We start from the raw sequence: 57671 nt of genomic DNA on the forward strand, positions 1-57671 counted from the left end.
ACAGCAATAATTAGTGAGGATTTTAGTTCCCGTATACACCTAAAACCATTTACTTTCTTGTTATTTTTGTAACAGGTTCAAAATGCGTTTATTTAAAATATAGTTATGAAAAAATTAGTTGTTGTTATAGTGCTGTTGTTTACCGTAAATTCATTTGCGCAAATTTTAGAACCTGTTAAATGGACAACCGATGTAAAAAAGATATCGGATTCTGAATATGAGTTAATCGCTATTGCTAACATTGATACCAAATGGCATTTATATTCGCAAACCGTTCCAGAAGGCGGACCTATGCCAACAATTTTTAGCTTTGTAAGTAATGGTCATTATTTAAAAAAAGGTAATACTAAAGAAGATGTAGGCGTAACTGTTGATGATCCAACTTTTAATATGAAGGTTAAATATTTTGAAACTAAAACCGAATTTAAGCAACGTATTAAGCTAAAAAAGAAACCACCTTTTAACATTGAAACCGAAATAGAGTATATGGTTTGCGATGATAAACAGTGTATTATGCCCGATCCGGAAAACCTTACTTTTAACATTCAATAGATTTTATATCATCAATTTTATATCTAACCATGAAAAAACTTGCCTGTATATTATTAGTCGCTATAGCGTTTGTATCGTGTAACAAAGAAGTAAAGAAAGATTATGTAACGCTTTCTGGTAAAATTACAAACCCAACGTCCGATTCTTTAGTGGTAGCTCAAAACGCTATTATAAAATCGATAAAAGTAAATCCAGACGGTACGTTTTCTGATACTTTAAAAGTAGCATCTGGAAATTATGTATTGTTTGATGGACAGGAGCAAGCTAATGTATATCTAGAAAATGGTTATGATTTAAGGCTCACGATGGATACCAATAAATTTGATGAAACTATTAAATTTGAGGGCATAGGTGAAGATGTAAATAATTATTTAGCCGAAAAAGTATTGTTACAAGAACGCCTTTTAGATTATGATGAATTAATGGCTAGTAGTAAAACGGAATTTGAAAATAAGCTAAATTCAAGTATTGAAGAATTTAAAAGCCTCTTAACTGCAGTGCCAAATGTTGATGCTACATTTGTTAAAAATGAAAATATAAGTTTTGGTATGTTAAAGGAACAGCTAAAACTAGAGTATAGTAAAAATAGCAAACCATCATTATTTAATGGAAAGGCGGCACCAAAATTTAACGATTACGAAAATTATGCTGGCGGTAGCACATCTTTAGACGATTTAAAAGGAAAGTATGTTTATATCGATTTATGGGCGACTTGGTGCGGACCATGTAAGGCCGAAATACCAGCGCTAAAACGTGTAGAAAAAGCATATCATGGCAAAAATATAGCCTTTGTTAGTATTTCTTTAGATAGCCCTAATGCTTACGATAAGTGGAAAGCTATGGTTAAAGAAAAAGAATTAACAGGTGTACAGTTATACGCTAAAGGCGACCAAAAATTTGCTAGAGATTTTAAAGTAAGTACGATTCCTAGGTTTATTTTAATCGACCCAAATGGTATCGTTGTTAACGATAATGCGCCTAGACCTTCTAGTAAACAATTAACTAAGATTTTTGATAGGTTGGAGATTTAAACCAAATACCTAAAAAGAGTATTTGTATTATATACGTGTTGCTAAACAAATGAGAAAATCAGTGCTAACAATATTCTTAATACTATGGTTTAATGGCTTTTGCCAATCTAAATCAGATTGTGATAAAGTTTTAACGAAAGAAATCACTCTGATTTCAAATGACACAGATAATCTAAAAGAAATTATAGAAGACTTTTCTCAACTTAAAAATTGTGGTCTTGATGATGGAGATATTGAAATATTTTCAAAAGGTCCAATTTTAGGAATTTTTTTAGTTGAATTAGCATCAAATAAAGAGACTGGTTCTAGATTGACGTTTCAAAAACTTTATGATAAAGTATTAGAATTTAAAGAAACAGAAGAATATGAATTAACTAAAACCTCGATTTTAGTTTCAAACGAGTTGTCTAAAAGAACTGCAAATTTAGAAAATTGGGAAGAGGACAAAGTCCTTTTTCAAAAACTTCAAGTTCCTTCTAATATTATAGATGAATTTCATAATTATTTAAATGAACATTCAAATACGGAAAAAACATACATACAGGTTTTTGATGATTTTCAGGAAACTAAAAAGCCAAAAAAGACAGAAATAAAACGAAAATAAAAAGAGTATAACGGCATTTTTAAAAATGCTGGCAATGTAGATTATGATAACCTTCTAAATAAATCCATAAAATTAAAAAAGCCATTACTTCTCTATTTTACTGGATATGCTTGCGTAAATGCTAGAAAAATTGAACACAACGTTTTATCCGAGAATAGAATTAAAGAAAAACTAAAAAATGAATTCTACTTTGTTAGTCTTTATGTTGATGATAGAACAGCTTTATTTGAAAATGAAAGAATTAAATCTGAAACGAATGGAAAATTATTGAAATATGTAGGACAAAAACATTCTGAATTACAGACTAGAAAATTTAAGAGTAATTCTCAACCTTACTTTGTAATTATAGATAAAAATGGAAACAAAGTAAAGGACATGGGCTACACCACAGAAATAGAATTATTTAATAATTTTTTAAATACAAACGAATAATTAAGTGTTTGGAGCTATATAGCTAATAAAAATCCAAGTAAATATTCTTAAAGTAAGTCCATTAACTCTCTATTTCTCCAAAATCTCAACCTCAAATAATTTATCCCAACGTTTTCCTGTAACAAAAATGGTTTTTGTTTTTGGGTTATAAGCAATACCGTTTAAAACATCTAAACCGGCATGTTGGGTAACTAACTTTTTTAATGGTTTAAAATCTACTACGCCAATTACAGCACCATTTTTCGGATTAATAATGGCTACACCATCTTTTTGGTAACGGTTGGCATATATTTTACCATCTATCCATTCCATTTCGTTAATACCAACAATTTTACCTTTGTTAGTATACACTTGTATGTATTCTTGCTCTGCTAAAGTTTCAGAGTTTAATAACCATATTTTTTCGGTACCATCACTTTTATAAATAGTGTTGTTATAATTACATAAACCCCAACCTTCTTTACTATTACCATACTTAAAGCTACTTAGTTTTTCAAATGTATTTACATCGTAAACAAAGCCAGTGCCTTTTTGCCATGTTAATTGGTATACTTTATTGTTTAAAATGGTTAAGCCTTCACCAAAATACTCATCGGCTAAATCAATGTTTTTAATAATGTTTCCTGTTTTATAGTCTAGCTTTCTAAGTTTCGATTCTTTGTGCTGCCCTGTGCTTTCATAAAGGGTGTCGTTATAAAACTCTAAACCTTGGGTGTAAGAAGTAATATCGTGCGGATATTCATTAATTATTTTATATGTATACACTTTTGGTAATTCGCTATTTAAAATGGTAACTGCCGATGTGGTTGTTTGTTTTTCGCCTTCAACATAAACCGTAGCTTCAATGCTGTGTTTTCCTAGTTTAAAATCTTTTAAATCTGAATTTTCATTAATTCGTTTACCATCTAAATGATAGGCAACCGAGTCGATAGTTAACCCTTTTTTGTTCTCAAGAGACAATTTTAAGGTGCTATTATTGGCTATATTCCCTTTTTCAGCATTAGTTTTTATAGAAAAATCACTTTTTTTCTGACCAGAATTAGATCCGCAACCAATTAAAATTCCTCCTAAAAATATGATAGTGAGATATTTGAATGTTTTCATTTTCGATATATAATTTATAGCAAGATATTTATTTAAAATCGGTTTAAAAAATCATTGTGAAAATTTTAAAAGTTTGTATCTTTGCAACCGGCAAGTCCTACACAACCAGCTCCTGTTGAATCCTCCAGGTCGGGAACGAAGCAAAGGTAAATGGTCGTAGCGGTGTGATGTAGGTAGCTTGCCTTTTTTTATGCAATAAACTCAAATCTTGAAAGCTTAGGCGAATCAGGATTTTTTAGTTTTATAAACATTCTTGCAAGGGTTGAACCTTATAAGTATTATTGTATTTTTAAAGCATTAAATAACGTTTTTTATGTCTAAAGTCGTATTAATAACAGGTGGTTCTTCTGGTATTGGAAAATCTATAGGTGAATTTTTAATTGGTAAAGATTTTATAGTGTATGGCACCAGTAGAAGCCCAGAGAAGTATAAGGACAGTAAATTTCCTATTCTTGCACTTGATGTTAAAGAGAATCTTACCATTTCTGAAACGGTACGTACTATTATTGAAAAGGAAGGCAAATTAGACATTGTTATTAATAATGCTGGTGCCGGAATTACGGGACCTATTGAGGAAACGCCCGATGAAGAAATAAAGAATAATTTTGACACTAATTTTTTCGGACCAATACGCGTTATAAAAGCGGTGTTACCGCAAATGCGTAAGCAAAACTCGGGGTTAATTATTAATGTTACCTCAATTGCGGGTTATATGGGTTTACCATATCGTGGTGTTTATAGCGCTAGTAAAGGTGCTTTAGAGCTTTTAACCGAGGCTTTTAGAATGGAAATAAAGGATTTTAATATAAAAATGACCAATGTAGCACCAGGTGATTTTGCTACCAATATAGCCGCTGGAAGATACCATGCGCCATTACTTGAAACGTCGCCATACAAAAAACCTTATGGAGATACTTTAAACTTAATGAATACACATGTTGATAATGGCAGCGATCCTGATATTATGGCAAAAGCGATTTATAAGATTATTAATAATCCCAACCCGAAAGTCCATTATAAAGTAGGGGAGTTTTTGCAGAAATTTTCTATTGTCTTAAAACGTATTTTACCAGACACCGTTTACGAGAAAATGTTAATGAACCATTATAAACTGTAACTTTAAGCAAAACCTTAAGTTGGCAGATGATTTAGCCCTGATAGTAGCGGCATCCTTTTTTGTGTTTCTATATTTTTGTTAAATAGACTTAATTATTTTAGTAAACTTAACTGTATTAAATGTAGAAAATATTTAATACAAAAAAGATATAGCGGATAGTAGGAATAGCTTCAAATTATTATTACTAAAATTGAGGTGAAATAGGGGTAATGTATTACCTATTAATTAACCCAAGTAATTGTTCTTCAAAATTAACCGAGAACATATTGGTATTGCTGTTTACAATTTTATTGTTTTTATCTACCAATATGGTTTTTGTCATGGGGTAAATAGCTAAAACATTCGATGCTACTTCTGGGTTTTTAAACAGGTATTCGTTAGGGCTATAAAACCCATTACTTTTAAGAAGGTTTTTAGACTTCTCTATGTTTTTCCCGTCCATACTAATGGAAATAAAATTAATCTCGGGATATTTAACCTTTAACTCTTTTATTTTATAATGGCTTTCCTTAAAATGGTCAAAATATTTGGAAGACCAAAAGCATAATACCGTTGGCGCATATACTTTTGCGTTAAGTCTATATTCGCTCTCGTCGTAACCAAAAATTTTAATATTAGGTAATTTATCGCCGTTTTTAAGGTTGTTAACAGAGCTTGTAAAACGCAACATGCGCTCTTTTCCTTTTTCACTTTTACTTATGCTTAGGTAGTTTTTTAATAACTCCTTATTATGTTCTATATTTTTACTTTTAGCTAAGTAACCAATTGTAAAATGGTAAAGTAAATCGTCCTTAACCTCTGGGTTTAAAATTAAACTATCAATTAATTTGAGTCTGTCTAAATTAAAACACAATGATTTTTTATCGAAACAGGCATTCTTTTCGTGGGTATCGTGCGTTTTTAGCGATAAATTACTTAAGTTATAACGTAAAAATTTATTGTAACCATGGTGGTTACTTAAAAAAGAATCGTTGTAATTAATTTCTTTTCTGTAGTTATAAAAATTCTTAGGTAAAGATTTTAAAAGCGCTGCTTTGTTTTCGCCAACATGTACAAAAGGATACACCTCTTTACTCAGGTAATATTTATAATCGATATTAGCATGCGCAATTTTTAAAAATAAATCCGACGGATCGTTTTTCTCAACAAAATGGTCTAAACGTTCTGCCTTGGAGTCTCTTAAAGAGTCTGCCTTTTTTTGAAAATCTTCGCCGTTAAGCTGGCAAATTTTAATGATATATTTTTCTTCCTTTTCGTTTTCTATATATTCATTAATAAAGTAATTGTTTTTATTGTCGCCTTTACCACTGTAAACAAGCGATTCATCAAAATCTAAAGTATTAAGCCTAAACAATAAACTATCTTCGGGTTCTAACAATATTAATTGATATTCGCCACCATGCCTAAACGTGTAAAGCCCTTTGTTTAAATTATCAATTTTATAAAGAAATCTGTTTCTACCATCTAACTTAACCGTATCAATAATAGTCTCGTCTTTAGATAAAACAATATAGTTTGTATTGGGGTTAATAATCTCGCCACCCAAGTACGCAATATTCAATGCAGATTCCTCGTTGTTTTTTTTACAACTTAATAAAGAGATTGAAATAAATAAAATAGTAAAGTAAAACTTCATATAACCCTCAAGCGTATTTGTAATAGCAAAAATATAGCTTGTTATGATAAACTCCTGTTAATGCGTTGTTAAATATTTAAGAATCAAAAAGTCCCATAACTACTTAAAATTTGGGCCACTATGTTTCGTCTTACCAATGTAATTTTCTACTTTTGCAAAAAATTAAATAGTCCTTTATGTTATCAGTATCAAATCTTTCTGTTCAGTTCGGTAAACGTGTCCTTTTTGATGAAGTAAATACCACTTTTAATAATGGTAATTGCTACGGAATTATTGGCGCCAATGGATCTGGAAAATCTACATTTTTAAAGATTATCTCTGGGAAGCAAGACCCAACTTCGGGCCATGTTTCTTTAGAAGCAGGAAAGCGTATGTCGGTTTTAGAGCAAAACCATAATTTATATGATGAGAGCACGGTTTTAGAAACTATTTTAATGGGTAACAAACCCTTATTTAAAATTAAAACTGAAATTGATGCCTTATATGCAGATTATACTGATGAGAATGCCGAAAAAATAGGTGAGCTTCAAGTTAAGTTTGAAGAAATGGATGGCTGGAATGCCGATAGTAACGCAGCTGCCATGTTATCTAACTTAGGTATAAAAGAAGAGTTTCACCATACTTTAATGGCCGATTTGGATGGTAAACAAAAAGTACGTGTGTTATTAGCACAGGCTTTGTTTGGTAATCCAGATGTGTTAATTATGGATGAGCCTACCAACGATTTGGATTACGAAACCATTTCTTGGTTAGAAAACTTTTTAGCTAATTATGATAACTGTGTAATTGTCGTTTCGCACGATAGACACTTTTTAGATGCCGTTTGTACACATATTTCAGATATCGATTTCGGAAAAATAAACCACTATTCTGGTAACTATACATTCTGGTACGAGTCTTCGCAATTAGCAGCAAGACAACATGCACAACAGAATAAAAAAGCTGAAGAAAAGAAGAAAGAATTAGAAGAATTTATTCGTCGTTTCTCTGCTAACGTTGCAAAAAGTAAGCAAGCAACAAGTAGAAAGAAAATGATCGAAAAACTTAATATAGGCGATATTAGAAGAACCAGTCGTCGTTACCCTGCTATTATTTTCGAGCGCGAAAGAGAAGCTGGAGATCAAATATTAAATATTGAAGGACTTGGTGCTTCTATTGAAGGCGAAGTGTTATTTAAGGATATAGATTTAAACTTGGCTAAAGGCGATAAAGTGGTTGTGTTTTCTAGAGATTCTAGAGCAACAACAGCATTCTATCAAATTTTAAATAATAAAGAACAAGCAGATTCTGGTAAATTTATGTGGGGTGTAACTACAACACAATCGTATTTACCATTAGATAATGATGAGTTTTTTAATAACGAGCTAACTTTAATCGATTGGTTACGCCAATATGCAACCACCGAAGAGGAACGCGAAGAAGTAAACATTCGTGGTTTCCTTGGTAAAATGATTTTTAGTGGCGAGGAAGCCTTTAAAAAATCGTCTGTATTATCTGGAGGAGAAAAAGTAAGATGTATGCTATCTAGAATGATGATGATGAGAGCTAACGTTTTACAATTAGACGAGCCAACAAACCACTTAGATTTAGAGAGTATTACAGCATTTAATAACTCACTTAAAAATTTTAAAGGGACCATATTATTTACAACTCACGATCACGAGTTTGCACAAACCGTTGCCAATAGAGTAGTGGAGTTAACGCCAAATGGCGTTATAGACCGTTATACCACGTTCGATGAGTATATGCAGGACAAAAAAATCAAGGAGTTACGTAACAAAATGTATGGCGTAACAGTTTAATCTAAAACAAAAATAATTAGGGCGTTACCCATAAAGGGTCGCGCTTTCCGCTACAAGTCCTCGCACTTCCTATCGTCAGGCTGTGGGCTTTCCACTTCAATCCCTAACGCGGGTTAATCTGCGTACTGGTTTTTAAATGGCGGGCAATGGGTCTGTTTGTATAAGGGTTTTGCTGTAAAAAAAAGTACAAATAATCAATTATAGAAGAAGCTGAAGGCATAAATCTTAATTTAAAGATTTATGTCTATGCATTTTAATTGTTGCAAAAATTTAAACGGATTAGCTTTAATTAGTACTCCAACTCTAATTCCAATAAGAAGTTTTCAAAAACAGGTTTTGCCCTTTCAAGTTCATCCTCATGCACATGAATATGCAATATGCCATGAAAAGGAGAGCCTAAACCACCCAATCTAGCGTATTCAGATTCATCTTTAACTATAGCCGAAATATTTAAGTTTTGTAGTTCTTTAAAAATACGTTGAATATCAATAAAATAGCCTGAAAATACTTTAATGTAGTTTAACATGGTATAATCTGTAAGAGGGTTTTTTACATGTACGTAATATTAGTATGGTTTAGATGTTCTAAACCCAAAAGATTACAAATACAAAATAAGTCCTTCCTTCGCCGTATCCAATAATTAAAAAGTTTGTGCTTAGCTGTTTATATTATGGTAATTCTAAATTCAAATTTTTAAGAATAAGCGTAGCTTTTTCATGTTCATCTTTATGCACATAAATTTGCTTTAGTAAACTATTGGACATTCCAAAAATAGGTAACAAGCCAGAATCGGTTTGTTCCTTAACCACAGGGATTATATCCTGTTTTTCCAGTTCCAGAATAATTTTTTGAACCTCCATTAATTCACCGGTAAAAATCTTAATATAATTTGAATCTGTCATAGCTTATGGTGTTTCAAAGTGTTTAAATTTTTGGGTATAACAATACATCATTGCGCATAGTCAACGTTAAAAATATAGCCAATAGATTATGGCTTTGTACTGTAGTTTAAAAATGTAATGAAATGACTAATCTAGCTCTAATTCCGAAATTGAATTTGAACTTTCAATAATAGGTTTTGCTCTTTCAAGTTCGTCTTTATGCACGTGGATTTCTTGCAAACCTTGAATGGACGATCCAAAACCTGCTAATCTTCCAGATTCAGATTCATCTTTAATAATGGCGCAAATATTTACTTCTTCAAGTAATTTAAACATGCGTTGTACTTCAATAAAATTCCCAGAAAATACTTTTATGTAGTTCGACATATCTTAAAGGTTAAAAGGTTACCTCTTAAAGATACAATATTTTTAACGCAAAAACCTGTTAATTAAATAATAATTAACAGGTTTTTTTAATAATAATTAGTTGTTATATTTAGTTATGTAGCCACAAACAAGCGGCTAAATTATCTTAATTCTGCACCTAACTGATTTTCAAAATTACTTTGTAATTTTTTCATAATCTTATCAATTTGCTTGTCGTTAAGCGTTTTGTTTTCATCTTGTAGCGTGAAACTAACGGCGTAACTCTTTTTGCCTTTAGGTAAGTTTTTACCTTGGTAAACATCAAATAAGTTAACAGCTGTAAGCAATTGCTTTTCGGTTTGCTTAGCTATTTTATAAATAGACTCAAAAGTAACACTGTCGTCTAGCAGTAATGCGAAATCACGACGTACTCCAGGATATTTAGAAATGGCCTTAAACTTAATCTTGTTATGCTTAACTAAATCTAAAATGCTATCCCATTTAAAATCGGCATAAATAACTTCTTGCCCTATATCAAAATGCTTTAAAATAGGTTTTTTAATTAAACCAAATTCTACCAATACATTTTTACCAAGACCAAACGTTAAACCTTCGGTAAATAAATCACTTTTAATAGGCGATTCGTTAAACCTAGAAATGCCTAAACGTTCTAAAATAGCAATTATATAACCTTTCATTAAAAAGAAATCGCTCTTTTTACTTGTATCTGTCCAGTTTTCTGAGTTTTTATCTCCTGTTATAAAGGCTGATAAATGTTTGTATTCCTCACGCTTATCATTATAACCATGGTAGGTTTTCCCGAATTCGAACAATTTTAAATCGCCACGTCTTCTATTAATGTTAAACGAAACCGCTTCCAACCCAGAAAACAATAAAGATTGTCTCATTACAGACAAGTCGTTACTTAAAGGATTTAGTATGGTAATATTGTGTTCTTCCTTTAATTGCTCGCTTAAAGCCGCGTAATTTGGTGTGGTAAGCGAGTTGGAAAGAATTTCAAAAAAGCCTTGCGATGCTAATTGGTTTCCAACAATATTCTGAATTTTATAATCTTCAAAACGCGACGTTGTAGAAATAGAGGCGTTAAGTTTTTCGGTAGTTTTAATATTATTATACCCGTAAACTCTTAAAATTTCTTCAATAACATCGGCTTCTCTTTCAACATCGTTTCTATACGCCGGAACCGTTAATCCTAAACCAGCTTCGGTAACATTATTTACCTTAATGTCTAACGAGCTTAATATTTGTTTTATGGTTTCTTTTGGTATTTCTTCTCCAATTAATTTTTCGGTATTTTCAAAGCTTAAACGCACTTCAAAATCCTTAATTTTTTTAGGGTAGAAATCTAAAATATCGCTAGTAATTTCACCTCCAGCTATTTCTTGAATAAGTAATGCGGCACGTTTTAAAGCGTATTCGCACGTATTTGGGTCTATACCACGCTCAAATCTAAAAGAAGCATCGGTATTTAAGCCATGACGTTTAGCAGATTTTCTAATACTTACAGGATTAAAATAAGCACTTTCTAAGAAAATATTTGTGGTATGCTCGGTAACTCCAGAATCTAAACCTCCAAAAACACCAGCAATACACATAGGTTTATCGCCATTACAGATCATTAAATCATCTTCGTGTAATTCGCGTTCAACACCATCTAAAGTCACAAATTTAGTGCCTGCAGGCAAGGTTTTAACCTCTATTTTGTTTCCAGAAATTTTTGCAGCATCAAAAGCATGTAACGGTTGCCCTAAATCATGTAACACATAATTAGTAGCATCTACAATATTATTTAAAGGTGTTAAACCAATAGCTTTTAAGCGGTGTTGTAACCAAGCAGGAGATTCGGCTACTTTAATGCCAGAAATAGAAACCCCACAATAACGTGGTGCTAATTCTTTATCCACCACTTCGATATCCATTTTTAGGGTGCGGTTCTCTACATGAAACGCACTAATGGAAGGTGTAATTAATTCTAGGTTAATATCTTTTTGCACCAATCCCGCTTTTAAATCGCGAGCCGTTCCTAAATGGCTCATGGCATCGGCGCGGTTAGGCGTTAATCCAATTTCGAAAACTTGGTCGTTTTCAATATCAAAAAGATCGGCAACTAAGGTTCCCACTTTAATATCGTTATCTAAAACTAGAATACCGTCATGCGATTTTCCTAGGCCTAATTCATCTTCAGCGCAAATCATACCGTGGCTTTCTTCGCCACGAATTTTACCTTTTTTAATGGTCCACGATTCGCCTTCTTCGGTATATAAAACCGTACCTATTGTAGCAACAGGTACTTTTTGTCCTGCATCTACATTAGGTGCACCACATACAATTTGTAAAGGCGCATCTGCACCAACATCAACTGTGGTAATTTTTAGTTTGTCGGCATTTGGGTGTTTTACACAAGTTAAAACCTCGCCAACAACAACACCTTCTAATCCTCCTTTTACGGATTGATAGGTTTCAATACCTTCAACTTCAAGTCCTAAATCTGTAAGTAGTTCGCTAGTTTGTTCTGGTGTCCAATCTGTTTTTAAAAATTGTTTTAACCAGTTGTATGAAATCTTCATAAATCAATGTCCTATTTAAGCGTGCAAAGATAAAATATTGAAGTCAGCATTCAAACAAAGGATGGCATTTTGTTAATATGTTAATTTGGGGTTGGTTTTGTTGCGGTTTGGGGATGGTAAACAACTGAAATTGTTCCATTAAGAATGATAACCAATAGATGCAAGTGGATAAAGTTGTAATTGATTGTTTATTGATTTTTTTAGGTGCTATTTGGAGTGTTGAAATAGAGAAGTTTTGATTATAGTTGTTTTGTGAGGAAAATTTGAAGCTAGCAAATAAATTAACTCACATTGGTTAAGCACGAAATAGTAATTTTTTATATACGGTGTCGTATGTCGTTTTATTTTAAAATATCAAATAGGTAATATGAAGGTGTTATTGCTGCTAATTTGCCGCCTGTGTTATCGCTATATGTTCCGTGCATTACTCCAAGAAAGATTGTTTTTTTTCCTCCATGAAACATGCTTCTTTTAACAGAGTAGTAAACTCCAGAACCACTACAGCCTTGTATACTAGGAATGTTTAAATAAAAAAAAGTCGATTTTTTTTTATTATCACCTCTACGTTGAGTCAATAAACCACTACAGATTTTTGAGTTAAAAGAAAGTGAGGAAAAATGAGTTAAATCTAAATCTATCACGGGGTAACCGAAAAATGTAATGTCAGAATCTCTTGAAGGTAAGTTTTTGCCATTATTAATTTGACTAGAAGGGAAGGAATTGTTTTCAATTCTATTTTTTAAGAACTTTTCATTTGGTATTTTTAATTCAAGTATTGCCATATCTGCTTCTTTATGAAAGACCCAATTTATACCTGAAGTTGCTGATATTCTTTTTAAATCAACTTTATAAGGTTTGTCATTTTCAATTCTAAAAATAATTTGACTTAAAGAGTCCATAGGTTTCGCAACGTGAGCTGCTGTTACTAAATAGAATTTAGCATTATGTTCAATAATTGAACAAGTTCCTGTGCTTGCAGTTGAAGCCGTTTTTTGTTTATAAAGCAAAGCACTCATATCAGATATTTCTATCTCATCCCATTGAGTCTTTTTTTCTTGTCCTTCAATAATATTTATTTGGAAAATTAGAATAATTAAAATAATATTTTTTTTCATGGTTATTTATTCTGACTAATGACAATTTTTAAATCCTCTAAAATTTAAGTTTATTTAGTGTCTTGATTAAATATTATGAGGGAATGACACATAATATTTTTACGGATATCAAACCGTTTTTATATTTTCCATTCAACAATAAACAAATTTAGTTGAAAATGATTATAAGCTAGAGATTTTTATTATATGTTTTGAAAGACTTTTCAACAATCTATAACTCCTCCAACATCAGGTTAAAATCGTACTGTAAATCTTCGTGTAGTTTAGCTATACTTTTTTTAGCTAGAAGTATTTGGCGGTTGTACATGTTTTGTAGTTGTGTGCTTCGTTTTATGCTGGGTTTAAAGTCTTTAAGTTTTTGGCAGAAATAGAGTAGGAGTTCTACTTCGGTTTCCTTTTTTTGGGAGTAGCGAATAAACTTTTTAACGTTACGGAGTATTTTACGAGCACTTTTTCTAATATAGAAATAGCTGTTGGTATTAATAAGGTCGAATTCCTCGTCTATATAGTCTTTAACGGTTTGTATGTAGCCACTTTCGTTGTGCGACTCGAAGAGTAAATAGGTAAGGAGCTCTTTGTTTTCTTTTTTAAATCGGGCTAAACGCAAGCATAGTTCTTGGGTTTCTTTGTGTGAAAGTGTATTGAGTTCTTTCTTTATTTCTGGTAATGGTACAGCTTTCATTTATAAAAGTCGATTTATTATGGCTTAAGTGGTTTGTATGTTAAATACCAATAATGTGATATGTTTAAGAGACCTACGAGGTTTTTAAAACCTTGTAGGTCTTTTTCCCTGATGTTATAAATATAAAAAAAGGATTGTAAGTACAATGGTTTGCGGGTGTTAAATAAATAATTGTTGTGTACTTAAGTTAGCGGATAACTGCGCTAGGGATAGCATTGGAAAGCCCACAGCCCGACGTAGGAGGTGCGAGGACTTGTAAAGTATAGCCCGACCCCTGTGGTAGCGCCCCAATTATTTTTAATAACGTGTTACCTAAGTTTAGGGAAATCGCTTGGGTTTAGCTCGTGCATAACGCTGTAAATAGCTTCGTAGATATCTTCTGCTGATGGTTTTGAGAAGTAATCGCCATCGTTACCATAAGCTGGCCTGTGTGACTTGGCTGTAATGGTTTTTGGCGAACTGTCCAGATATTGAAATGCGTTTTGCTCGTTTAGAATTTTATCTAAAATATAGGCCGATGCGCCTCCAGGAACATCTTCGTCTATAATAACCACGCGATTTGTTTTTGCGATACTTTTTACGATGTCGTGGTTTAAATCGAAAGGCATTAGGGATTGCACATCGATAACTTCGGCATCGATACCTATAGCCAATAAATCTTTTGCTGTTTGCTCTACAATACGTAATGTGGAACCGTAGGATACTAGGGTGATATCTGTACCTTCTTTTACGGTTTCGACAACGCCAATAGGGGTTTTAAGTGTGCCTAAGTTGTTTGGCATTTTTTCTTTAAGTCTGTAGCCATTTAAACATTCTACCACAATAGCAGGATCGTCGCCTAGCAATAGGGTGTTGTAAAAACCGGCTGCTTTAGTCATGTTTCTAGGCACCAATAAATTGACTCCTTTTACTAAACTAAGTATACCGCCCATTTGCGAACCAGAATGCCAGATACCTTCTAGACGGTGCCCGCGGGTTCTTATTATTAACGGCGCTTTTTGCTTGCCTTTTGTACGGTAATGTACGGTGGCTAAATCGTCGCTAATTATTTGTAGGGCGTATAAAATGTAATCGAGGTATTGAATTTCGGCTATTGGACGTAAGCCACGTAGCGCCATACCTATACCTTGACCTATAATGGTGGCTTCCCGAATTCCAGAATCGGCTACTCGAAGTTCGCCGTATTTTTCTTGTAAGCCTTCTAATCCTTGGTTTACATCGCCAATGTTACCGGTATCTTCTCCAAAAACTAAAGCTTCGGGATGGCTACCAAAAATGGCGTCGAAATTATCGCGAAGAATAATTCTGCCATCTACTTGTTCGGCATCGTCGTTATATGTGGCTTTAATTTCTTTTATGCGCGTGTTTCTACCTTGCGTTTCGGAATATAAATGCGAACTGAATTTAGGTTGTACTTGCTCGAAAATAGAATCTATCCAATTACGAAGCGTTTTCTTTTCTGGAAACGTTTCTTCTACGGTAAAGCGTAATGCTTTACGAGCATGCGATAAGATGTCTTTTCGTGTTGGCTCGTTAATATTTGCTAGACTTTCTTTTAGTTTAGTTATAAATACGCCGTTAACACTATTTGCTGCAACTTGTTTTAATATTGAAAGTAATTCTTGTTGTTCCTTTTTTATGGGTCTTAAAAAGGTGTTCCACGCGTTCTTTTTGGCTTCTCGAACATCTCGTTTTGCTGCTCTTTCAATTTCTACAAGCACCTCGTTTGTAGCGATACCGCTTTCTAGAATCCATTCGCGGAATTTAACATTACAATCGTTTTTTGCTTCCCACTCTAAGCGTTCGGCATTTTTGTAACGCTCATGAGAACCCGAAGTGGAATGCCCTTGCGGTTGTGTTAATTCCTGTACGTGTATTAAAACAGGTACATGCTCTTCTCTAGCTATGGCAGATGCTTCTTGATAGGTTTCTATTAAGTTGGCATAATCCCAACCTTTTACACGAAGTATTTCGTAGCCATTGCTATCTTTATCTCTTTGGAATCCTTTTAGAATTTCCGAAATGTTTTCTTTGGTGGTTTGGTATTTGGCATGTACAGATATACCGTAATCATCGTCCCAAACACTAATTACCATAGGCACTTGTAAAACGCCTGCAGCATTTATGGTTTCGAAAAATAAACCTTCACTTGTACTTGCGTTACCAATGGTTCCCCAAGCGACTTCGTTTCCGTTTTCAGAAAATTTTGAGGCGTCTATGCCTTTAACATGTCTGAATATTTTTGAAGCTTGTGCTAATCCTAATAAACGCGGCATTTGCCCTGCAGTAGGAGAGATGTCGGCACTAGAATTATATTGTTTTGTTAAGTCTTTCCAGCTACCGTTATTATTAAGACTGTGGGTAACAAAGTGTCCACCCATTTGGCGGCCAGCAGACATAGGTTCTAGCTCGATATTAGTATTGGCGTATAAACCTGCAAAAAATTGCTCTGGTGTTAACTCGCCAATAGCCATCATAAAGGTTTGATCTCTATAATAACCAGAACGCCAATCGCCTTTTTGAAACGCCTTAGCCATGGCAAGTTGCGGTATTTCTTTACCATCGCCAAAAATACCAAATTTAGCTTTTCCTGTTAAAACCTCCCTTCGGCCAACTAAACTGCATTCGCGACTAATCATAGCAGTGCGATAGTCGTTTATTACTTCTGCTTTAAAATCATCGAAAGATAAATTGTTTTCCAAGTTGGTTGCGGGTTGCATAGGTTCATGCTTTTTAGTTTTGCGAAAGTAGTCAAAATAGACCTTTTTTGCAATTAATTGCCTTGTTAAAATAATGATAAATTTTTAAAGATGTAATGCTTAATTACTTTTGTATTGCTAATTATTGATTAATAAAAGCATTTTATTGATTATTCAATAATTAAAACGATTTAAAACCATCGTCTTCTAAACAGGCCAAGTAAGGCTTGTGGATCTGCTGTAAACTTAATACGTATTTTTTGATCGTAGCGTGGTTGACCCATTTCCCAACCTAAATTTGAATAAACTGGTAGGTAAACCTCAAAGTAATCGGTAACTAAATTAATACGAATACCAGAGTCGTAAACAAACTTAGCGGAGTTGAATTTGTTTTTAACCAAGCCTATATCGCCATAAGCAAGAATATAGTTCCAGAGTGTCGTACTAGCATTTAACGTTGTTATCCATTGATTAGCGAATGGAGTTTCTAGTTTAGATTTAAATCCACCTTCGGCTTCGATGTATTGCTGACTAAAAATACCAGTATCTTCAGAACGTCCTAAATAGTTGTAATCAAAAAGATAATCGGTTGGACGATCTAATGCAAAACTGAAATAATTAGAGCTTAAATTGCTATTGTTTGAAAGGAATGCGCCTGCAAATGCTCTAATATTTAATTGTCGGTTGCTTTCAAAAAGGCGTCTAAACTCATAATTGAAAGATACTTTACTGAATTTATCTGCAACTTGAAAATCGGTATTCCACTTACTAAAATTAATAAGGTTGTCATTTGAATGCACGTACCTAATATTAAAAACACTGTAGTTAGGCTCGTTGGAAGCATCAGGATTAGTTAAATCTTGATCTCTGTGAATGTTAACGTGCCTCAAGCTTAAAGCGCGACGTTTATTAGATCTAAAATCACTGTTTTCTCTAAAAAGAAACTGTACGGATGGGGTAATTTGCCTAACAAATAAATCTTCTCCAAATGAACTGTATCCTGTAGCGATACCGTAATGTATGGTATATAAATTTTTGTTTTGAATATAATGGGTTTTAAAAACAGAAGCTGCACCAGTTAACGATCTAGATTTAAAAGAATATCGAGGTGCAATTTTGTAATTAAATAGTTTTCTTAAAACGGTTTTGTTATAAATTTTAGCACCGGCGGTAAAACCATCATAAATATTGTTGTACTCTACAATAGGCATAAAAAATACTTGATTGTAATACGGGTCTTCAATATCTTGAAATAACCTAAACTGTAAAGGTTTATTGTTAAAAAAGAAGCCTTTTAAAGATTTCCAGTTGTCTCTTAAATTAAACTCCGGTATAGTATTGTCGTAGTTTAAAACCATTTTATTGGCTTCTTCTCTTGGTATGGTAATGGTTTTGCTACCTTTTATGTTTTCTACCCATCGTTTAGAAATTATGCTATCGTTATACAAGCTATATAATGAGATAGGCATACTGTTATTACCTTTGTTTTTAATGGTTAAGGTAATAGAATCTTCGGTCTTTTTTAATTTACTAATTTTGAAATCTATTTTTTTTCTGCTATTTACATAGTCATCAAAAAACCAATTGATGTCTTTTTTGGTTTTCGATTTTATATAAGTTTCAAAATCCTTTACTGTGGTTTGTTTAAGTTTATTTTCTTTAACAAAAGTTTCAATACTATGCTCTACAATATCTTGATTTACAAAATCGTCTAGATATTTAAGTCCTACACCAGCTTTGTATTTATTGGCTATATTTTTGTTGAATTTTAATAAGGAATCTTTTGCCATGGTTAATGGTTGGTCTCGATTTGTTCTAGCCATTAGCATATACGATAACACGTATTTATCGTTAAAACTCATATCGGAAGCATGAAACGATCTTACGCCCCAAAAATTAGCAATACTACCCAGAAATTTCATGTTAGGGTAGTGTCTTTCCACATAATTCATTAGATAATAAATTTGAATACCATCAATTAACCATTGTTCCTTTCTTGGATTTAATAGTAAGGTGTTTTCTAAATAATTATGTAATGCGATTTTTAAATATTTTAACTCGTATTGAAAATGATTAGGATATGTTTTTATAAAACTAGGCAGAAAATTTAAGCCGTAAATGGGATCTTTGTCATAATCAATTTGAGAAAGTAAAAGTTTTTTATGAGGATATTGTCCGAAGATTTCAAACAGAAATGTTTTTACTTTTTCGTTGATTAAAACCTTTTCTACAATATCAACTTCCTCGTCGTGAATGTTGGAAATTATAGATAATTCGCCGTCCTGTAACGTTTTAAAATCTGAACCTTTAGTTAAAAACAATCTGTTGTTGTTTCTGTTAGATCCTTCTAGGTTAATGATTTGTTTTTTAGGTAGTTGCTGTGTGTTACTTATATCTAAATCTGAAGTTAATGCGTAGCCATTAGGATACTCAATTTCTAGATTAACATCTGAAATTGGTATGTACAAATCGTCTAAGTTTTTATTACTGTAGTATTGCCATTCTCCATTAAAAACAGCTGGAGTAATATACCAATATCTTAGATTGATATCGCCAGTATCGGTTATACCATAATCGGTAAATTTAGCATTTGGGATTTTTACTAAGTATTCTAAATTTAAGTTGTAGGTACCATTTGGTTTTAGAGGTTCTTTAAGAGCAACCTTAAGAATGTCAATTTGATTTTTAAGCTGTTTAAACTCTACATCTTCGCCATTTTGTTTCATTGAAGTAATAACAGAGAAGCCTCGATCTTCATTTTTAGCAAGATGAAAATTGTTGTTATACTCGTCTGCAATACGAATAGCTAACGGTGTTTTTTTTGTTGAATAACTATTGTTCCAATCGTTAAGGTAGATGGTGTCTAATTCGACATTGGTGGTGTTTTTATATTGAATGGACTGCGATATTTTTATTTGTTTGTTTTCTATATCGAAAATAGCCTTAACATCCGTTTTGTTTTGAGCAAAACCGCTAAGAGAGAAACACAGTAAAATAAAACAATTAAAAAATCTAATTTTCAAATTTATAAAACATTTTAGGTTAATAGATTTATATATGGCGCTGCAAGATAGCAAAAATAGGATGGCTTAAAACTTGACATGTTAGTTAATTTATACGTTGTATATAGCGTAACACCGTAGTAAGCCAATACCTAATTTTTTTAGAAATTTGGACTGTAGCCAGACTCTTTATAAAAACTATCTAGAATAGTAATAACCTCATCAGCAGAATCTACAACGTGAATAAGGTCTAAATCTTTTGCGCTTATGTTTCCAAAACCGTCAAGTAAGGTCTTTTTTACCCAATCCATAAGGCCTTCCCAGAAATCTGTTCCAACTAGAATGATAGGGAATTTTTCACTTTTATTAGTTTGAATAAGAGTTATGGCTTCAAAAAGTTCATCTAAAGTACCAAAACCACCAGGCATAACTACAAAACCTTGCGAGTATTTAACGAACATAACTTTTCTAACAAAAAAGTAATCGAAATCTAAACTTTTATCGCTGTCTATATACGGATTGTCATGCTGCTCGAAAGGTAGATCGATATTTAAGCCAACAGATGTTCCGCCACCTAAATGTGCACCTTTATTTCCAGCTTCCATAATACCAGGACCACCACCGGTAATAACGCCGTAACCAGCTTCAACTATTTTTGTAGCTACATTTTCAGCTAGTTTATAGTATTTGTTATCAGGCTTTGTTCTAGCAGAACCGAAAATAGAAACACAAGGTCCTATTTTACTCATTTTTTCGAATCCGTTAACAAATTCGCCCATTATTTTAAAAATGGCCCAAGAATCGTTAGTTTTTATTTCATTCCAACCTTTGTGATGTTTTTCTTTTCTCATAGTATGTTTTTTATTTCCGCGAAAGCGAAAATTTTATTGTTTTTATCATTTTTGCCCAAACTCAGGCTCGCTAATTTAATTCTTTTTTAAGGAACTTAGCCGTGTAACTTTTTTTGTGTTTTATAATGTCTTCTGGTGCGCCTTCAACTACTACTTGTCCGCCGCCTTTACCGCCTTCGTAACCAATATCTATAATATGATCTACGGTTTTAATAACATCTAGATTGTGCTCTATAATAAGTACGGTATTGCCTTTATCGGCCAGCTTATTAAGTACAATCATTAAAACTCTAATGTCTTCAAAATGTAAACCTGTTGTTGGTTCGTCTAGAATATAAAATGTGTTTCCGGTGTCGCGTTTTGAGAGTTCGGTTGCTAATTTAATACGCTGCGCTTCGCCACCAGAAAGGGTTGTACTTTGTTGCCCCAGCGTGATGTAGCCTAAACCAACATCTTTAATGGTTTTTAGCTTTTTGTGTATTTTAGGAATATGCTCGAAGAATTCTACAGCTTCGTTCATGGTCATGTTTAAGACATCGCTAATGTTTTTGCCTTTGTAGCGAATCTCTAATGTTTCGCGGTTAAAACGTTTACCTTGGCAAGTTTCGCATTCTACATAAACATCGGGAAGGAAATTCATTTCGATAACACGTAGACCACCACCTTGACAGGTTTCGCAACGACCTCCTTTAACATTAAAACTAAAACGACCTGCTTTGTAGCCTCTTATCATGGCTTCGGGAATTTTAGCAAATAAGGCTCTAATTTCTCCAAAAGTACCCGTGTATGTTGCAGGATTACTTCGTGGTGTTCTACCTATAGGTGATTGGTTAATATCGATAACCTTATCTATATGCTCTAAACCTTTTATGCTTTTGTAAGGCATAGGTTTTTTTACGCCATTAAAATAATAAGCGTTTAAAATAGGGTAAAGAGTTTCGTTAATTAATGTGGATTTTCCGCTACCAGAAACACCCGTAATACCAATCATTTTACCTAATGGCAGTTTTACCGATACATTTTTTAAGTTATTACCCGTACAGCCTTTAAGTTCTATAAAGTTACCATTGCCTTTACGGCGTTTTTTAGGAATTTCAATTTCTTTTTTACCGTTTAAATAATCGGCTGTTAAGGTGTTATGCGTTTTAAGTTCGTCTGGTGTGCCAATGCTAATAATTTCGCCACCGTACTTTCCTGCTTTTGGGCCAATATCAATAACGTAATCGGCACGCTCAATCATGTCTTTATCATGCTCTACAACAATAACCGAGTTTCCTATATCTCGAAGCGAAACAAGGGAGTTTATTAGTTTTTCGTTATCGCGCTGATGCAAACCAATACTAGGTTCGTCTAAAATGTAAAGCACACCAACAAGCTGCGATCCTATTTGTGTGGCCAAACGAATACGTTGTGCCTCGCCACCCGATAAGGATTTTGAGCTACGATTTAAGGATAAATAGTCTAAGCCAACATCGAGTAAAAACTGAATTCTAGATTTTATTTCTTTAATAACCTCTTCGCCAATTTTTAACTGTTTTTCTGAAAGGGTTTCGTTTAACGTACTAAACCAATCAGCAAGCTCCACCATATCGGTATTAGCAAGTTGGGCAATATTTTTGTTGTTTATTTTAAAGTAAAGCGATTCTTTTTTTAATCGGGAACCTTCGCAAACAGGACATTCTACCTTGTCCATGTAATCTTTAGCCCAACGTTTTAAGGTTCTAGATTCGGCTGTGTTGTATTGGTTTTCAATAAAATTAGCAACGCCTTCAAAGTCTATATTGTAATTACGAGTTACACCAAGTGTTTTACTTTCAACTGAAAACTTATCATTTCCGCCATAAAGAATAATATGTTTAGCTTCTTTAGGAATATCTTTATAAGCATCGGTTAATTTAAAATCGAAACGTTGTGCAATGGTTTCTAATTGCTTAAAAATCCAACTGTTTTTTTGCGGGCCATGAGGCGCTAAGGCTCCAGCTTTAATCGATAATGAATCGTCTGGAATAATTTTAGCCTCGTTAATTTGATACAAAGTACCAATACCGTTACAGTTTGAACAAGCGCCTTTAGGGGAATTGAACGAAAAATTATTTGGTTCTGGGTTAGGATAGGAGATTCCTGAAGTAGGACACATTAAACTTCTACTAAAATAGCGTGTTTCGTTGGTGTCTTGATCGATAACTAAAAGCACATCTTCACCATGATACATGGCTGTGTTAATGGTTTCGGTAAGGCGTTTATCGTTATCCACGCTATCGTTAATTACCAGTCTGTCTATTACAATTTCGATATCGTGATTCTTGTAACGGTCTAATTTCATCCCTTTTACAATATCCCGAATCTCGCCATCGGTTCTTACTTTTACAAAGCCTTGTTTGGCTATTTGCTCGAATAATTCGCGATAATGCCCTTTTCTAGAACGCACTACAGGCGATAGTACGTTTATACGTTTACCATTAAAGTCTTTTTTTATAAGCTCTTTAATTTGCTCGTCGCTATAGCTTACCATTTTTTTGCCTGTATTATAGCTGTAGGCATCACTAGCACGTGCAAAAAGTAGTCTCATAAAATCGTAAATCTCTGTGATGGTTCCTACTGTGGAACGAGGCGATTTACTAGTTGTTTTTTGTTCGATGGCAATTACAGGAGAAAGCCCATCAATTTTGTCGACATCCGGACGTTCTAAACCGCCTAGAAACTGTCTGGCGTATGCAGAGAATGTTTCGATGTAACGACGCTGTCCTTCGGCATAAATGGTATCGAAGGCCAGTGAAGATTTTCCACTTCCAGATAAGCCTGTAATAACTACAAGCTTTTCGCGTGGTATGGATACATCAATATTTTTAAGATTGTGTACGCGTGCTCCTTTAACTTCGATAAAATCTGTGAATTCACTCATAAAATGGCAAAGTTGCGAAGTTACACTTTTTGCGATTAAAAAAGAAGTAGGGTTAAGCTGTTGTTTTGTTAAATTCTATTTAAAATGTTTGGGTGTAATAAAGCATGAGAATTATTTGATAGCCATCTTTAAATTCAAAACTTTAAGAAAAGGAGTAATGTTTAAATATTCGATATTTCTATCGATATTTTCACATCTTCCCACAGTTTGTTTTCATGATATTCTCCACAAATAGCATTGAAAACATTATAGGCGTTTTCCCAGTTAAATACATTTAAATCGGGTATGGTTCCATCAAGTATAATTTTGTTAGTTTCTAGAGAAACATTTAGTACCACCTGTTGCGATATACCGTTCATGTTAAAAGTTACCCAAGCATTTTCGTTGTTGTAACTATCAACTGTACCAGAAATTTGAGCAGTGAAAGCATTGAAAAAGCTAGCTACATTTTGTGTGCGTTCAGGCTCATTTCCAACATTAACAGAGCTTGCATCAATAACCACATTGGCACCGTTTAAAAGATCTATAAGGTTTTCAGCAGTACTATTTAGATTGTAGCTTATTACCGTGTTAAAAGTTCCGCTAACACCAGCTCTATTGTCGAAATCGGGATATTTATAAGCTGTCCACGTTACCTTAATAGGATTGCCTTGTGGTGTTTCAGATTGTAAAATGTCTAAAAATGTTTTAAAACTATTTTTTTCATCTTCTGTTAATTGCTCTTGATCTGCAGGAGGCATTACGATATTGGTAGTCGCATTAATGCGCTCTAACATTTGCGAAATATTCGATTTAGATTTTTCATAAGAGTCATAACGGTTAGCACCTTCGGTATGATACAAATGACAAGAAATACATTTATTGTCTATAACAGATTTTAATGTAGTCTCATAATAAACCTTAGCTTCGGCATCATTAGACGGATATAATTCATCTGCATGATTACTGGTACAGCTTGTAAATAAGCACAATTGAACTATTGCAATTAAAAATACTATTCTATTATAACGCATTTTACTAAAGCTATTTCGTTAAACATATCATCATAACCACTAAAAACACCTTTAATTTTAACGCTCATGCCTTTTGTTAAGTTTTGTTGAGCATCATTATTTTTGATTTCGCATTTTATACCATCATTCAAAATTAAAATTGAAGTATTTGTACTTTCTTCAATAAGACTAATTTTTCCTGAAACTGTAATAATTTTATCAAAAAGAGGTGTGCTGGCATTGGCATCCTGATTAAATTTTTCAATAAGTTGAATTGCTGAAAAGGAATAATCTGAGTTAGATGATAAAACATCTTGCTGTGGTTTGTTGTATTGATATGTAGCATAGCAAATTACAGCTATTATAACAACACTTATGGTGATAATGGCGCGTTTCATCTTTCTAATTATTTGTAAGTAGCATCTATAATAACCTCAATTTCCGGGGCGATTTTATCTTTTACTAAAGCAGGAACTTCTATGTTATAAGCTTCTAAATTAATTGGGAATTTAGATTTTAAGGTTACCGTTTTGTCCTCATTAACTATAATTTCTGCAATAGTATTTAAAGGTTTTGTAACACCATGGAAAATCATTTGACCTTTAATTTCAACGTTTGCGTATGTTTTAGCTTTTGTTAAATCAATATCCTCATTAAAAGTACCTTTAAACTTGGCAGCAGGATATTTTTCAGAATCCACATATTTTTCATTAAAATGTTCTTCCATTAATGCTTTTTCAAATTTAAAAGATTTTAGAAGTACATTAAAAGCAACCGTTTTTTTAGGTAGCAATAATATGCTTGCAACTTGATTGTTTTCGGCATAAATATTTTCTACCGGAGTTTCAGAAAAAAATGAAGCCTTTGCAGTTCTGGTAATTAGTTTGTCTTGAGCAAAAATGACGTTAAAAGCTAGTAATAAAATTAGGGAGGGAAAATGTTTCATATTAATTTTTAATGTTTATTTTTTTTTGAAATTGAAAATTCACGTAATAGGCTAAATCCAAAATTAATTTCTCTATTAAAGAAATCGCCACTTTGGTTAATGGCAAATTTACCGGGATGTAAAGCAAAAGCGTTTGTAAAGTAAAGCTGAAAAACATGACCTCCGGTTTCTATATCGAAACCAACAGAAAGTGTGTTTTTATTTAACTCGTAGGCATCAAAAGTGTCTAGAGTATCAAAATATTCAATATTTATAGATGTAGAACCCGAAATTAAATAGCGACCACCAATACCAATGGATACTATTGAATTAGGATCGTTTACGGTTTCTGTTAAGTTTCTGTGAATCCAAGTTGGTGAAAGTTGTACCGAGAGTTTTTCGGAAATTTTTCTACTTATTAAAATTTGATTAACATAATCCAATCTGCCATTAAAGTTTTTATTGCGCGCTTCAGGAAAATATGTTCTAGATTTAATATCTAAACCGCCATAATAACTAAGTGAAAACGGAAACGCATTTTCGCCATAAATTTGTCGTAGTAAGCTTAGTTTAACAGAAGAGGAATAGGTTTTGTCGGGTTTGTTAGATCTTGCTAAACCCAATTGAATAAAGTCGCTAAGACCATATTCAAAGCTAATATTCATATTGTTGATATTGTCTAAGCCAAAAAAATTATCAATACCTTTTATTTTACCGAAAACGTGAGAAATTCTAAAATGTAACTGGTTTGCCTTTACACGCTCGGTAGATTGCCCTAGCATTAACCGTGTTGATTTAAAAGTAGCAATAACTTCTTTATTTTCTTTGATAGTAATGTCGTCTAAATCATCAAACAAGGAGTCCATGTCATCGTCCTGAGGTTTTGTTTGAGAAAATAAATAGAAAGGAATTAAAAAAAGAATAAATAAGGGTGCTTTTAATTGCATGCTGGGAAAAAATTAGTGGCAAATATAATAAATGTAAGTATACGTTGTCTGACTGTTTTTATTAATAAAAGCGTTGGGTTTTTGTTAGCTTCTTATAATTTAATTTGAAGTTTTTATATTGTCAATCTCCAAACCAAAAAACAAAAACTTATGAAATGTTGGTAGTTGTGCCCCGGTTTCGGTGGTAGTCCAATCGCTCCATGAAGCCTCTAAACCCTCTATTGGTAGTATGGAAACCCACATTTTAAAGGCTGTTGGTTTATAATTTTCATCTAGAATCCATAGGTAAGAATCTCCTGGTGTTGAGCCACCTGAGTTATAGGTTATAAGCAGTGCGTCGTTTTTTGAATCTGTTTTTACAAGTTGACGTTGTACTCCAGCATCGAAAACTTTATATGGTCCAACTAGCCAAAAAGAATCATTATTAAAGTAGCTTACAGCCTGTTCAATGAGGGCTTTGTTACTATCACTTTGGCTTAGTGTATTATCTATGTAAACTTCACTTTTTGAGGTGTCATTTAAATTTAAAACAACCTTGTTGTTTTTCCAATATACATTACAGATATTGTTTGCCTTATCCCATTCGTAATGGTGTCTTTTTTTAAAGGTCCATTCAATATTATTTGTGTTTTTATAGGCTTCATAATCCAAGGCATCTAGCATTTTATTAGCTAAAGCATCGGCTTGTTCTCCGTGAATACCTACCGGCAAATCTTCGTTATATTTTATGTACATGTACCCAAAAAGTAGAAGGGTAGGGAGCGTGAAAAATATAACGATTCCTGCTATTATTTTTAATACTTTCTTAGGTTTTATAGACATAAAAACTGACTTGTTATTGTGAGATTTTAGCGCCAAAATTATTAAAGAAGTACGGTTAATTAAAGGAAAACCTTTAAAAACCGACAGCGGTATCATCTCCTCGATAATCGGCACCACCTTCGTACGAGTTATCATCTAAAACAAGAATACCGTCTACAATACCTATTATAGGTGAATCTTCTTCATTAATTGAATATCCTAAGTTTTCCAGTTCACTAACAAGCTTACTATTAAATTTGTTTGGTTCCATTCGGATTTCATCTGGCAACCATTGGTGATGGAAACGAGGTGCATTTACAGCGTCTTGCATAGTCATTCCAAACTCATGAACATTTAATATAGTTTGTAAAACTGAAGTAATAATGGTTGATCCGCCCGGTGTACCAAGCGTCATGTATAACTTGCCGTTTTTTTCGACTATAGTTGGAGTCATGGAACTTAGCATACGTTTTTGAGGTTCAATTTTATTAGCTTCTGCACCAATTAGGCCGAACATATTTGGGGTTCCGGGTTTGCTACTAAAATCGTCCATTTCATTATTTAAAAAGAAGCCCAATTCTGAACAATATAATTTAGACCCATAGGCACCGTTTAGGGTTGTAGTTACAGCAATGGCATTTCCAAATTGATCGACGATAGAGTAGTGTGTGGTTTCATCGCTTTCAACAACTTGAATGTTACCATGAGAAACATGGCTTGATAATGTTGCTTTTTCAAAAGAAAAATCTGCCATTCTACCGTTTAGATAGTCTTCTTTAATTAAGGTTTCTACTGGTACATTTGCAAAATCGGGATCACCTAAATAATAACTTCTGTCGGCATAAGCGCGACGTTCTGCTTCTGTTATAACTTGAATGGTTTTTAACGAGTTTTGTCCGTGATTTTCTAAATTAAAAGGCTCAAGCATTTTCATTATTTGCGCTAAACAAACGCCGCCACTAGAAGGTGGAGCCATCGATATTACTTTTAAATCGTCGTAATTAAATGTTGTTGGTGTGCGCCATTTTGCTTCATAATTTGCCAAATCTTCTTCAGTTATAATGCCACCATTATCCTGAATAAACTTAGCTAGTATTTTTGCTGTTTCACCTTTATAAAATTCATCTTTACCATATTTTAAAATACGTTGTAAGGTATTGGCTAATTTTGGGTATTTAATCGTGTCTTTGGCTTTCCAAGGTAGATCAAATAATATAGAATCTTTATTAGCTTTTAAAAATAGCGGTTGGTACTTTTTAAATTTTGCTTCTTGTTTTTTGGTTACCACAACACCTTTTTTAGCCAATTCAATAACTGGGGTAATGATGGCTTCTATGGGTAATGAGCCTAACTTTTCATGAACCTCAAAAACACCAGCAACACTACCTGGAACACCCACAGCCATAGCGCCTAAAGTGCTTTTTTCGGGTATTACATCGCCGTTTTCGTCTAAATACATGTCTTTGGTAGCTGCCATTGGAGCTTTTTCCCTAAAATCGATAGAGCCTATTTCCCCATTAGCTTTACGGTACACCATAAAACCTCCGCCACCTAAATTACCTGCATAAGGATAAGCAACTGCCAATGCCAATTGGGTGGCGCACATAGCATCAAAAGCATTTCCGCCTTGTTTTAGAATGTCGTTTCCTATTTTAGAAGCTTCAGCACGAGCCGAAACTACCATGGCATTTTTTGTAATGAGTCCGCGTGTTACTTCAGTTTTATTATTAGCCTTTTTACATGAAAAGAAAAGGCACAGCATTAACGCTATTGTAAAACTATGTTTAATCATTCAGTTGGTGTTTTATGTGTTCTAATTTTTCTTTTGACGAGGCAATAACTTCTTCAAAGAAATCTGAGAACTCTTTTTCAAATTCAGTATAAAAAGCTTCAAGTTCAACAACAGCCTCATTCATGCTAGCACGATTTTTAGTGCGGCGGTTCATACCATCTAAAACCCTAGAAATCCCTTCAATAGAGGCATAACTTAATAGCCAATTATCTGCTAACATATAAGGCATCATTTTTTGTATTCTTACAGGCAAAACATCAAAATTTGCCTCTAACGAATCGTAGAAGGTTTCTACATATTCATCTAGAGGGACGTTGCTATATTTACTCCAGTTTTTTGCTAAAAAATGATCGTATAAAATATCTACAATAACTCCAGAATAATGGCCATATTTTTCATGCAGCCTTTTGGTGCTTAGTCTAAACGTTTTATGTGCATCTGTATAGCTATCTATATGTCTATGTAACAAGATGCCAATTTGAATTTCTTTTGGGTAAGTCTTGTATTGTTTACCTTTTATACCATCGGCAATAAAGTTTCCAATGGTTACTAAATCGTTATCACCAGATAAATAAATGTGGGCTAAGTAGTTCATTGAATAAATATATGTATTTTTGAAAGCTAAACCATAAATTTTTGAAGAAGCTTCCAAACTTAGATGCTTTGCGTTTTTTTTTAGCGTCGTTAGTTCTTATATTTCATCTTCCTAATTTATCAAGAAATCAAGGACTTCCATATTATAATGATTTACCAATATTCAATAAAGGGGTAGATGCTGTTTATACTTTTTTTGTTTTAAGTGGATTTTTAATAATAAGATTAATATATCTTCAAAAAGAAAAGGGGACTTTTTCAATACGTAATTTTTATTTAAGACGAATTTTACGAATTTTTCCATTGTATTATTTAATATTGTTTTTTGGTTTTCTGTTTTATCATGTATTATTACCATATTTTGGTGTTCCTTTCGAAACTAATTATAGTTTGACAGAAGGTCTTTTTCTTAGTGTATTCTTTTTTCCGAATATTTTTGCGTTTTCACAAGACCCAGGAGGGATATTAAAGATTTTATGGTCAATTGGCATTGAAGAACAGTTTTATTTATTAATAGCACCATTACTTTTTGTTCTAAAAAAAACTAAGATATTAAAGGTGTTAGTTGGCATTACTCTTTTATATTTTATAGTGTTTCATTTACCTAGTAGTGCGTATTTGCGAAACCATTTTTTTGTTTATTTTTACTTGCTTTCAGGAGGTATTATCGCTATTTTAGAAGAGAAGAAAAAGTTAGAATTCTTAAAAAGATCTGTAGTTATTCCTATGGTAATTGTTGGTGCTTTATTTCTGTATTTTTTTACAAATATTTTTCGATTTGAAGATTTATGGCTTAAAAATTTAGCATCCATAATATTGTTGTCTCTTTTTATACATGCCATAAGTTGTAATAATTTTGGGTTTGAAATAAAAAATAAAACTTTAAATTATTTAGGGCAAATATCATATGGTATATACATGTACCACGTAATAGTACTTAATGCTGTAGTTTTCTTGTTTTTAAAACTAAAAGAATTTGTATTATTAAGCGATATCATTACCATTATATTAATAAATATTATAACATTTGCATTAACCCTAGTATTGGCTCATCTTTCATATGCATATTTTGAAAAACAATTTTTAAAACTTAAAACTAAATTTAGATAATGACACTTATAAAATCAATTTCAGGTATTAGAGGAACCATTGGCGGACAAGTAGGCGAGAATCTTACTCCAATTGACGCTGTTAAATTTGCATCGGCTTATGGTGTGTGGTTAAAACAACAACGCCAAAAAGAAAACTACAAAGTTGTAGTTGGTAGAGATGCCCGTATTTCTGGTAAAATGATTCAAAACTTAGTCATGAATACCTTAATAGGTTTAGGTATTGATGTTGTAGATGTTGGACTTTCTACAACACCAACCGTAGAAGTGGCGGTACCAATGGAACATGCCGATGGAGGTATAATTTTAACCGCAAGTCATAACCCAAAACAATGGAATGCCTTAAAATTATTAAACGAAAAAGGTGAGTTTTTAGATGCCGTTGAGGGTGCTAAAATTCTTGACATTGCAGAAAGCGATACTATGGAATTTGCCGATGTTGATAGCCTAGGAAAAATAACAAAAAACAAAGCATACATAGATTTACATATTATTGAAGTTCTAGATTTAGATCTTGTAAATGTACCAGCCATTGAAGAAGCAAACTTTAAAGTGGTTGTAGATGGTGTAAACTCAACAGGAGGTATTGCCATTCCGTTGCTTTTAGAGCGTTTAGGAGTAGAAGTTGTTAAGCTATATTGTGAGCCAAACGGACACTTTCCACATAATCCAGAACCTTTAAAAGAACATTTAACAGACCTGTCTGCCGAAGTTAAAAAGCATAATGCCGATTTTGGTATCGTGGTTGATCCAGATGTAGACCGTTTAGCCTTCATGGACGAAAACGGCGATATGTTTGGCGAAGAATATACCCTTGTGGCCTGCGCAGATTACGTATTAGGCATAACACCAGGAAATACGGTAAGTAACATGAGCTCAACAAGAGCCTTACGCGACGTAACCGAAAAACATGGTGGCATGTATGAAGCAAGTGCAGTTGGCGAGGTAAACGTGGTGAATTTAATGAAGAAAAACAAAGTTGTTATTGGTGGCGAAGGTAACGGAGGTATTATATACCCAGATGCGCATTACGGACGTGACGCTTTGGTTGGTGTAGCATTATTTTTAAGCTTATTAGCGGATAGAAAAACAAGTGTAAGTGAACTTCGAAAAACCTACCCAAGCTATTTTATGGGTAAAAAGAAAATACAATTAACACCAGGTCTCGATGTTGATGGCATTCTTAAAGCCATGGTAGAGCGTTACCAAAACGAGCAATTAACCACTATCGATGGAGTTAAAATAGATTTCTCAGAGAGTTGGGTACACTTACGTAAAAGTAACACAGAACCAATTATTAGAATATATACAGAAGCAAAATCGCAAGAAGAAGCCGATGCTTTAGGCGATAAGTTTATAGCAGAAATTGGTGAAATTGCAGGGATTTAGATTTTTTATTAGAAGCTATTCCCGCTTTTTCGCTATATCTTTTTTAAACCACGTTATTACTAAAATCAAGTAACGTGGTTTTTTTATAAGGTTTAGTTAAATACACAATTTCAGTTTTTATAAGGTTAAAAAAGGATTAGCCTGTAATGAGCTCAGTCGAAAGGCTTCAATCGGGGCTAACCTTTCCGCGAAGGTTATAAATACTTTTAAAAGCAGGTATCTCATCCTCAAAAAAAATTACTTCTAATATTTAAGTTAAATAACAAAGACAGAAACACCTAAATATTAACCTAATAGATTTGTTTTTCATTAAATAATATCAAGTAAAAACCATTTTCTGATAAGAATTTATTCACCAAAAAGCCAATTTGCTATTTTATATTTAAAATAGTTATATTGTGCAGTATTAAAAAGACACTTTAAAACCTTACAAATTCTCTCCTTTAGAGAGATTAGGAGAAACTTTATGAAAAAAATAGCATTACACTGGAAGATTATTATAGGAATGGTTTTAGGAATCATTTTTGGTTTTATAATGAACACTGTTGATGGCGGAAAAGGATTCGTAGCCGATTGGGTTGCGCCTTTCGGAACCATTTTCATAAACCTACTTAAGTTAATTGCTGTGCCTTTAATTCTGGCGTCATTAATAAAAGGTATTTCAGATTTAAAGGATATTTCTAAAATAAAATCTATGGGTTTACGTACCATAGGTATTTATGTAGCAACCACTTTAGTAGCTATTGTTATTGGTTTAAGCATTGTAAATATTGTTAAACCAGGAAAAGGTATGCCTCAAGATACCATCGAAAAAATTAAGCTTAAGTATGAAAACGATGCAGGTGTAACCGATAAATTAATGAAAGCGTCTGCACAAAAAGAAGCGGGTCCGTTACAAGCCTTAGTCGATATTTTTCCAAGTAATATTTTTAAATCCTTTGCCGAAGCCTCTATGCTTCAAGTTATTTTCTTTGCCATTTTTGTTGGTATTTGCTTGCTTTTAATTGGTGATAAAAAGGCAAAACCATTAATAGACTTCTTTGATTCTTTAAACGAAGTAGTAATGAAAATGGTAGATTTAATCATGCTTTTTGCGCCATACGCTGTATTTGCCTTATTAGCAAATGTTATTATAGCTTTCGATGATGTAGAAATTTTAATCAAACTTTTATATTATGCATTCTGCGTAGTAGGTGGCTTAATTTTAATGATTGGGTTCTACTTAATTTTGGTGAGCGTGTATACCAAAAAGTCGCCTATGTGGTTTTTACAACAAATAAGTCCTGCGCAGTTATTAGCGTTTTCTACCAGTAGTAGTGCGGCAACACTTCCTGTTACCATGGAGCGTGTTGAGGAGCATTTAGGGGTCGATAAAGAAGTTTCTGGTTTTGTATTGCCTGTTGGTGCCACTGTAAATATGGATGGAACTAGTTTGTATCAAGGAATTGCTGCGGTTTTTATCATGCAAGTTATTTGGCCAGAAGGTTTAACCTTTACCAATCAATTGGTTATTGTACTTACAGCATTATTAGCATCTATAGGAAGTGCTGCGGTACCAAGTGCAGGAATGGTTATGTTGGTAATTGTATTAGAATCTATAGGGTTTCCGGCAGAGTTATTGCCAATTGGACTAGCTCTTATTTTTGCTGTAGATAGACCTTTAGATATGTGTAGAACCGTTGTAAACGTTACTGGAGATGCTACAGTGTCTATGATTGTAGCTAAGTCTTTAGGTAAATTGCACGATCCAAAACCAAAAGAGTGGGACGATAATTATGAGGACGTCAAGTAAGCCATAATGTAAAGCTAAAATAACCCAAACTATATTTTGGTGTGTTCTAAAAATCTTTTAAATTTATATCAAACGAAATATAACTTCTAGTTTCGTATAATAAAAAAAGTATAAATGAATTCCAATGTAGCGTTAATATCGCCGGTAGTTTCTGCCGAATGGCTTAATGAACACAAAAGTGCCAACAATTTAGTTATTCTAGACGGTACAATAAATAAGGTGTTTAATGCAGATTCACAGCAGATTCCAAATTCGAGATTGTTCGAAATTAAAAAGAAGTTTAGTAATCTGGACGATCCATTTCCTAGCGCGTTTCCTGCTACCAGGCAGTTTGAAAAAGAGGCTAGGGCATTAGGGGTTAATAACGATAGTGCCATTGTTGTTTACGACGATAAGGGTATTTACTCCAGTGCACGTGTGTGGTGGCTGTTTAAGGCTTTTGGTTTTACAAACGTGGCTGTTTTAAATGGTGGGTTTCCAGCATGGAAAAAAGCAGGTTTCGCTACCGAAGCTATGAAGCATTACACAGGTGAATCAGGTGATTTTACAGCAAATTTACAGCCTAATTATATGCGATTTTTTGATGATGTAGAACAGGCTTCTAAAAATAAAACACATAAAATTATAGATGCACGTTCGGCAAGTAGGTTTAGCGGTGAAACACCAGAGCCTAGAGAGGGCTTGCGTTCTGGAACTATTCCAAACTCTGTTAATTTACCGTTTACAGACCTTTTAGAAGATGGTATATTAAAATCTAAAAAAGAATTGGCTAAGGCTTTTTACATGGTTGCAGAGCAAGACGACCCCATTATATTTTCCTGTGGTTCAGGAATTACAGCTTGTGTATTGGCATTAGGCGCCGAACTTTCGGGGTATAAAAACATTTCGGTTTACGATGGTTCTTGGACCGAGTATGGCAGTTTAAAAAAATAAATTATGGAAAAACCAAGTACATGGACTAAAGACGAATTGTTAGCTTACATTTTAATTTATATATCGCATGCCGATTTAGAAGAATCTAAAAAGGAAAAGGAATATATTTTAAGTCGGGTTGATAAAACGGTTTATAAACGTGTTAGTGCTCAATTTGAAAAGGATAACGATTACCAAAGTATTCAGAATATAATCGAAGCCGTTAAAACACATGATTATTACCGTAACGATTTAGCCGATTTGTTTGCAGATATAAAGTTAATGGCGTTTGCAGATGGCGATTTTGATGTTATGGAACAAATCATTTTTAGTCAATTGAAGAAAGTTTTGGCTATTAAGGAATAATTCAAGATTATAACAATATATAATATTAAATTATACGAAAACTGCTCGAGTTTAAATCGAACAGTTTTTTGTGTTTTAGAATGTTCTAAACTATTTGTTTTTTATCCAATCTGTTTTTAAGTAAATCAAAGCATCTTCTAAGGCCTTTTTTGAAGGTTTAGGATTAAAACCTAATACTTCTCTTGATTTAGTAATATCATAATCCTGTTTTAGTCCATAAAACATATCCAAGTAATGTCTTTGTAATAAAGGTTCTTTACCTGTAATTTTACTGCTAAATTCCATTAAACCAGCTACGGAGTACAATAAACATTTTGGTACTTTTTTGGGTGTTTTTAGTTTAAGTTCAGGATATAATTCTGAGGCTATTTTTACCGTTTCTTGTAAAGTTGTATGTTTCTCATTAGACAAAATATATCTTTCGGAGTTTCTGCCTTTTACCATTGCGTTATACGTTCCGATAGCTACATCTTTTACATCTACCCAATTTAAAGTTACATTGGTATCTACAGGTATTTCTCCATTTAGAACTTGCAATACAAGATTGTTGGAATAGCTCAATTTATAAGCTTTAGAACCAATCATAGCGGAAGGTAAAACAAGAACAGTTCTAATGCCATATTTATTTCCTAATTCTAATGCTAATTTATCAGAATCGTTTTTAGAATTATAATACCAATTTCTTCGGTCTTTATTGTATCCATTGTCTACATTGGCTGGTAACTTCGTGAAATCTAAACTAGCTACTGAACTTACATAAACGATATTCTTGACGCCACATTCTTTTGCAATATCAAACACATTTTGAGTTCCTTGCATATTATTATCATAAATTTCAGTTTTAGGATTTTTAGCCCACATACTAAAATTTGCAGCCACTGCATATAGGTTAGTAACTCCTTCAAATGCTTTTTTTAAAGATGCTCTATTAGTAATATCAGCTTGTACAACTTCACAATCTAAGCTTTTAAATGGCTCTTTGTTATTGATGTTTCTGATGGTTGTTCTTACTTTTTTATTTTCAGAAAGTAATAATCTTATCAAATTGTTTCCTAAATGTCCGTTTCCTCCTGTTACTAATGAAATTTCGTTGCTCATAATTCTTGAATTTTGTTTGAGCAAATTTCGATACCTTTTAAGAAGTTAGAAATAACATTTGTTAGAAAGCGATTTGTTTTCTGATACGACTTAGGGATTGAGGTTCCATTCCTAGAAAAGAAGCGATATTGTCAACAGATACATTTAAAGCTAATTTTGGATATTGATTTACAAATTTAAGATAACGTTCTTTTGCAGTTAAAATTTGAAAATCTTTAACACGTTCTAATTTACAACTTAAATGTTCATTGGTTACTTCTTTAACAAATACTGCCCAGAATTTAGTTTCCTTTTGTAAAATATCAAAATCAGGTTTTGAAATCTTAACTAGTCTACAATCTGTAATGGTCTCATAATAATCAAATGACGGTGTTTCGGTCATAAAACTATCTAAAGAGGTGAAAAAATCGTGTTCAGATACTAGGTGTTGTACCACAATTTTTCCATCAATATTTTGATACCCTTTTACAATTCCTGAATCTATAAAATAAATATGTCGTTCCACTTTTCCTGCGTTTAAAAGAATAGTTTGAGCCGGCACCTCTTCAATAACTATATGTTTTTTAATTAATTCAATATCTTTTTTTGTTAAAGAAATTCTTGGTTGTATATAGTTTATTAAATTTTGCATTTTAAAATTATAATTTAATTAGCTACTTGAAAAGTATTAAAACGAAGTTAACTATTTATTCTTTCAGATTCAATTTAAAAATCAAGCCTACAAACTTATATTCCTATATCGTGGATATTTTAAAGTATATGAAAATTTATAACTCTCAGATTGGTTGGGCGAAATTGTAGTTTTCCATTTTAAAATGCCTTTTTTAGAGTTATAATCTGAAGTTCCCGTTTCAATATCATCCACTTTTATTTCTTTGTCCTCACTAACAGGAATTCTATCTAGAATTACAATATCTATGGCTGTTGGTTTGTTATTTTTTAGTTCTATTTTGTAAGCTTTTTCTATAACTTTATTATGGCCTATAAAGGTGTTTTTCTTGTAATTATTAATAGGTTTCCTTTTAATAGCTACATTAGGATCAATACCTAAAGATACCGTTAAACTATCGGTTATGGCATACGGGTTTATAGTTGTTATTCCAGAATAGCTATCTTCAAAATACACATTCACTTCACCTGGTAATAAATTATATTGTTGCCAATCACCAATTTTTGCTGTTAAAAACACATTTTCGTTTATTACGGGTGCTGCAAAATATGAAAATGTTGCAGGAACCGTGTATTTATCAATGTCGATAACGGTAATATTGCCATCACTTTCAACCGAAGTAAGTTTTTGTATTTCAAAATTTGTGTTGGTAATACCTGCTTTTATAACATCGCCGTTAAAGGTTAAGTTGCCTTTTTTTGTAGTAATTATGATAACACCATCTGATCCTCTACTACCATAAATGGCTTTAGCCGCTTCATCTTTTAGTACATCTACGCTAGCAATTCTGTCTTCATCTAATTTTTTAAATGCGTTTTCTGTACTTGTAACACCATCTATAACATACAATGGTTTGCTTTTAAACTTAAAAGTTCCAGCACCTCTAATTTTAATATTCGAACTGGTAACGCCTGCTACACTTCCTGTAAGTGCCGATGCAGCATTTGTACCATACCCAACCACGACAACTTCTTCTAGACGAGATACATCTTCTTGAAGACTTATATTAATAACACTAGAGTGTATAGATATAATTTCTGAAACATAACCTACATAGGAAATCTCTAATTGTTCTGCGCCTTGTGGCTCTATTGAAAAGTTGCCAACAAAATCTGTAGAGGTTCCAATACTTGTACCTTTTAAGATAACACTTGCCCCGGGTAAAGGCATGCCGCTTTCGTCTGTAATAGTACCTGTAATAAGGTTAACAAAAGGATTGTGTTTAAAGTCGTTTCGTTTTGTGGCATTTTCTGTGTTGTAATTGTAATTTTGGCTAACAAAATTTAAGTATTTGGTATTCATTTCAGGTTTTAAATTATTAGTGTTCGGGTCGTTTGTAGAGAGTGTTAAACTAACATTGTCCCAACGAATACCTGTATTTTGATAAACATGTGCTTTGTAATGTAAATCTATTGGTTTGTTTATATCTTTTGCCTTTAAATCGTAAATAGGAAACCAACCTGCGTTTTTAACGTTGTATCTTATAACCAAATTAAGTTGCTTGCTTGCATTAGTATGGAATTTCGCTTTTATTTCGCCAGATTGAATTTTATCATCTACATGTAATTCTTGTAGTTGTTTTTTTATGTCGCCGATTTGCTCGTTATAATCCCTATTGTTTTTTAAAGATTTATTTATAAGCGTATTTATCTCGGTAATGCGTGTTCGGTAATAGGCTGCAAATTGTTTTAGTTTTTCAAGACTTACTACTTGGTTTTCGTTACCCAGTTTTCTGTTTTCTTTTATAATATTAAGTTCTTCTTGGTAGCCAGACATAATATCTTCCTCAGCTTTAACAGCGTCCTTTAAACGTTCTATTTCGGCCTTAAGTTGGTTTATAGTTTCAGATTTATCGAGTTTAGATAAATGGTTTATGGCGTAGTTTATAGATATTATAGAGGCGTCATTTAATCCAGAAATTTGAATACTGTTTTCTAGAATGTGAGGAGAAAGTTTGGTAAACGAAAATTCGGTTGTTCCCGCCGAAAGTAAAATAGTAGCATGTCGTGTTATTTGCGCGCCATCAACAAAAACGGTTACATCTTTAATAGCCGAAGGTATTGGTTTAGGGCTGCTAGCAAAAACAAAAGAGGTAAAGCAAAGAAATAAAAAGCATAGTTGTTTCATGATTAGTGGTTTTAAGTTTCCAATAAACTTATAACCAATCAACACATAAAAAAACAAACAATGAGTTATCTATATGTATGCTTGAGTTAAATACTAATTTGAGTGAGTTTAATTTTAAAGTCTAAATATTGTAAGGCACTTTGTGTTAGATATAAATGGTAATTAAATTGTTTTCTACAACATAGGATAAGCCTTCAATCTCTACATTAGTAAGGATTCCAAAATCACAACATTCATTAGTTTTTGGTGCTGTTGTATCGTATGAGATTGTAGCAACAATTTCAGAATTTATTTGTATTTCTAAAGTGTCTGATGTGTTTTGTTTTGCTATATATAAATTGCCGTTGCTTTCGCTAATACTAAAGGGCATCACGTTTTCGGAAGCATTTTTAATCACAATGGATTCTGCTTCAATATTATCTTGAAGTATTACATTTATGTAGGTTTCGCTATCAATTAAATTAATAGTTAAATTAGGTTCTTCACATAAAACTGCAGAACAATCGGGAGTAGCATCATCTGTTTTGCAAGAAAAGCATAGGAAAACAATTAAAAGGTAGGTTAGTGTTTGCTTCATGGTTTATAGTTTATTTTAAAGATGAGAAAAACCCGGAATGGTTGCGTGTATATCTATAAATAAATTTAAGGCAAATATGCTAGTCTAAAAACCGGCTTTTCAATTCTGGTGTAGGATTCATGCAAGCGTCTTTTTTACCATACCATTTATAGCGATTTTTAGCAATAAAATCGTAAACCCAATTGCGAATAAAGTTAGGCGCAATAAGGAAAATAGCTAATATGTTAGTCGGGAAACCAAGTTTAGCGGCTACTTTTAAGGCCGCTGTGCTTTTGTAATTAATAGTGTCCTGTTCTGGGTTGTATAAAATTATAGAATCTATTAGAGAGGTATCTATATTAAATTTTTCTATAATTTTTTTACCGGTTTCACTTTGTAAAGGCGCAAACATAAATTTGCTCTTTTTATCGCGTTTTATAACGTACAAAACAGAGCTATTGCAAAGGTTGCAAACGCCATCAAACAGGATTAAGTTTTTATCTTTTGGTACTTTACTATTCACGTTGTAAAGATAGTGAATATGCTATAAGAACTTATATTTATGCTAAGCTTCAAATTTGTAGTGTTCAGCTATCACTAAATCAGGTGTTTAATAGTTTTGTGCGACTATTTATGCTCTGTCTTAACTTCATACAAAATAACCTGTGCTGTTTTCTCGTAATCGGCATTCCAACCATAATAATTACCGGTTTTAAAGTAGTTTTCATGACCGTAACCATTACCAACATAATCGTAAATTAAGGTGTAATCGGTATTAATACCTTTAGCCTCGCAAACCAAACCATAGTAGAATTTTCCGTTTTCAATTTTAATTTTAAAGGTAAAAATTTCGTTATCTACTTTACCAACGTTCAATTTTTCATCGAATGCACTTGTCCATGGTTCTCCATTATCTGGTTTGGTATAATAATCTATTTGAATTTCGCCGCTATTCCATCTAATTTTAACGGTTGCAGGCGAGCCCTCTAAACCATCAGTTTCTTTACCATGAATTTGAGCAACAATGGTTCTACCATTACCTTCAACATAATCAACTTTTAAAGTACTTTCTAGTATGTGTGTGCCTGTAGACATAGACCAATTATCGGTGGTCGATTGGTTTCCTCTCCAAAACTCACGTAATTCTGTTCTGCAATATTTACCGTTAAGTTCAGATTTTCCGGAGGTTGTAAACCCCGTAAATTTGGTAAATAGGGTGTAGCTGCCATCGTCATTTTTATAGAAATATTTAGATTGGGCGGTAGTTAGGGTATTGTTTTCAATGGCTTCGTAAAAAATAGAAGTTGCTTTACCATCCCCATTATCTAATGGTACAGATAAGTACCAATTTTTCCATGTAATTTTAGAGGTTTCTTCGGTTGGAGTTTCTTCTTCCTCTTCTTCTTCAATATCAATAATTTCTTTTTCTATCTCTTCAACTTCCGTAATGTCTTCGTTATTAGAAGAACTGCAAGAAAAAATTAAAGCATTGCTTATTATAAAGAAGAATAGGATTTGTTTCATTTCACAAGTTTTACAATTGGTTAACCAATTTAATTATGTAAAAATAAGTAAAATTTTAAGAAGATGTATTTTTATTGAAAAGGCTTACTTTTTAACAGCTTCAACAAGTTCCAATTGATCTAGGCTAACATTGGTTGTAAACATCCCGTAATTAACAACGGCTTTGTTTTTTTCTATTTTATCAATAGTACCAATGGCGCGACCATCTTCCATTCTTACACGGTCTCCAATACGAATAATGGCTTTTGGTTTAGGCGCTTCAATAGCTTGTTGTTTTGCTATTTTTTTCTTTTTCCTAATAACTTCAACTTTCTTTTCTGCTTCTTGTTTTACTTGGTTTTCTTTAGCTTTTATAGCTTTCTTTTGTTTGGCTGTAACTTTTTTACGTTTCGAGTTTTCAATCTGTACGACTTTAAAAAGCTCGTCCATTAAGGCCTTTTTCTGCTTATTGGTGAAATATTTTTCAGCAATATCATTTACTTTTTGTCCTAAGTAAATTAAGCGCTGGTTGCTATCGTATAACTCTTGATAGCTTTCTAGTTTTTTCTGAATCTTGTTATTAATTTCTTCAAGTTTATCGGCTTCTTCAAGCTTCTTTTTCTCGTTTTGTTTTAGCGATTGCCCTGTTTTCTCAAGTTTAGAACGTTCTTTTTGTAATTTAGCAATAGTAGCATCAAAACGTACTTTGCTGCGCTCAATTTTCTTTTTAGCACGATTTATTAAACTATACGGAATACCGTTTTTTTGTGCAACTTCAAATGTAAAACTACTTCCGGCTTGACCGATAACCAATTTAAAAAGCGGTTCTAAACTACGTTCATCAAAAAGCATATTAGCATTAAGCATAAATGGCAATTCATTAGCTAATATTTTTAAGTTGGAGTAATGTGTGGTAATAATGCCGTAAGCTTCACGGTGGTAAAACTCCTCCAAAAACGTTTCGGCCAAAGCACCACCAAGTTCAGGATCACTTCCTGTTCCAAATTCATCAATTAAAAAGAGTGTATTTTTATTACACTTTCTTAAAAAGTAATTCATTTGTTTTAATCGGTAACTATAGGTACTTAAATGGTTTTCAATAGATTGGTTGTCACCAATATCACTTAAAATTCTATCAAACAAACAGACTTTACTGCGCTCATGTACCGGAATAAGCATCCCACTTTGTAGCATAACTTGCAGTAACCCCACGGTTTTTAATGTAATACTCTTTCCGCCGGCATTGGGACCAGAAATAACAATTATTCGGCTGTCATTTTTTAATTCTATAGTCTGTGGAAATGTTTTTTCTTTCTTCTCTAAATTGTTTAAATAGAGTAGTGGGTGGTATGCATCTCGTAAAAACAGACTTCTCTCTTCCGAAAATTCAGGAAGAATACCATTCATAGATTTGGCGTATTTCGCTTTCGCGGAAATAACATCTATATCAATCAAGAAGTTCTGGTAGTCTTTTAATAATGGTAAAAACGGACGAATAAAATCGGTGACTTCTTTTAAAATACGAACAACTTCTTCTGATTCTTCATACTCTAAATTATTAAGTTCTCTGCTGTATCTTAAGGTGGTTTCTGGTTCTATGTAAACAATACTTCCTGTTTTACTGCCTCCCATTATGGAGCCTTTAACTTTACGTCTATACATCGCTTTTACAGCTAGTACGCGCTTGTTATCTACAACAGATTCTCTAATGTCATCTAAATACTCTAAAGCATGATAGGTGTTTAAAGCACTAGTAAAACTAGCGTTTATTTTACCTTTTATGTTATTTATAGATTGTCTTAAATCGAAAAGTAAGCTGGAAGCGTTGTCTTTTATATCTCCAAAACGATCTACAATACCATCTACTTTTTCTATTAGAATTTTGGTTACCTCAATATGCGAAGCGAAGGCATTTAAATTAGGGTAGTACTCTGCAAACTTTTTTAAGAAAACTACAATTTCATTTACCGTAATAGACATGGCCACGATTTTTTTTAAGCCATGTACTTCTAGAAATGTGTTTTCTATATTAAGTAACTTAATTTCTTTGGTAATGGTATCGAAACCATGGTTTGGTATGCGGTTATCGTTATAAAATGACGATACGTATTCATTGGTTAAACTTAAGGCTATTTGTAACTCTTCTTTGGTTTTAAAAGGCAAAATTTCCAATGCTTTTTCGTGCCCAAGAGGTGTAATACAAAGTTCGCTAACTTGCTGTAAAACCGTTTGAAATTCTAAATCTTGTAATGTTTTTTCGTGAATGTGAATCATTCCTAAATATGTAACTCGTTTTGTTGGTGTAAAAATAGCTTTTTTGAAGCATTTAGTGGCGCACTTCTGGTTGAAACCTTAATTTGATAAATAGATTGTTTATTTAGCGTCGACTTTGATAATTATGATTCAGAATTTAATTCCTTCATTATTTCAGCAAAATAACGATACGATTTAATTCTACTATTAGCATCGTACGTATTAGTAACCGCAATAAGTTCGTCTACTTGTGTTTCGTTTAAAAAGTCTTGAATGTCCTGCTTTACAGTACTTTTACTACCTATAAAGGTGTATTTAGTCATTTGTTTAACAGCAGGATGTTTCATGGTTTCTCTTAATTCTGCTGTCATTTCCATAGGTTTTTCTAAATGTTCGCGTTTAGTACTTGTTAATAGAGCGATTATCATTTTAAAAAAGGAGGTTGCCATAGTTTCGGCTTCTTCGTCAGTATCTGCAATAAAAACATTAATTCCCGCTATTACGTAAGGTGTTTCAAGTGACTCAGAAGGTTTAAATTCATTTCTATAAATCGTTATAGCATTATGTAAATGTGCGGTTGCAAAATGGCTTGCAAAGGCGTAGGGCAAGCCTTTTTTAGCTGCTAAATGTGCACTGTCTGTACTAGAGCCTAAAATATAAATAGGCACAGGTACACCTTCGGCAATGGGCACTCTAACTTTGGATATGCTGTTTTCTGCCGAAAAATAATTCTGAATCTGTTCAATATCTTGAGGAAACGAATGTGTAGCCTTCAAAAAATTAGGACGAATGGCATGCGCCGTTTCTTGGTCGGTACCCGGAGCTCTTCCCAATCCTAAATCTATTCTATTAGGGAATAAAGTTCCTAGAGTTCCAAATTGCTCGGTTATAATAAAAGGGGAGTGGTTTGGTAGCATTATACCGCCAGATCCAACGCGTAGTGTTTTAGTTTTCTGCGCTACTTGGCTAATAATAATTTGAGGCGCATTACTAGCAATGCCTGCCATATTATGGTGCTCTGCGTACCAAACGCGTTTGTAACCAAAGGATTCAGCTTTTTTTGCTAATTCAATGCTGGCCTTTAAAGTTTGTTGGTATGTTTTCCCTTCAGAAACAATAACAAGATCTAAAATGGAATATGCGGTTTGTTTCATGCAATTGTAGTAAATGAAATGCGAGCTTTAATCGTTAAAAAGAATAGCGATGATTTTTTTCTAGAAATAATAAAATTGATGATTAACCGTGTATGGTTTCAGATTTTCCATATTTCTGAATCACTTGGCCTTCAAACTCAATAAGTTCTTGCCAGCGTTTATCAACATCAATGCCCTTTCCGTATTGTCTAGCAAAGCCTATAAACGTGGTATAGTGTCCAGCTTCGCTAATCATTAAATCATGATAAAACTTCGATAATTCTGGGTCTTTTATACGTTTAGATAACAGTTTAAAACGTTCGCAACTGCGCGCCTCAATCATTGCCGAAAACAGAAGACGATCTACCATACTTTGTTGCCTGTTTCCGCCTTTGTTCATAAACTTATAAAGCTCATTAACATAGTGGTCTTTACGTTCTCTACCTAGTACGTAACCACGTTTTTTTATAATGTCATGAACCATTTGAAAATGTTCTAACTCCTCTTGAGCCAATTTTATTAACTCGGTAACAAGTTCCTCATGTTCGCTATTATTAGTAATAATAGTAATAGCATTGGTAGCTGCTTTTTGCTCGCACCAGGCATGATCGGTAAGTATTTCTTCAATATTCGATTCTACAATGTTTACCCAACGCGGGTCTGTTGCTAATTTTAAACCAAGCATATTTTTTTGTTTTTTGTAAAAGTAGGTATAATCATTAAAATTATACGTAATAATTATTTGGGCATTCCCTAAAGGTCGGGCTTTCCACTATATCTTTTTAAAGGGTTATTGCAATAAAACGAGGTTTGTGGTAATTTATTAAAATCTAGAAATTACTAAGTCCATTGCTTTAAAACTTTAAAAAGGATGCCGTTGCAATCCCTAATGCGAGTTACGTAATGTTATAAAGTTAATAAATTCAAATCAAGTTGGTCTCCCGTCTCCCGTCATCAGTCTTCCGTCTAGCTAATATAATTCCAAATATTTTTAAACTTACTAAGTTGCTTATATGTGTTTAAATACACTTGATTTTCAGGAAGCGCCAACGAAGGGTCTATTTTTAATACCGATTTAGCATGGTGTCTTGCCAGCTGTAAAATATAGTTATCCTTAATAATGTCGGCTATTTTAAGGTTTAAAACGCCACTTTGTTGTGTGCCCATTATATCGCCTGGGCCACGTAATCTTAAATCCACTTCCGCAATTTCAAAACCATCATTCGTTCTAACCATAGTTTCTAATCTGGTTTTACTGTTTGCACTAAGTTTATGGCTAGTCATTAAAATACAATAACTCTGTTCAGCACCACGACCAACACGACCGCGCAATTGGTGTAATTGCGATAAGCCAAAGCGTTCGGCGCTTTCAATAATCATTACAGATGCATTAGGCACGTTTACACCAACCTCAATAACCGTTGTAGCCACCATAATTTGTGTTTCGCCCTTAATAAAGCGTTGCATTTCATAATCTTTATCGGCAGGTTTCATTTTTCCATGAACAATAGAGGTTTGATATTTTGGCATAGGGAAGTCTCTAGATATACTTTCATAGCCATCCATTAAATCTTTATAATCCATTTTTTCGTTCTCCTTTATTAAAGGATAAACAATATAAATTTGACGTCCTTTATCAATTTCATCTCGAATAAATTTAAAAACATTTAATCGGTTTTTATCAAATCTATGAACCGTTTTTATGGCCTTTCTTCCGGGTGGTAATTCATCAATAATCGAGATGTCTAAATCGCCATAAACCGACATAGCTAATGTTCTAGGAATTGGTGTTGCGGTCATAACCAAAACGTGCGGTGGAAGTTTGTTTTTCTTCCATAATTTACTGCGTTGTTTTACGCCAAATCGATGTTGCTCATCTATAATAGCGAGCCCCAAATTTTTGAATTTTACTTTATCTTCTAGAAGGGCGTGTGTGCCTATTAAAATTTGTAATTCGCCATTTTCTAACGATTCGTGAATTATTTTTCGTTTTGAAGTTTTAGTTGAGCCTGTTAGTATTTCTATGCTGATATTTAGTTTGTTACACCATTCAAGTAATCCGTTATAGTGCTGGACTGACAAAATTTCAGTCGGCGCCATTAAGCAAGCTTGAAAATCATTGTCAAGCGCCATGAGCATTGACATAAAGGCTACAATGGTCTTGCCAGAACCTACATCGCCCTGTAAAAGTCGATTCATTTGTGCGTTACTGCCTAAATCTGCGCGAATTTCTTTTAAAACACGTTTTTGGGCATTGGTTAATTGGAAGGGTAAATGGTCTTTAAAAAAGGAATTAAAATAGGTGCCAACTTGATTAAATGGAAAGCCTTTTATTTTCGATTTATGAATTAAATTTTTAATAATTAATTGCAATTGAATATAAAATAACTCTTCAAATTTAAGCCGGAATTGTGCCCTTGAAAGTAGCTCTTGATTCTTTGGGAAATGCACATTAAAAAGAGCAGATTGTTTACTAATTAATTTTAATTCTGAACGTAAATTATCAGAAAGTGTTTCTGTAAATCTCCCCTTGGTTTCCAGAAATAATTGCTGCATGATTTTATTAATCACGCGATTTGTTATGCCTCTATTGTTTAATTTTTCGGTTGATGGATATACAGGTTGCATAGCCGAACGCATATTTTTTTCATGGTCTTCTAGCAATTCTAGCTCCGGATGTGCCATATTAAATTTACCACTAAACCAGTTGGTTTTTCCAAAGGCTACATAGGTTTTATTTAATATTAAGCTGTCCTTAAGCCATTTTTGCCCACGAAACCAAACCAGTTCCATGGTTCCGGTATCGTCTTGAAACGTACCTACTAAACGTTTACCACGCTTTTGTGCAACTTCCTTAAAGCTTGTTATTTTTCCAATAACCTGTACATCGGCATTGTTGCGTTGTAGTTGGTTAATTTTGTAATACTGCGTCCTGTCTATGTATCTATTTGGAAATAAGTTAATTAAATCTTGATAGGTGTGAATACCTAACTCCTTACGTAGCAAATCGGCACGATTTGGACCAACGCCTTTTAAATAATCTATTGGAGTTTGTAGGTTTACAGACATAAATGCGAAATTAATTAAAAAATAAGTCTTATTAAATACTTAGTTTCTTTATGAATTTGTGATGTTTTTAATAGTATTACTATTTTCTTTCTAAAAAATGCTTGAAAAATATGAAATATAGTATGTAATTCTATTTCATTAGTTAAATTTGGTGCTCTTAAAAAACAACTTAACGCATATTGATTGATGAGAAAACTCAACGAATTTATTTGGGAAACACACGGTATTCATGCAGGAACCGAGCAAGATCACGTAAAACATGGTATTGATAAATTAGAGGATATAGTTGATAAAGCTATTGAAGCCGGAAACCCAAGTATTACGTTTATAATTCACTCGCCGCGTTTAACAAGTTTTCGTTATATCGCAGAAACGGATACCAATGTAAAGTTTATTCGTGGTAATAAATCGTACTTAAACTATCCAAAACGTATAGCAGGACTTCGTGAAAAATACGACGGACAAATAAACATAAAATATGGTGTTGAGTTAGAGTGGATGGGACCAGACATTGGTTTGCAATGGAGTCGTTCTAAGATTTTTCAAGCCGAAGACGCCGATTATGTTATTGGTTCTGTGCATTTTGCACCAGAAGGTTTGCCTTATGACGGGTCTAAGGAAGAAGCTCAAGAGTTATTAAAAATGCGTGGTAGTCTGGAAGCTTATTGGGGTGGTTATTTTGATGAAATGACCCAAATGATTGAGTGTTTTGGCGATATGATTCAAATTATTGGTCATATCGATTTGCCAAAGTTAAATGTAGATATGCCAGAGGCTTTAGTTAATTTTGAAACCAGTGCACACCCATTAGCTAATAGATTCAGAACCCTTTTAGAGCTTATAGCCGATAGAAATTTATCGCTAGACGTTAATATGGCTGGTAAATTTAAGGGTGTTGGTGTGTATCCTGTGCAAAGTATATTGAGACGTGCCAACGAACTGCAAATCCCTGTTTGTGTAGGTACAGACACGCATCATGTGCGTTATTATGGCTTAAATTATAAAGAGAGTTTAGAGTATATTCAAGAGGCAGGTTACGAGAGTTATGTAAGTTACTCCAAGCTTATCCCGGAGAATCGTACCATTTATGACGACCATGAATTAAAAGTAAAATACACGGTTTTAAATAAGGGTATCGAGTTGTTAAATCAACGTTTAGATGAAACACAACGAAGAATAATTCCAGATTTTTCGTTTGGAGGTTCGTTTTCAGAGTTTGTAGACATTTATAGAAGTGCCACAGGAATGGGCGATTATAACGCTATTAGAATTCGAAAATATGGTAAATCCATTACAGTTACCAACGAAATTCCTAAAAACACACAAACCATAGTAAATGGGTTGTTTTCGGAGCATTTAGACGAGCCTGGTGTAATCTCTTCATTATTTAATACACTGGCATCAGAAGGTATTAATGTGGAAACAGCGCGTTTAAAATCGAATAACGACGGTACTGCAGTTGCATTTTTGTCTTTAGATAATAAAAATGGAAAAGTTCAAAACGCTATCGATTTTACAAAAGGTACCGATGGTGGTTTGTTTAAATCCTTAACCTATCAAGAACATGCTGCAATGCCTAATTATTATACCGAAGGCGTGTATTTACTTGAAATGGATGGTGTAAAATTAAATTTAGCGCTAAGGGATAAAGTTATTTTAACGAAGCATATTAATGCGCCTGGGGTTTTATTAATACTATTATCTGCATTGGCATCTAAAAAAATAAATATTATTGATTTACGTTTAGGTAAACTAAATAATGTTGGGTACTCAGCGCTTGCTGTAGATGGCGATAGCGATGTGATAAGAGCGCTACTATCAAAACTTGGCGATCAATATTACGAAGCTAATTTAATTGAGTTTCATAGTTTTTAATATGGTTTTTATGATTTTGGGCTAATCTTTGATATCTTTAAAATCATGAAAAATATAGTATTCCTTTTATGCTGTTGTGCAAACCTTCTTTATGCGCAACAAACGGATTATGTAGATTTTAAAGAAGTAAAAACGGTATTGGCTTTTAATCAAATGAAAGTAGATAGTACTGTTTTTAATTCTTACGAGATTAAATTCGATGTTTTAAAACAGACGGATTCGGTGTATTTGGATGCTATAAACATGAAATTCAGTAATGTAGCCTTAAACAAAAGCAAAGTAAAATTTAAAAACGATGGTAAAAAGCTAATCATTTACCATGGGTTTAAGGCTTCAAAAACGTACACGCTTAATTTTCTGTTTTTTACTTCACCTAAAAAAGCCATGTATTTTATTGATTGGGATAATGAAGATGCTGTTACTTCGAGTTATTCTGATATTAACAGAAATACTGTCCAGAAGAAGCAAATTTGGACACAAGGTCAAGGAAAGTACACAAGCCATTGGTTGCCTTCCATTGACGATATGAATGACAAAATTGAGTTCGATATTAGTTGCGTGGCTCCAAAAGGTTACGAGGTTATTTCAAACGGAAAAATGATTTTTAAAAGAGAAACACCAACTTATAATTTGTGGGAGTTCGACATGGAAAAGCCCATGTCCAGTTATCTTGTGGCTTTAGTTATTGGTAAATACAGTAAAAATGTAGAATATTCCAAAAGTGGTATTCCGTTAGAAATGTATTATTATCCAGAAGATTCGTTAAAATTCGAACCAACATATCGCTATACAAAACAGATGTTCGATTTTCTTGAAGCTGAAATAGGCGTGCCGTATCCGTGGCAAAACTACAAGCAAGTACCTGTAAAAGACTTTTTATACGCAGGCATGGAAAACACAAGTGCTACAATATTTGCAGATAGTTTTGTAATTGATTCTACGGCATTTACAGATAAAAACTATGTTAATGTAAACGCACACGAGTTGGCACACCAATGGTTTGGCGATTTGGTAACCGAAACTTCGGGTACACACCATTGGCTGCAAGAAGGTTTTGCAACGTATTATGCCTTATTAGCCGAACGCGATATTTTTGGAGAGAACTATTACTATTGGCAATTGTATGAATACGCACAGGAGTTGCTAGACCAAGATAGAGCGGGCGGAAGCACCTCCCTGTTAGATCCGAAATCGAGTAGTACAACATTTTATAAAAAAGGGGCTTGGGTATTGCATGTACTTAAGGAACGAGTGGGCGACAAGGCTTTTAAAACGGCCATTAAAAATTATTTAAAAAAGTACGCATTTAAAAATGTTGAAACTGAGAATTTTATAGCTGAAGTTGAAGAGGTAAGCGGTGAAGATTTGACTGATTTTGTAGAATTATGGTTGAAAAATAAAGCGTTTAATTATGATGAAGTTTTAAATAGTTTGAAAAAATCAGCATATATGCAGGAGTATTTAATGGTTGATTGCGAAGTGTATACCTCAAAATGTAGTGACTATTTAACCTCTGGAATTTCTGATGAAGCTAAAATAAAAGTGATTACTCAAATACCCAATCAGATAAAAAAAGAAGATTTTAAAAATAGTTTAAAAGTGCGACAAGCCATTGCTCGTAATGTATCTAAAATCCCTTCAGAATTAAAAATCGAATACGAGTCGTTACTTAATGATGAATCTTACGTTACTATTGAAACGGCGTTATTTAACCTGTGGCAAAACTTTCCGCAGGAGCGACAAAAATATTTTGAAAAAACTAAAGATATCCAAGGGTTTAGCGATAAGAATGTAAGAATGCTTTGGTTGGCATTGCAGTTAGTGTCTCCAGACTTTGAAGATAAAAACATACGAGAGTATTTTAATGAGTTAACACGATATACAAGCCCGCAGTACGGATTTGAGGTGCGCCAAAATGCATTTCAGTATTTGCATCAAATTCAAGCGTGTAAGGATGTTTGTAAAGAACATTTAAAAGAAGCTACTAAGCATCATAATTGGCGATTTCAGAAATATGCAAAAGAGTTATTAAAAGCCAATTAAATACATGTTAAGTTTTTATATTTACATACAATTTTAATTTAATGAAAGCATTAGTAATTTCGGGTGGTGGTAGTAAAGGCGCATACGCAGGTGGTGTTGCCGAGTATTTAATTAAGGAAGAAGGTAGGGATTACGATATGTTTTTAGGAACATCGACTGGTAGTTTGCTTATTCCTCATTTGGCCGCAGGTAAGATTGATAAAATCCACAAGGTATTTACTAATGTAAATCAAAAGAATATTTTTAGTGTAAGCCCTTTTGTTATTCGTAAAAAAGGTGATAGGGAGTATGTTTCTATAGATTTTTTAAATTCTGTCTGGCAGTTTATTAAAAGAAAACGAACTTTTGGGGAGAGTAAGGCATTACGACGTTACTTAAAAAGAAATTTTACTTACGAAGAGTTTAAAGCTATAAAAGAGACTAAGCACGATGTTGTGGTTACGGTCTCTAATCTATCTAAAAACATTGTGGAATATAAGTCTATAAAAGATTTTAGTTACGATGAGTTTTGCGATTGGATTTGGATTTCGTGTAACTATATTCCGTTTATGTCTTTAGTAAAAAAAGATGGTTTTGAATATGCAGATGGTGCTTTTGGCTGTGTTGTTCCTATTCGAGAAGCTATTTTAAGAGGCGCTACCGAAATTGATGCTATTATTTTGGAGTCTGAAAGTATGGCTTATAATAAGGTGTTGGGTAAAAATCCTTTTTCTTTAATGCTGAATCTTTTTGGACATCTTTTAGACCAAGTAGAGCGAAGTGATATTTTAATTGGAAAGTTAGCAGCTAAAAATAAGCACGTAAAACTAAACTTGTATTACACGCCTTCTAAACTTACTGAAAACTCGTTGGTTTTTAATAAAAAATTAATGACCAAATGGTGGCAACAAGGGTATTATTACGCAAAAAATAAATTTGAGCAAGCGCAGTCTAACGAGTTGCGTGAAAAAGATTTACCACAAACTTGATACTTCTTCTTTAATAAAAGCTAATGCTGCATCGCTAGGTGAGCGTCGCTCCATCATTTCGGTTAAAACAACTTCGCGAAGTTTGTTTGCGGAATCTGTTTTTTCAGACATGCTTGCTTTTCTAATAAGTTGTATTGTAGCGTTTTTTGATGTGGTTACAATGCTCCAACATTTATCGGTAATGTAAATTTGTTGCGATAAATTATGTTCGAATTCTTGCTCAATACTTTGTATAAGTAAAGATTCGTAATCCTCTTTATCTGAAGATATTGGTGTTATTCTAATTAGTAATTTTGATGGTGAGATGCGTTCTAGAAAAAGCGCCATACGCTCGTAGGCTTGTAAGCGTAATGGCATAGCATTAATTTGCATGTCTTTTTTTAACAAATAACGACGACGCCCATCTTCATTTTTAGTGTGTTCTCTAAAAAAATAGAAGGCAATAATTCCGGTAATTACTGTTGGTATTGCAAATAAAAAGAGGTCTATAATGCGGCTGGTATCCATAAATAAAGTTTATTATTTACAAACATAAGTGGTTTGTGTTTATTGGACAAAATTTATTTAAAACTAATGGGAGTATTGTTGGTTTAAAAACGTTTGATTGTTTTGAAAACGATAAGTTTCTACTTTAGTCTGCGCAAGGGATAGTAGCGGATAGCCCACAGCCCGACGCAGGAGGTGCGAGGACTTGTAGCGTATAGCCCGACCACTTGTGGTTGCGCCCAAAAAAAACAAGCGAAAAGACAGTGTAGGTTTGGGGTTAATAGTTTTAAGTTAGCCTGTAAACTGTAATTGAAACCTTATTTTGCTCCTCCTAAATGCATGCAATCCTTTAGGTGCTGAACCCCTTGAAAAGGAACAGGTGTTTTCTCGTACATGTAGGTGCGGCTAAGTTGTTTTGAAAGGTTATGATCGTCTACATTTATTTCGATATCGCTCATTTTAAACTGGCATGGGTGTTCGTAGCCGGCAGCATGAGTAATTTCGATAAATTCTTTCCTGAAAGTTTTAAAATACTGTGCCAAACGCTCGGATTTTAAAGGAACATTAATACCGTTTTGTGTCCATTTTTTTTGCGTGGCAATGCCTGCAGGACAACGATTGGTATGGCAAATTTGAGCCTGAATACAGCCTATGCTCATCATAGCTTCTCTGGCAACGTTTAAACAATCTGCACCCATAGCAAAAGCCATAGCGGCCTTAGCAGGAAACCCTAGTTTACCGCTACCAATAAATACAATACGCTCTGATAATCCTTTGTCTTTAAATAGTTTGTAAAGATCACTAAAGCCATAAACCCATGGCAGTGAAACATGATCTGCAAAACTTGGTGGTGCTGCTCCGGTTCCACCTTCGCCACCATCTACGGTAATAAAATCGGGACCTTTGCCTGTTGCTTTCATGATGTCTGCCAACTCCTTCCACTGGTCTAATTTCCCAATAGCAGCTTTAATACCTACAGGTAAACCTGTGGCTTCGGCAATTTGCTCTATAAAATCGACCATTTCTGGAACGTTAGAGAACGCTTTGTGATTTGGTGGTGATAGTACATCTTTACCAACTTCAACACCTCTAATTGCTGCAATTTCTTCTGTTATTTTGGCGCCTGGTAAAACGCCACCTTTTCCTGGTTTTGCACCTTGTGATAATTTAACCTCAATGGCACGGATAAAAGGATTCTCATTAACAAGTTTTACCATTTTTTCCATTGAAAAATCACCATCTTTTGCGCGAACACCAAAGTAACCTGTACCGAAATGAAAAACCACATCGCCACCATGACTGTGGTGAGGCGATAATCCGCCCTCGCCGGTATTGTGATATGCTCCGGCTATTTTTACACCTTTGTTTAAGGATTCTACAGCTTTTGCTGATAAGGATCCAAAACTCATTGCAGAAACATTAATTACAGATGCTGGTCTGTAAGGGCGTTTACGTTTATTAAATTCACCCATTACTTTAGCGCATGGTAAGAAGGAATTATCAATAGTGTGAGGATGGTTTTCTGGTAATTTATAAGGCATCATCGCATTATTAATAAAAATATGCTGGTGTGCGTAAATATCTCTATCGGTACCAAATCCTTCGTAATTGTTTTCTTTTTTTGCAGAGGCGTATATCCAGCCACGTTCAATTCTATTAAACGGTAATTCCTCCCTGTTATTAGCTACAAAATATTGACGCATTTCCGGACCAATACTTTCTAGCCAATAGCGTAAATGGCCCACAATAGGGAAGTTATGACTAATGGTATGCGACTTTTGAAAGAATATATCGCGAATAGCTACAATTAATAATACTATTAAAAGCCAGCCCCACCAGGCTATGCTTGACAAAAAATCGAGTATTGAATCCATATTAAGTTTTTAAGATATATATAAACCGTCAACCAAATGAGTTAACATTTTAATCAATAAAGATATTTAAAAATATGGTATAAAAATATTGAATGAATATCTTTATGAAATGAATTCTAAGTTAAAAAAGCGATTAATCTGGTTTGCAGGGGTTTTAGTTTTACTAATAGCTCTTTTATTTGGTGTTAATTATAAATTAAAAAATGAACTTAAAGCAGGTTTACAAAACCTTTCTGATACTATAAAGGTAGATTATAAGGATGTAAGCTTAAATATTTTAACAGGATTCGTAAATATAAAAGAGTCTACCGTTACGGTTTATGGTAAAACAACTGATTCCATAAATTTAAAAGTTGATTTTCAAGATTTAAGTGTTTCTGGGGTAAGTTATTGGTCGTATTTGGTAAATAACAAAATTGCTGTAGATGATATTGTTTTAAGCAAACCACAGGTTACTTATTTTCATAACGATTTGGTTGAAAAATCATCATATAACAACTCCTTTAAATCTAATTTAAAGCAAGACGTAGAAATTGGCTCTATTCAGGTAAAAGATGGCGAATTAAGGATGTATAAGGCCTCAAATGATTCATTGTTATTAAAAACAGAGGCTATTCAATGTCATATTAAAAACCTTTTAGTTGTTAAGGATGCTAGCGAACCAAAATTGACTTATGATGGGTTTGATGTTAAAACGGGAGCCTTATTTTATGCAATGAGCGCCTATGAAAATTTAAGGTTAAAAACGCTTACTTTTAATCCTGAAGCAGCTAAATTTAGAGGAATTACTTTGAATACAAAATACACAAAAGAAGCTTTATCTGCAAACACCAATGTTGAGCGTGATCATTATAGGTTGAGCATAGATTCTTTAGACATAGCGCAGCCAAAATTTGGTTTTGAGCGCGATACTTTATTTCATTTTAAAAGTCCGTTAGCAACAATTTATCATGCAGATTTTGATGTTTTTAGAAACAAATTATTACTAGATGATATGTCGTACAAACCTTTGTACAGTAAGGCGCTACGCGATTTAAAATTTAAACTTGGTATAGATGTTTTTAAAATTAGAAACTCATCCATTAATTATATTGAAAAGGTAAAACCAGACTCAAAAGGTGGCGATCTTGCTTTTAGCGAGTTAGATGCGACCATTAAAAACATTGGTAATACTTATAACGACAAAACGGCAATGGATATAGAGGCTGTGTTTATGAAAAGCACACCTTTAAAGGTAAAATGGGATTTTGCTGTTAATAATCAAAATGACGCCTTTGTTTTTAAATCTGAAATTGGTAAACTGCAAGCCGAAGATTTAAATCAATTTATAGAACCGAACTTAAATGTTAGGTTTGAAGGCGAATTTAACACTATGTATTTCACCATTGATGGTACCGAGAGCACCTCGCAAACCGACTTAAAAGTGAGTTACAAAAACTTTGATGTTATTGTATTAAAGGATAATGGAAAGGAAAAAAACAAGCTTTTATCGGCTGTGTTAAACGTTTTTATTTCTAAACATAGTAGAGATGGTAATGATATTTTTAGGTATGGCAAATCGGAACCTGTTGAGAGAGATAAAACTAAATCGGTATTTAATTTTGTTTGGCTTAGTTTAAGAGCTGCACTTTTAGAAGCATTAACAGCAAATGGTGAAAAGCAGGAATAGAATTAAAATTGTTTATAATTATTAATAATTCTGAAGTAAAAAAAGCGTAACAATGGTTAATTTCACGACTTAAATTGATGATGATTTGGAAAAGTATTTAAGCCAGTTAAATGAAGCACAATTAGAGCCTACAATTCAAATAGAAGGCCCTATGATTGTTATTGCTGGAGCAGGTTCAGGTAAAACAAGAGTGCTAACATTTCGTATAGCATATATGATGAGTAAGGGCATAGACCCTTTTAATATTTTGTCGCTAACATTTACAAATAAGGCGGCAAAAGAAATGAAAGAACGTATTGCTACCATTGTTGGTGCTAGCGAATCTAAGAATTTATGGATGGGAACGTTTCACTCCATATTTGCTAAAATATTAAGAATTGAAGCCGATAAACTAGGCTATCCAAGTAACTTTACTATTTATGACTCTCAAGATTCTGGACGCTTAATAGCGTCTATTATCAAGGAGATGAATTTGGATAAGGATATCTATAAATACAAACAAGTATTAGGCAGAATTTCGTCTTATAAAAATAGTTTGATTACGGTTCGTGCCTATATGCAAAATCCAGAATTAAAGGAGGCCGATGCTATGGCAAGACGTCCGCGAATGGGTGAAATTTATAAGGAATATGTAGACCGTTGTTTTAAGGCGGGTGCTATGGATTTTGATGATTTGTTATTAAAAACCAATGAGTTGCTTACGCGTTTTCCGGAAGTTTTAGCAAAATATCAAAACCGCTTTAAATACATTTTGGTTGATGAGTATCAAGATACCAACCACTCGCAGTATTTAATAGTTAGAGCTTTATCAGATAAATTTCAGAATATCTGTGTGGTAGGTGATGATGCGCAAAGTATTTATGCGTTCCGTGGAGCTAACATTAATAATATTTTGAATTTCCAAAATGACTACGACGATGTAAAAGTATTTCGATTAGAACAAAATTACCGTTCTACTAAAAACATTGTTAACGCAGCAAATTCTATTATAGATAAAAATGAAACCAAACTCGATAAAGTGGTTTGGACCGCTAATGATGAAGGCGGTAAAATTATTGTAAACCGTTCTTTAACAGATAGTGACGAAGGACGTTATGTGGCAAGTACCATTTGGGAAAGCAAAATGCAGAATCAATTAAAAAATAGTGATTTCGCTATTTTATATCGTACCAATGCGCAATCGCGATCTATTGAGGATGCCTTAAGAAAGCGTGATATTCCATATAGAATTTATGGTGGCACTTCCTTTTATCAGCGTAAAGAAATTAAAGATGTTGTTGCTTATTTAAGGTTAGTTATAAATCCTGCCGATGAGGAAGCCTTAAAACGTGTTATTAATTTTCCGGCTAGAGGTATTGGTCAAA

At 33.4% G+C, this 57671-nt stretch carries 47 protein-coding genes and 1 other RNA gene (1 of these 48 only partly in view); 17 read left to right on the forward strand and 31 right to left on the reverse strand.

The genetic code is table 11. From position 1 onward, the window contains the following. The first annotated feature begins 105 nt into the window (after positions 1 to 105). The 4 genes from HNQ90_RS07935 (at position 106) to HNQ90_RS07950 (ending at position 2619) form a co-directional block, all read left to right on the forward strand. Positions 106 to 552, forward strand: coding sequence for a protein-disulfide reductase DsbD domain-containing protein (locus HNQ90_RS07935; RefSeq protein ID WP_144116055.1), 447 nt, complete (start codon positions 106 to 108; stop codon positions 550 to 552). Between the two features lie 29 nt (positions 553 to 581). Next, positions 582 to 1583, forward strand: coding sequence for a TlpA family protein disulfide reductase (locus HNQ90_RS07940; RefSeq protein WP_144116054.1), 1002 nt, complete (start codon positions 582 to 584; stop codon positions 1581 to 1583). A 49-nt stretch (positions 1584 to 1632) separates the two neighbouring features. Then, the gene (locus HNQ90_RS07945) at positions 1633 to 2187 is read left to right on the forward strand and encodes a hypothetical protein (RefSeq protein WP_144116053.1); all 555 of its coding nucleotides are present in this window, start codon (positions 1633 to 1635) and stop codon (positions 2185 to 2187) included. A 66-nt stretch (positions 2188 to 2253) separates the two neighbouring features. Further along, entirely contained in the window at positions 2254 to 2619 is a 366-nt protein-coding gene (locus tag HNQ90_RS07950) for a thioredoxin family protein (protein ID WP_260847847.1), read from the forward strand. Positions 2620 to 2688: 69 nt separating this feature from the next. Here HNQ90_RS07950 and HNQ90_RS07955 read toward each other — a convergent pair whose 3' ends face one another. Next, complete coding sequence (locus HNQ90_RS07955) at positions 2689 to 3723, reverse strand: glutaminyl-peptide cyclotransferase (RefSeq protein ID WP_144116051.1); 1035 nt, start codon at positions 3721 to 3723, stop codon at positions 2689 to 2691. Positions 3724 to 3811: 88 nt separating this feature from the next. On the opposite strand from HNQ90_RS07955, the gene ffs reads away from it, so the two are divergent. Then, positions 3812 to 3910, forward strand: an RNA gene (ffs, locus tag HNQ90_RS07960) — signal recognition particle sRNA small type. Positions 3911 to 4036: 126 nt separating this feature from the next. Continuing rightward, positions 4037 to 4840, forward strand: a complete 804-nt coding sequence (locus HNQ90_RS07965; protein WP_144116050.1) for an SDR family oxidoreductase — start codon at positions 4037 to 4039, stop codon at positions 4838 to 4840. A 214-nt stretch (positions 4841 to 5054) separates the two neighbouring features. Here the strand turns inward: HNQ90_RS07965 and HNQ90_RS07970 are convergent, their stop codons facing one another. Beyond that, positions 5055 to 6476 carry a TlpA family protein disulfide reductase gene (locus HNQ90_RS07970; protein WP_144116049.1) on the reverse strand — a complete coding sequence of 474 codons (1422 nt, stop codon included), beginning with the start codon at positions 6474 to 6476 and terminating at the stop codon, positions 5055 to 5057. 176 nt (positions 6477 to 6652) lie between these two features. Between HNQ90_RS07970 and HNQ90_RS07975 the strand changes: the two genes are divergently transcribed. Beyond that, on the forward strand, positions 6653 to 8278 hold the full coding sequence (locus HNQ90_RS07975) for an ABC-F family ATP-binding cassette domain-containing protein (RefSeq protein WP_144116048.1): 1626 nt from the start codon (positions 6653 to 6655) through the stop codon (positions 8276 to 8278). A 289-nt stretch (positions 8279 to 8567) separates the two neighbouring features. Here HNQ90_RS07975 and HNQ90_RS07980 read toward each other — a convergent pair whose 3' ends face one another. The 17 genes from HNQ90_RS07980 to HNQ90_RS08060 form a co-directional block, all read right to left on the reverse strand. Beyond that, positions 8568 to 8804 carry a DUF2007 domain-containing protein gene (locus tag HNQ90_RS07980; protein ID WP_144116047.1) on the reverse strand — a complete coding sequence of 79 codons (237 nt, stop codon included), beginning with the start codon at positions 8802 to 8804 and terminating at the stop codon, positions 8568 to 8570. Between the two features lie 142 nt (positions 8805 to 8946). Then, the gene (locus HNQ90_RS07985; RefSeq protein ID WP_144116046.1) at positions 8947 to 9180 is read right to left on the reverse strand and encodes a DUF2007 domain-containing protein; all 234 of its coding nucleotides are present in this window, start codon (positions 9178 to 9180) and stop codon (positions 8947 to 8949) included. Between the two features lie 126 nt (positions 9181 to 9306). Beyond that, positions 9307 to 9546 (reverse strand): putative signal transducing protein, encoded by a 240-nt coding sequence (locus HNQ90_RS07990; protein WP_144116045.1) that lies wholly within the window; start codon positions 9544 to 9546, stop codon positions 9307 to 9309. Between the two features lie 140 nt (positions 9547 to 9686). After that, positions 9687 to 12113: a phenylalanine--tRNA ligase subunit beta gene (gene pheT, locus HNQ90_RS07995; RefSeq protein ID WP_144116044.1), complete on the reverse strand. Its 2427-nt coding sequence runs from the start codon at positions 12111 to 12113 to the stop codon at positions 9687 to 9689. Between the two features lie 341 nt (positions 12114 to 12454). Next, a complete protein-coding gene (locus HNQ90_RS08000; protein WP_144116043.1) occupies positions 12455 to 13228 on the reverse strand; it encodes a trypsin-like peptidase domain-containing protein in 774 nt (257 codons plus the stop codon). A gap of 211 nt (positions 13229 to 13439) precedes the next feature. Next, positions 13440 to 13910 carry a hypothetical protein gene (locus HNQ90_RS08005; RefSeq protein WP_144116042.1) on the reverse strand — a complete coding sequence of 157 codons (471 nt, stop codon included), beginning with the start codon at positions 13908 to 13910 and terminating at the stop codon, positions 13440 to 13442. Between the two features lie 308 nt (positions 13911 to 14218). Beyond that, positions 14219 to 16630, reverse strand: a complete 2412-nt coding sequence (locus tag HNQ90_RS08010; protein WP_144116041.1) for an alpha-ketoacid dehydrogenase subunit alpha/beta — start codon at positions 16628 to 16630, stop codon at positions 14219 to 14221. A gap of 170 nt (positions 16631 to 16800) precedes the next feature. Next, on the reverse strand, positions 16801 to 19632 hold the full coding sequence (locus HNQ90_RS08015) for a gluzincin family metallopeptidase (protein WP_144116040.1): 2832 nt from the start codon (positions 19630 to 19632) through the stop codon (positions 16801 to 16803). A gap of 140 nt (positions 19633 to 19772) precedes the next feature. Continuing rightward, entirely contained in the window at positions 19773 to 20462 is a 690-nt protein-coding gene (locus HNQ90_RS08020) for an LOG family protein (RefSeq protein ID WP_144116039.1), read from the reverse strand. A 70-nt stretch (positions 20463 to 20532) separates the two neighbouring features. Then, the gene (gene uvrA / locus HNQ90_RS08025; protein WP_144116038.1) at positions 20533 to 23364 is read right to left on the reverse strand and encodes an excinuclease ABC subunit UvrA; all 2832 of its coding nucleotides are present in this window, start codon (positions 23362 to 23364) and stop codon (positions 20533 to 20535) included. 161 nt (positions 23365 to 23525) lie between these two features. Beyond that, positions 23526 to 24377, reverse strand: a complete 852-nt coding sequence (locus HNQ90_RS08030; protein WP_144116037.1) for a YceI family protein — start codon at positions 24375 to 24377, stop codon at positions 23526 to 23528. Then, positions 24359 to 24754: an OB-fold protein gene (locus HNQ90_RS08035; protein WP_144116036.1), complete on the reverse strand. Its 396-nt coding sequence runs from the start codon at positions 24752 to 24754 to the stop codon at positions 24359 to 24361. Before HNQ90_RS08035 ends, HNQ90_RS08030 begins: the two co-directional genes overlap by 19 nt. An 8-nt stretch (positions 24755 to 24762) precedes the next feature. Then, positions 24763 to 25302: a YceI family protein gene (locus HNQ90_RS08040; protein ID WP_144116035.1), complete on the reverse strand. Its 540-nt coding sequence runs from the start codon at positions 25300 to 25302 to the stop codon at positions 24763 to 24765. An 8-nt stretch (positions 25303 to 25310) separates the two neighbouring features. Next, positions 25311 to 26228, reverse strand: coding sequence for a DUF5777 family beta-barrel protein (locus tag HNQ90_RS08045; protein WP_144116034.1), 918 nt, complete (start codon positions 26226 to 26228; stop codon positions 25311 to 25313). A 99-nt stretch (positions 26229 to 26327) separates the two neighbouring features. Further along, positions 26328 to 26963, reverse strand: a complete 636-nt coding sequence (locus HNQ90_RS08050; protein ID WP_338081403.1) for a hypothetical protein — start codon at positions 26961 to 26963, stop codon at positions 26328 to 26330. 160 nt (positions 26964 to 27123) lie between these two features. Then, positions 27124 to 28821 (reverse strand): gamma-glutamyltransferase, encoded by a 1698-nt coding sequence (gene ggt, locus HNQ90_RS08055; protein ID WP_172625843.1) that lies wholly within the window; start codon positions 28819 to 28821, stop codon positions 27124 to 27126. Further along, positions 28814 to 29416, reverse strand: coding sequence for an acyl carrier protein phosphodiesterase (locus tag HNQ90_RS08060; protein ID WP_144116032.1), 603 nt, complete (start codon positions 29414 to 29416; stop codon positions 28814 to 28816). The genes ggt and HNQ90_RS08060 overlap by 8 nt, the downstream gene beginning before the upstream one ends. Before the next feature lie 41 nt (positions 29417 to 29457). On the opposite strand from HNQ90_RS08060, the gene HNQ90_RS08065 reads away from it, so the two are divergent. The 5 genes from HNQ90_RS08065 (at position 29458) to HNQ90_RS08085 (ending at position 34983) form a co-directional block, all read left to right on the forward strand. Further along, entirely contained in the window at positions 29458 to 30525 is a 1068-nt protein-coding gene (locus HNQ90_RS08065; protein ID WP_144116031.1) for an acyltransferase family protein, read from the forward strand. Beyond that, positions 30525 to 31913, forward strand: coding sequence for a phosphoglucosamine mutase (gene glmM, locus HNQ90_RS08070; protein ID WP_144116030.1), 1389 nt, complete (start codon positions 30525 to 30527; stop codon positions 31911 to 31913). The genes HNQ90_RS08065 and glmM overlap by 1 nt, the downstream gene beginning before the upstream one ends. Before the next feature lie 466 nt (positions 31914 to 32379). Then, positions 32380 to 33705, forward strand: coding sequence for a dicarboxylate/amino acid:cation symporter (locus HNQ90_RS08075; protein WP_144116029.1), 1326 nt, complete (start codon positions 32380 to 32382; stop codon positions 33703 to 33705). A 114-nt stretch (positions 33706 to 33819) separates the two neighbouring features. Next, positions 33820 to 34638, forward strand: coding sequence for a sulfurtransferase (locus HNQ90_RS08080; RefSeq protein WP_144116028.1), 819 nt, complete (start codon positions 33820 to 33822; stop codon positions 34636 to 34638). Between the two features lie 3 nt (positions 34639 to 34641). Beyond that, positions 34642 to 34983, forward strand: coding sequence for a hypothetical protein (locus HNQ90_RS08085; RefSeq protein ID WP_144116027.1), 342 nt, complete (start codon positions 34642 to 34644; stop codon positions 34981 to 34983). Positions 34984 to 35073: 90 nt separating this feature from the next. Here HNQ90_RS08085 and HNQ90_RS08090 read toward each other — a convergent pair whose 3' ends face one another. The 10 genes from HNQ90_RS08090 to recG form a co-directional block, all read right to left on the reverse strand. Next, entirely contained in the window at positions 35074 to 36081 is a 1008-nt protein-coding gene (locus tag HNQ90_RS08090) for an NAD-dependent epimerase/dehydratase family protein (protein ID WP_144116026.1), read from the reverse strand. A gap of 61 nt (positions 36082 to 36142) precedes the next feature. Further along, complete coding sequence (locus HNQ90_RS08095; RefSeq protein ID WP_144116025.1) at positions 36143 to 36712, reverse strand: Crp/Fnr family transcriptional regulator; 570 nt, start codon at positions 36710 to 36712, stop codon at positions 36143 to 36145. Between the two features lie 87 nt (positions 36713 to 36799). Beyond that, the gene (locus HNQ90_RS08100; RefSeq protein WP_144116024.1) at positions 36800 to 38878 is read right to left on the reverse strand and encodes a mucoidy inhibitor MuiA family protein; all 2079 of its coding nucleotides are present in this window, start codon (positions 38876 to 38878) and stop codon (positions 36800 to 36802) included. 145 nt (positions 38879 to 39023) lie between these two features. Next, a complete protein-coding gene (locus HNQ90_RS08105; RefSeq protein WP_144116023.1) occupies positions 39024 to 39455 on the reverse strand; it encodes a hypothetical protein in 432 nt (143 codons plus the stop codon). Positions 39456 to 39534: 79 nt separating this feature from the next. After that, entirely contained in the window at positions 39535 to 39957 is a 423-nt protein-coding gene (locus tag HNQ90_RS08110) for a thiol-disulfide oxidoreductase DCC family protein (protein WP_144116022.1), read from the reverse strand. Between the two features lie 104 nt (positions 39958 to 40061). Continuing rightward, a complete protein-coding gene (locus tag HNQ90_RS08115) occupies positions 40062 to 40958 on the reverse strand; it encodes a polysaccharide lyase family 7 protein (protein ID WP_144116021.1) in 897 nt (298 codons plus the stop codon). An 84-nt stretch (positions 40959 to 41042) separates the two neighbouring features. Beyond that, positions 41043 to 43211 (reverse strand): endonuclease MutS2, encoded by a 2169-nt coding sequence (locus HNQ90_RS08120; RefSeq protein WP_144116020.1) that lies wholly within the window; start codon positions 43209 to 43211, stop codon positions 41043 to 41045. A gap of 122 nt (positions 43212 to 43333) precedes the next feature. Further along, a complete protein-coding gene (locus HNQ90_RS08125; protein ID WP_144116019.1) occupies positions 43334 to 44344 on the reverse strand; it encodes an LLM class flavin-dependent oxidoreductase in 1011 nt (336 codons plus the stop codon). Positions 44345 to 44426: 82 nt separating this feature from the next. Continuing rightward, complete coding sequence (locus HNQ90_RS08130; RefSeq protein ID WP_092850508.1) at positions 44427 to 45008, reverse strand: MiaE family protein; 582 nt, start codon at positions 45006 to 45008, stop codon at positions 44427 to 44429. 281 nt (positions 45009 to 45289) lie between these two features. Continuing rightward, the gene (gene recG, locus HNQ90_RS08135) at positions 45290 to 47392 is read right to left on the reverse strand and encodes an ATP-dependent DNA helicase RecG (RefSeq protein WP_144116018.1); all 2103 of its coding nucleotides are present in this window, start codon (positions 47390 to 47392) and stop codon (positions 45290 to 45292) included. 186 nt (positions 47393 to 47578) lie between these two features. Between recG and HNQ90_RS08140 the strand changes: the two genes are divergently transcribed. Genes HNQ90_RS08140 through HNQ90_RS08150 form a run of 3 tightly spaced genes read left to right on the forward strand, consistent with a single transcriptional unit; the run spans position 47579 to position 52278 of the window. Beyond that, positions 47579 to 49267: a histidinol-phosphatase HisJ family protein gene (locus HNQ90_RS08140; RefSeq protein ID WP_144116017.1), complete on the forward strand. Its 1689-nt coding sequence runs from the start codon at positions 47579 to 47581 to the stop codon at positions 49265 to 49267. A gap of 45 nt (positions 49268 to 49312) precedes the next feature. Continuing rightward, positions 49313 to 51310, forward strand: coding sequence for a M1 family metallopeptidase (locus HNQ90_RS08145; protein ID WP_144116016.1), 1998 nt, complete (start codon positions 49313 to 49315; stop codon positions 51308 to 51310). A 41-nt stretch (positions 51311 to 51351) separates the two neighbouring features. Then, on the forward strand, positions 51352 to 52278 hold the full coding sequence (locus tag HNQ90_RS08150) for a patatin-like phospholipase family protein (protein WP_144116015.1): 927 nt from the start codon (positions 51352 to 51354) through the stop codon (positions 52276 to 52278). Here HNQ90_RS08150 and HNQ90_RS08155 read toward each other — a convergent pair. Together HNQ90_RS08155 and HNQ90_RS08160 are read right to left on the reverse strand one after the other, a co-directional pair. Next, a complete protein-coding gene (locus HNQ90_RS08155; RefSeq protein WP_144116014.1) occupies positions 52264 to 52785 on the reverse strand; it encodes a DUF7935 family protein in 522 nt (173 codons plus the stop codon). The two genes, HNQ90_RS08150 and HNQ90_RS08155, sit on opposite strands and share 15 nt — an antisense overlap. A 296-nt stretch (positions 52786 to 53081) precedes the next feature. After that, on the reverse strand, positions 53082 to 54638 hold the full coding sequence (locus tag HNQ90_RS08160; RefSeq protein WP_144116013.1) for an FMN-binding glutamate synthase family protein: 1557 nt from the start codon (positions 54636 to 54638) through the stop codon (positions 53082 to 53084). A 109-nt stretch (positions 54639 to 54747) separates the two neighbouring features. Here HNQ90_RS08160 and HNQ90_RS08165 point away from each other — a divergent pair, with 109 nt between their 5' ends. Next, entirely contained in the window at positions 54748 to 56307 is a 1560-nt protein-coding gene (locus HNQ90_RS08165) for a hypothetical protein (protein WP_144116012.1), read from the forward strand. 85 nt (positions 56308 to 56392) lie between these two features. After that, positions 56393 to 57671 carry the 5' portion of an ATP-dependent helicase gene (locus HNQ90_RS08170; protein ID WP_144116011.1) on the forward strand. 1073 nt of this gene lie beyond the right edge of the window, so only the first 1279 of its 2352 coding nucleotides appear in the window; its start codon is at positions 56393 to 56395; the stop codon falls past the right edge of the window.

The sequence above is a fragment of the Algibacter amylolyticus genome, assembly GCF_014202225.1.
In the GTDB taxonomy this organism is placed as follows: Bacteria; Bacteroidota; Bacteroidia; order Flavobacteriales; family Flavobacteriaceae; genus Algibacter_B; species Algibacter_B amylolyticus.

Excerpts from the sequence above, each read along its gene's own strand:
- HNQ90_RS08075 (WP_144116029.1), top strand. The coding sequence starts at position 32,380 with ATGAAAAAAATAGCATTACACTGGAAGATTATTATAGGAATGGTTTTA.
- HNQ90_RS08105 (WP_144116023.1), bottom strand. The coding sequence starts at position 39,455 with ATGAAGCAAACACTAACCTACCTTTTAATTGTTTTCCTATGCTTTTCT.
- ggt (WP_172625843.1), bottom strand. The coding sequence starts at position 28,821 with ATGATTAAACATAGTTTTACAATAGCGTTAATGCTGTGCCTTTTCTTT.
- HNQ90_RS08050 (WP_338081403.1), bottom strand. The coding sequence starts at position 26,963 with ATGTACATAAAATATAACGAAGATTTGCCGGTAGGTATTCACGGAGAA.
- HNQ90_RS08095 (WP_144116025.1), bottom strand. The coding sequence starts at position 36,712 with ATGCAAAATTTAATAAACTATATACAACCAAGAATTTCTTTAACAAAA.
- HNQ90_RS07945 (WP_144116053.1), top strand. The coding sequence starts at position 1,633 with ATGAGAAAATCAGTGCTAACAATATTCTTAATACTATGGTTTAATGGC.
- HNQ90_RS07975 (WP_144116048.1), top strand. The coding sequence starts at position 6,653 with ATGTTATCAGTATCAAATCTTTCTGTTCAGTTCGGTAAACGTGTCCTT.
- HNQ90_RS08120 (WP_144116020.1), bottom strand. The coding sequence starts at position 43,211 with ATGATTCACATTCACGAAAAAACATTACAAGATTTAGAATTTCAAACG.
- HNQ90_RS08040 (WP_144116035.1), bottom strand. The coding sequence starts at position 25,302 with ATGAAACATTTTCCCTCCCTAATTTTATTACTAGCTTTTAACGTCATT.
- HNQ90_RS07940 (WP_144116054.1), top strand. The coding sequence starts at position 582 with ATGAAAAAACTTGCCTGTATATTATTAGTCGCTATAGCGTTTGTATCG.
- glmM (WP_144116030.1), top strand. The coding sequence starts at position 30,525 with ATGACACTTATAAAATCAATTTCAGGTATTAGAGGAACCATTGGCGGA.
- HNQ90_RS08005 (WP_144116042.1), bottom strand. The coding sequence starts at position 13,910 with ATGAAAGCTGTACCATTACCAGAAATAAAGAAAGAACTCAATACACTT.
- recG (WP_144116018.1), bottom strand. The coding sequence starts at position 47,392 with ATGTCTGTAAACCTACAAACTCCAATAGATTATTTAAAAGGCGTTGGT.
- HNQ90_RS08150 (WP_144116015.1), top strand. The coding sequence starts at position 51,352 with ATGAAAGCATTAGTAATTTCGGGTGGTGGTAGTAAAGGCGCATACGCA.
- HNQ90_RS07990 (WP_144116045.1), bottom strand. The coding sequence starts at position 9,546 with ATGTCGAACTACATAAAAGTATTTTCTGGGAATTTTATTGAAGTACAA.
- HNQ90_RS08085 (WP_144116027.1), top strand. The coding sequence starts at position 34,642 with ATGGAAAAACCAAGTACATGGACTAAAGACGAATTGTTAGCTTACATT.
- HNQ90_RS08145 (WP_144116016.1), top strand. The coding sequence starts at position 49,313 with ATGAAAAATATAGTATTCCTTTTATGCTGTTGTGCAAACCTTCTTTAT.
- HNQ90_RS08000 (WP_144116043.1), bottom strand. The coding sequence starts at position 13,228 with ATGAAAAAAAATATTATTTTAATTATTCTAATTTTCCAAATAAATATT.
- HNQ90_RS08155 (WP_144116014.1), bottom strand. The coding sequence starts at position 52,785 with ATGGATACCAGCCGCATTATAGACCTCTTTTTATTTGCAATACCAACA.
- HNQ90_RS08115 (WP_144116021.1), bottom strand. The coding sequence starts at position 40,958 with ATGAAACAAATCCTATTCTTCTTTATAATAAGCAATGCTTTAATTTTT.
- HNQ90_RS07970 (WP_144116049.1), bottom strand. The coding sequence starts at position 6,476 with ATGAAGTTTTACTTTACTATTTTATTTATTTCAATCTCTTTATTAAGT.
- HNQ90_RS07935 (WP_144116055.1), top strand. The coding sequence starts at position 106 with ATGAAAAAATTAGTTGTTGTTATAGTGCTGTTGTTTACCGTAAATTCA.
- HNQ90_RS07955 (WP_144116051.1), bottom strand. The coding sequence starts at position 3,723 with ATGAAAACATTCAAATATCTCACTATCATATTTTTAGGAGGAATTTTA.
- HNQ90_RS08010 (WP_144116041.1), bottom strand. The coding sequence starts at position 16,630 with ATGCAACCCGCAACCAACTTGGAAAACAATTTATCTTTCGATGATTTT.
- pheT (WP_144116044.1), bottom strand. The coding sequence starts at position 12,113 with ATGAAGATTTCATACAACTGGTTAAAACAATTTTTAAAAACAGATTGG.
- HNQ90_RS08160 (WP_144116013.1), bottom strand. The coding sequence starts at position 54,638 with ATGGATTCAATACTCGATTTTTTGTCAAGCATAGCCTGGTGGGGCTGG.
- HNQ90_RS08035 (WP_144116036.1), bottom strand. The coding sequence starts at position 24,754 with ATGAAACGCGCCATTATCACCATAAGTGTTGTTATAATAGCTGTAATT.
- HNQ90_RS08100 (WP_144116024.1), bottom strand. The coding sequence starts at position 38,878 with ATGAAACAACTATGCTTTTTATTTCTTTGCTTTACCTCTTTTGTTTTT.
- HNQ90_RS08165 (WP_144116012.1), top strand. The coding sequence starts at position 54,748 with ATGAATTCTAAGTTAAAAAAGCGATTAATCTGGTTTGCAGGGGTTTTA.
- HNQ90_RS08020 (WP_144116039.1), bottom strand. The coding sequence starts at position 20,462 with ATGAGAAAAGAAAAACATCACAAAGGTTGGAATGAAATAAAAACTAAC.
- HNQ90_RS08090 (WP_144116026.1), bottom strand. The coding sequence starts at position 36,081 with ATGAGCAACGAAATTTCATTAGTAACAGGAGGAAACGGACATTTAGGA.
- HNQ90_RS08130 (WP_092850508.1), bottom strand. The coding sequence starts at position 45,008 with ATGCTTGGTTTAAAATTAGCAACAGACCCGCGTTGGGTAAACATTGTA.
- HNQ90_RS07980 (WP_144116047.1), bottom strand. The coding sequence starts at position 8,804 with ATGTTAAACTACATTAAAGTATTTTCAGGCTATTTTATTGATATTCAA.
- HNQ90_RS07985 (WP_144116046.1), bottom strand. The coding sequence starts at position 9,180 with ATGACAGATTCAAATTATATTAAGATTTTTACCGGTGAATTAATGGAG.
- uvrA (WP_144116038.1), bottom strand. The coding sequence starts at position 23,364 with ATGAGTGAATTCACAGATTTTATCGAAGTTAAAGGAGCACGCGTACAC.
- HNQ90_RS08060 (WP_144116032.1), bottom strand. The coding sequence starts at position 29,416 with ATGAACTACTTAGCCCACATTTATTTATCTGGTGATAACGATTTAGTA.
- HNQ90_RS08140 (WP_144116017.1), top strand. The coding sequence starts at position 47,579 with ATGAGAAAACTCAACGAATTTATTTGGGAAACACACGGTATTCATGCA.
- HNQ90_RS08030 (WP_144116037.1), bottom strand. The coding sequence starts at position 24,377 with ATGCGTTATAATAGAATAGTATTTTTAATTGCAATAGTTCAATTGTGC.
- HNQ90_RS08045 (WP_144116034.1), bottom strand. The coding sequence starts at position 26,228 with ATGCAATTAAAAGCACCCTTATTTATTCTTTTTTTAATTCCTTTCTAT.
- HNQ90_RS08125 (WP_144116019.1), bottom strand. The coding sequence starts at position 44,344 with ATGAAACAAACCGCATATTCCATTTTAGATCTTGTTATTGTTTCTGAA.
- HNQ90_RS07965 (WP_144116050.1), top strand. The coding sequence starts at position 4,037 with ATGTCTAAAGTCGTATTAATAACAGGTGGTTCTTCTGGTATTGGAAAA.
- HNQ90_RS08080 (WP_144116028.1), top strand. The coding sequence starts at position 33,820 with ATGAATTCCAATGTAGCGTTAATATCGCCGGTAGTTTCTGCCGAATGG.